The organism is Achromobacter sp. JD-1, from assembly GCF_038594925.1.
In the GTDB taxonomy this organism is placed as follows: Bacteria; Pseudomonadota; Gammaproteobacteria; order Burkholderiales; family Burkholderiaceae_B; genus Achromobacter; species Achromobacter spanius_C.
Map to the genome: position 1 here is coordinate 1 of NZ_JBCGCS010000006.1, position 56998 is coordinate 56998.

Below are 56998 nucleotides of genomic sequence, written 5' to 3' on the forward strand. Positions count from 1 at the left end.
CTGCTCAACCGACTGCTGCGCCGCATTCGCCATCCGCAATTGGACCTGGTCGGCTCTGGCGAATGGGATGGCGACCCGAACGAACGCTTTGACCGCCGTGATACGCAGCGTTGGCTGGCTCGGTTTGACGACGACAGTGATTGGCCTACGCCAGCGATTCGAGGCCGTACACCCGGCGGCACACCCACAGAACCCACGCCCACTCATGTTGTCGTAGGCGAGGAAATTCCTTCATCCGGCTGGTGGTACACGCTAGCAAAAACCGGTTCGCGTCGTCACTTCAACGCTGGCGAGCTCGCCCCACCCATACACCAAGACCCGTCGCGCGGCCGCGTCATCTGGCAGCGCGACATTGATCAAAGTGCCCCCGAACCCGAACCTGCACGCCGCGCCGAAACGGGCCAGCTCGCGCCGCGCGCGGGGCAGTGGCGAGGCGACGACAAGGGCGAAGTCCTGTGCGTAGTCGCCAAACATGAAGCCCTGCCCGCCTACAAGGGGCAAGCGATCATTTGGCACTGGGTGCACGAGGTCGACCCCGGCGCCAGCGCCCGCGTGCGGTCGGGACAGCCCTGCCCATACCCCGGAACGTGGACGTGCGAGGAAATGCCGACCGGGCCGCAGACCTTCGCCTATCAAAGTGCCATGCCACGGGTAAAGGGTCAGGACGTGACGTGGATACTGGTCAGGTTCTTGCGTTGACCGCCCGAATTGACCACACACGGCTTGGCGCTACCGCCCCAGCACCGATTCAACATCCGCGCCAAACGCGCAATAGCCCGGGTAACCCGGTCGTGCATCGCAGGCCATCAAGCAGCCGGACTTGCCGTTAGCAAAGCTCGCCGACACCGACATGCCGAAGCCGTAGGTGGGTGTCGTTACGTCGAACGCGCTTTCGCACACGGCCTTCGTGCTGTAGGCAAACGTCATGCCCTCTCGCCTGCCGTTGACGGCGAACGACACCTGGAAGCTGTTGTAGCTGTTCCAACCGGAACGAGGCAGCACCGCGAAGCGGTAATGCCTGGGATCGCGGCGTTCGCCGAATATTTTCAGTTGCGCCGACGTGGTGCGGGTGGTGGGCGATGGGTACGGTAGCGCGAGTAACGCGCGCGGATCGCCCAATACGCCCAGGTCCATGCCCAGGCCCTTTTGATAGAACGGCACGTCCAGGCTGGGGTAGCCGGAATATTCCACGCGCCGGGGCGGGCCGTCGTAGGTGTTGGTGCTGGGCTTGAAGTCGGGTGCGCGCGCGAACGCAACGTCCAGCGTCAGGACCACGTCCGTCGGCATCGCGTCTTCGGTGCGTACATGTTCTTGAAAGATCTCGGCTTGGCCCGCGCATCCCGCCAGCAGCGCCAACAAGCCAAACGTCGTCAAGCGCCGGATGGACCGCATCAATGAATTCGGCACCAATACATTCGACCTCACCTCACCGCTCCTGCGCCGTGGCAACCGGCAACGCTGCCGACTTCAGGCCATAACCATTGAACTGCCATCCGTTCTTGCCTTCTTGCCACTGAAAATTCTTGTTGATCCATTCTGCCTTCAAGTTGCGGTACAGACGGCGCTGGTCGATGCGCTTGCCGGCGTCCAGGGCCTTTCTGGCGGCCTGCGAACTTTCATTCCACATGCCGCTGAAAGCCTTCGTTTGCATGGCTTTGGTGAACGGCACGGTGGCGTAGGGGCCATCATCGAAGCGGCCAAGCCGGATCTCGTTGTCCAGCAACAGCGCGCCGTGCCGGTTGTCCGGCGACACGGATACCAACTCGGGAATGGAATGTAGTTTTTCCTTTTGCCGCTGATGCTCAAACCAAAGCACCTGGCCCGTCGATGTAACCAGCGCCCGCGAGCCCGCCGTGAACAGCAGCAGGTCCTTGCGGCCGGGTTGTGCCACGCCCATGTCGGGGTCGTGCATGTCGACGGTGGGGCTCAATACGCGTGCAAGCGGCGTGCCGTTTTGCACTGCGATCAGTATTGTGCCGACACCCATGAAGTCGTTCGACACTGCCACCAGCATCGGCTGGCCGCCTTGTGTAGGCCCCAGCGCCCGCACGTGGATGAACTCCACGGCATTCAAGGGCCGATAGGGCTTGCCGCGAAACAGGATGGCTCGCAGGTGTGAACGCGGATAGCCTTGCAGCGCGAAGTCGCCACCGATGGGCTCGACGATCTTTGCATAGGCATTCTCAGCGGCGGCGGGCTGCGCGCGGGCGATGGCGGGTATAGACGCAATCAGTGCCAGCGCAAGGCATAGGCAAGATTGCTTGCTTGGGCTGGAAAAAAGAGTGGCGCTGGATGGTTGCGGCAAGGCGGTTCGCGGAGGGTGCTTTGGACAAAGCGGTGCCGGCATTCTAGGGCATGCCAGACCTTGTCTTGCCATGCCTAGCCTTGCTGCGCGCCGTCCCCCGCCGACGGCACGCGTACCAAGGTGTCGGCGTTGACTTGCGCCACATCCACTACGCCCAGCAGGCCCATATTGCGCCTGACTTCTTCCACGATCAGCGTGATGGCATGCGCCACGCCGCGCTGCCCGGCCACCGTGGCCGCATAGTTGAACGGGCGCCCCACGAACACGCAGCGCGCGCCCAGCGCCATGGCCTTGAGCACGTCGGACCCGCGCCGCACGCCGCTGTCCAGCATCACGTCCATGCCAGCGGCCGCTTCCACGATTTCCGGCAGCGCTTGCAAGGGCGACAGGCTGCCGTCCAGTTGCCGCCCGCCGTGGTTCGACACGATGATGCCATCCATGCCCTGCGCCCGCGCGGTGCGCGCATCGTCGGGATGCAGAATGCCCTTGATCACCATCTGCCCTTGCCAACGCCGGCGGATGGCGGCCACGTGACGCCAGTTCAAATGGCCGCGGTCGGAAAAATCGCGCAGCACGTTGGCCGACAGAATCGGCGCGCCGCGCGTGGCGTAGTTGTTCTCGAAATGCGGCATGCCATGGCGCCACAGCGTGCGCAGGAACGTGCCGAACAACCAGCGCGGATGCGTGAGCCCTTGCCAGGCCAGGCCCACGCTGGGCCGCAGCGGCGTTGAAAACCCCGCCCGCACGTTGTTCTCGCGGTTGGCGGCCACGGGCGTGTCCACGGTCAGCACCAAGGTAGTCACACCGGCTGCTGCCACGCGGTCGATCAAGGCCGCAATCTGCGCATCGTCGCCCGGCAAGTAGGCCTGAAACCAGGTGCCCGGCGCGGCCTGCATCACCTCTTCCAGCCGGATCAGCGACGACCCGCTCATGATGCAGGGCACATTCGCATCCGCGGCGGCGCGCGCCAGCACCACATCCCCGCGATAACTCGACAGCGCCGAAATGCCCATGGGCGCCACGCCGACCGGCGCGGCGTACTCGCGGCCCAACACCGTGGTGCGCGTGCTGCGTTGTGATACGTCCACCAGCACCTTCGGCCGAAAGCCGTACTGGGCAAAGGCCTGCCGGTTGCCGCGCTCGGAATGCCCGTCTTCCACCGCGCCGGACACGTAGGCGTAGATGGGCTTGGGCAGGCGCCTTCTCGCTGCGGCTTCGAAATCATGCAGGCTGAGTATCTGGCGCAGGGGGTCGTACATGTCTGGCTCCTCGCGATCGGTCCGCGCACAGGCGGCCGCGCTGTTGTATTGGGCGATCGCGGACGACTATAGGCGCACCAGCGCTTTGAATAAAGTGACTTTATCGATATTGCTTATTACACTTTTCTTCGCTCTGGATCTTTCCCATGCCGCCATGACACTCAAGCAACTTGAAGCCTTTTACTGGGCCGCCACCTGCAAGAACTTCGCCATTGCCGCCAACCGGCTGAATATTTCCGTGTCGTCGCTGTCCAAGCGCATCGGCGAACTCGAGGCCTCCATTGGCGCCGACCTTTTCAGCCGCAGCGCGCGCAGCGCCACGCTGACGGCGCTGGGCGAACAACTGGTGCCTCACGCCAAGGACCTGCTGCGCAACGCCGACCAGTTCATGCAGCAGGCCAGCAGTAACCTGACTTTCTCGGGCCGCTGCCGTTTTGGGGCGGGAGAACTCACGTCTGTGACGTGGATGCCGCGCCTGATCGAAGAAATTCAACGCGCACACCCCAACCTGCTGGTCGAGCCCTATGTGGGCGTGGGTGAATTGGTGGAGCGCGGGCTGGAGGAAGGCGAGCTGGATTTTGCGGTGATCGCCGGGCCGTCGTCGCGCGCGTCCATCGCGTCACATTTGATCGGCAGCGCGGAATTTGAATGGGTGGCCTCGCTGCGCGCGGTGCCCGACCCTACCGCGCTGACGCCTGCCGATCTGCCCGGTCTGACCTTGATCACGCAACCGCAAAGCTCCGGCGTGATACGCATGCTGGACGACTGGCTCACCGAACAAGGCATCTCGCCGGGCCGCATGCAGTGCTGCAATAGTTGGGGCGCCATTGCAGGCATGCTGCGCCAAGGGTTGGGGCTGGGCTTTCTGCCCACGGCCTGGGCGCGCATCCTGATCCAGCGCGGCGACCTGCATCCCCTGCCGGGCTTGCCGCCCTTGCGGCCCCTGCCCTACACCTTTCAATGGCGGCGCGACGACACGCGGCCCATGCTGGCAAGCCTGCGCACCCTGGCGCAGGACACGCTGGAATTCGACGCGCCGGCGGGCATGGTCTAGCAGACACTGTTTCTAAAACTTCGCTCTTGAATAAGAAAATTATTCGCTTTATCTCCGCTTTCTGCCCGAGTAGAGTCGCTTCAAACAAGATTGAAGACTGACACGGAGACTGGGCACAATGCCGGATTTTGGTACCCCCTCGCAGAATTTCCCGAAACGTTTGTGCCGTTTGGACCTATGGCTGAACCCGGTGTTCGACCAGATCATCGGCGCGCAACCCGATATTGCCTTGTCGGTACTGCCGGCGCACGGTGACGACGCCCGCACGCTGGCGGGCCTGAAGACGGCCCACGCCTACCATGTGTCGGCGGCCAAGGACGAACTGCCGCGCCAGTGGTTCGTCAACGCCGAACTCATTGCGCAGTGCCCCGACCTGATCTGCGTGTCGTCCGGCGGCGCGGGCTATGACACGGTGGACGTGCCCGCCTGCACGGCGGCCGGCATCGCGGTCGTGAACCAGGCAGGCGGCAATGCCGCGTCGGTGGCCGAACATACGTATGCGTTGTTGCTGGCCGTGCAGCGCCGCGTGGTGGAGTCACACCAGCGCCTGCGCCACGACACGGGTTTTACCCGCGAAGACCTGATGGGCCATGAGATCCACGGCACCGTCATCGGGCTGGTGGGCATTGGCCAGATCGGCTCGCGCGTGGCCCGCATTGCGCAAGGTTTTGGCCTGCGCGTGATTGCGCATGACCCGCTGCTGGACGCCGACACCATCCGCGCACGCGGCGCCGAGCCCGTGTCCTTGCCCGAGCTGCTGGCGCAAGCCGACGTGGTGTCCTTGCATTGCCCCTTGGACAATTCGACGCGCGGCATGATCGATGCGCGCGCGTTCGCCGCCATGAAGCCGGGGGCCGTTTTCGTGTCGACGGCGCGCGGCGGCATCCATGACGAGGCGGCGCTGTACGACGCTTTGCACGGCGGCCATCTGCGCGGCGCCGGACTGGACGTCTGGCAACAGGAACCGCCCCCGCGCGACGCGCCGTTGCTGGCCCTGCCCAATGTGGTGGCCACGTTTCATACGGCAGGCGTTACGCACGAAGCCCGCCGCAACGTGGCGCAATCATCGGCCCAGCAGTTGATGGCCATGCTGCGCGGTGAACGGCCGCCGCAACTTATCAACCCGGAAGTCTGGCCGGTCACGCAAGCCCGACTGGCGAAATTGCAGTAACACGGTGCCGCGCCCGCGCGGCAACCGAACACACAGTGCGGCATGAAGCCGCCGACCCATCCCAAGAGGAGACAACATGCAACACCCCCCCTTCAAGCGCCGCACCCTGCGCGCGCTGGCCGCGTCCGTCGCCCTGCTGTCCGGCGCCACCCTGTTTGCCGGCGGCGCGCAAGCGGCCGGCTACCCGGAACACCCCATCAACCTGATCGTGTCCTACGGCCCCGGCGGCGGCACCGATCTGGTGGCGCGCATGATGGCGCCTTTCTTGCAAAAGTACCTGGGCAACGACGCGCGCATTGTGGTGCTGAACCGCCCCGGCGCGGGCGGCGCCATCGGCTTCACCGAACTGGCCCGTGCGCAGCCCGACGGCTACACCATCGGCTTCATCAACACGCCCAACCTGCTGACCATTCCCATCGAGCGCAAGTCGGCCTTCAACTGGAAAAGCTACGACCTGCTGGGCAATCTGATCGACGATCCGGGCGCCTTCACCGTGCGCAACGACAACGAACTGAAGACGCTGGCGGACCTGTCGGCCTACGCCAAGAAGAATCCGGGCAAGGTCACCGTGGGCACCACCGGCACCGGCTCCGACGACCACCTGGCCATGCTGCGCTTTGAAGGCACGTCGGGCGCCAAGCTGAGCCACATCCCCTACAAGGGCGCGGGCGAAGTACGCGGCGCATTGGCCGGTGGTGAAATCACCATCGGCGCCATCAACGTGGGCGAAGCGCTGCAGTACCAGAAAGGCGGCACGCCGCTGCGCTTTCTAGGTCAGATGGGCAATACGCGTTCGGCCGCGCTACCTGATGTGCCCACCTTCAAGGAACAGGGTTACGACTTCGAGCTGGCGTCGCTGCGCGGCCTGGCCGCCCCCAAGGGCCTGCCCGACGACGTGCGCGCAAAGCTGGTGGATGCCGTGAAGCGCACGGTGGACGACCCCGCCTTCCAGGCCAAGGCCAAAGAAATGTTCGTGCCCCTGCGTTACCTGCCGCCCGCCGACTACGCCCGGGAACTGGCCGACGGCGAAACCGAATTCCAGAAGCTGTGGAAGGACGCGCCCTGGCTGGACAAATAGGCCGCCCGATTCATAAGGCGCCCGATGCCTGGCGCGCCGGAGCCGCGTAGCGCAGCCAGGATCGCAAGGTGCGTGATCCGTCGCGTGCCCAGGCCTAGCGCGTCAGAATCTGCGGCTTACTTCGGCTTGACGTCTTCGCCGGGGTAGCCGTCGATGTAGGCTCGGCCCGAGCAACGCAGCATCGCCACGCAAGCCGGCGCGCCGGTCTTGGTGGTGCATACCGAGCGCGCCTGCTCGCGCGCGGCCACGGGGTCGGGGTTCAGCGCCGTGAAGCGCGTGCCCCGGCCTTCGCTGCCCTTCACCCAGGCCATGCCGACGCAGGTGTCTTTGTAGGTCAGGACCTTGCGGCAGTCCTTGCAGTCTTCCCATTTCAGCAGCGACGAGATGGCGTCGTCTTCCTTGGGATAGCCGTCTGAATACAGCAGACCGCCGTCGGCGTTTTCGGCCAGGGCACCCCAGAATTCGCGGTCGTTCACCTTGGCGGACAAGGCTTCCACCTCTGCCGGCTTGGCGCGCCTGGCGGCCTGCAGGTCGGCTGCGCTGTAACCCGGGCCGACGCAGTAAGGCAGGGTCATCAAGCGGCACTTGCCGTCGGGGCTGCCGGCCGTGCAACGGCGCATGGCTTTCTTGGCGGCCAGTTCGGGCGACACGCTGTTGCCGGGAAACAGATCCTGCCGCGAGTTGCGCGCATAGGCCATGCAACTGTCCGAGAACCAACCCAATTTCTTGCATTCCTTGCCGCCCTGGCGCCGGCACTCGGCCAGGCCCGCGGCCTCGGCATCCTTTTGCGATGCTTCGGGCAGGACCCAATAGGTCTTGTCGTGATTGCCATCGGTGGCGATGCCGCCAAATTGCTTGTCGGCATAGGCTGGGTTGGCCGCCAGGCCCGCCACCAAGGCGATAGCGGCGAAGGCGGCGCGGATCAGGGGGTGAAAGCGGGCAGGCATCATCGTCGGAATCTGGATGGGGTTGGAAGCGGGGAAGATCTTAGCAAAGAGCTCCCCCGCTCCATCCCCCCGAATTGCGCTTACCCAGGCATATTGCGTAACAAATTTCACATACCGTGATAGGAATGCTGGCCCCGTTTTCCGGTAAAAATGTCGGACTTTTCTTAAGCGCATCACTCGTCAGCACACGCGTGGCACCGGTTTCTCCGTGCAATGCCCTACGCGGGGTTTGTCACGAAGAGAAACAAACACAGCGCGCGAGGTCCGGTTTGCCTGCCCGCTGCGGATGCCGCATGCCCTCTGCCACGGAACATCGCCCGAACACCATGACGTTGCCTACGCAAGCCCCCAACCGCCGCAAACCGCTGCTGCTGCCGGCCGCCCTGATCGTCGCCGCGACAGGCTTGGCGGGGTGCGCCCCGATGCCCGACGGAGGTAGCTCCGGGCTGCCTTCGCTGAGCAATGTGTTCAAGTCGGGGCTGTCGTTTTCACCCAGCGTGAACGTGGCCAAGAACATGGAAGGCCGCTCCATCAACGACGCCATCGCCGCGCTGGGTGAACCGTCGAAGAAGCGCGCCGTAGGCAACACGATGGAACTGGAATGGTCCGACTACCAGGCCGCCCCCTACACGGAATGGGTCACCACGGGCACCAGCCAGCAGGTGGTGGGCATGATTCCCGCCACCAACACGTCCGCCGCCACACCGGTATTCCAGACCAATAGCACCGGCCACTATCAGAACCGCACGCGCGTGTATGAATGCACGGTGCTGATGCGCATGGAAAACAGCGTCATCACCAGTTCCAGCGTGGACGGCAATGTGTGCCCCGAGTTCATTTCAGCGTTGCGCAAGTGGGCGGGTGAAGCCGAGGCCAACAACTACGTGGTGAAGTAAGCGCCGCCCGGACGTACGCCGGGCCGGCCGGCGGCCCGCGCCAAACACGTCAGGCGTTGTCGGGCAGCTTTGCCACCACCTTGATTTCAAAGTCAAACCCGGCCAGCCACGTAACACCCACGGCGGTCAGCGAGGGATACGGCGCAGCGCCCCAATACTCTGGCACCACCTGCCAGATCTGCTCGAACCTGGACGCGGGGTCGACCATGAACACCGTCACGTCCACCACATTGTCAAAGGTGCAGTCCGCCGCTTTCAGAATGGCGTTCAGATTATCAAAGGCCAGCCGTACCTGCGCTTGCAGGTCGGGCTCGGGCGAGCCGTCCTCGCGGCTGCCGACCTGGCCCGAGACGAACAGGAATCCGTTGGACCGGATGGCGGGGGAATAGCGGTGGCGTTCGTAAAGCGCGTGGCGGCCGGCGGGAAAAACAACGTCTCGTGTCGTCATGAGTAGCTCCGTGGGAGGGCCGTCGTCAGGAAGGAAAGCGGCCCGTCGTTAGCGATGGCTCCACTGTAAAGACGCGCGGCGCGCCGATAAACGCGCAAACCTGTCCATCACTGTTTGTAGAATCCAAACACTCTTCAAGCCCGCCGGAGTTCCCATGGACCGATTCGATGCGATGCAGGCGTTTGCCCGCGTGGTGGAAGCAGGCAGCTTCACCAAGGCGGCCGAAACCCTGCACATGAGCAAGACCACCGTGACGCAGCTGGTGCAGCAACTGGAGGCGCGGTTGCGCGTCCGGCTGTTGAACCGCACCACGCGCCAGGTAAAGGTCACCGCCGACGGTGCCGCCTACTACGAGCGGGTGTTGAAATTGCTGGCGGATATGGACGACGCCGAAACCAGCCTGTCGGCGGCGTCGGCTTCGCCACGGGGCCGCTTGCGGGTGGACGTGCCCAGCCCCTTGGCGCGCATGGTGCTGATTCCGGCGCTGCCTGCCTTTCACGCGCAGTATCCCGATATCCAACTGGACATGGGCGCAAGCGATCGCATCGTGGATGTGATCGCGGAAAACGTGGACTGTGTGGTGCGAGGCGGCGAATTGACCGACCTGTCCTTGATGGCGCGCCGGGTAGGCGACCTGCAACTGGGCGTGTACGCCGCGCCCAGCTACCTGGCGCGCGCCGGCCAGCCGGCGCATCCGCGCGAACTGGAAGACACGCATCACCGCATCGTGGGCTATCTGTGGCAACGGCTGGGCAAGGCTTTTCCCTACGCCATGCAGCGCGGCGACGAAAGCGTGCACGTGCATGGGCGCTACGTGCTGGCGGTGGATGACGGCAACGCCTATCTGGCGGCGGGCCTGGCCGGGCTGGGCGTACTGTGGCTACCGGAATACATGGCCCAGCCGCACCTGGCCACGGGCGAATTGCAGCCGCTGTTTCAGGACTGGCGGCTGGAGTCCATGCCGCTGACCATCGCCTTTCCGCCCAACCGGCATGTCAGCACCAAGCTGCGGGTGTTTATCGATTGGGTGGTGGCGTTGATGGGACAGTACGCGCCGCTGGCGGCCCAGGCACCGGCGCGCACCCCATGAACCGCGGGTTCAGTTTGCCAATTTGATGGCGCCGCTATCCAGCAGTTTCTGCCATTTGGCCGTGTCGTCCGCAATAAAGCGCTGCAGGTCCGCGGGCGAGCCGCCTGCCGCAATCATGCCCGCAGTGGTGACAGCGGTTTGGAACGCGGGTGACTGCAGCGTTTTCTGCAAGGCCGCGTTCAACTGATCAAGCACGGCCGCATCGATATCGGGCGATGCCGCCACCGAAAACCACTGGCTGGCGGCATAGCCAGGAAAGCCGGATTCGGCAACGGTGGGCACTTCGGGCAAGGCGGCCAAGCGCTGCGGAGTCGTCACCGCATAGGCCTTGAGCGCGCCGGCCTTGATCTGCGGCAACACGGGCGACGAGCCCAGGATGGCCAAGGGAATCTGGCCGCCGGTCACGTCCGACACTGCCTGTCCGCCGCCCTTGTAGGGCACGTGCACGATGCGCGTGCCGGCAACCTGATTCAACAATTCGCCCGCCAGGTGTTGCGAAGTGCCATTGCCGGAACTGCCGTAGCTCCAGGCCTCGGGGCGCTTGCGTGCATCCGCCAACACGTCAGCCAAGCTGGGCAAGGCTTGCTTGGCCGGACCCACGATCACCATCGGCCCCTGCGCCATCAACATCACCGGCGCCAGCTCTTTGCCGATTGCCGGCTGCGGCGTGGGATAGATGAGCGGACCCGGCACCGTGATCAGGTAGCCGTCGCTGGCCTTGCTGCGCGCCACGATCTGAAGCGCGATGGCGCCCGACGCGCCGGGCTTGTTTTCCACCACCACGTTCAAGCCCGTGCGCTGCGCCAGGTCCTGCGCCGCCACCCGTGTCAACACGTCGGCCGAGCCGCCCGGCACGAAGCCCACAATCCAGTTGATCTGTTTGGCAGGCCAGACCAGCGGCGGCTCGGCCTGGGAAGCAACAGGCAGGGCCAGCGCACAACCCAGGCCCAGACACGCGATACTGCGACGTACAACGGTATTCATGATTTCCCCTTGTGCTTGGCGCCGTCTTTGCGGGCCGTTCAATCCCCGTCAGGTCGACCGGGCGTGGTGTTTGGGTGTTCGGCGCAAGACTGATTGAAGGCTTGCACCATTTTCAGCATGGGGCCGAGCACCCAGGTGTTGAAAACGAAGATATCGCTTTCTTCCTTGGGATCCTGCTTCAGATTGAACAGGTACGGCGATTCCAGCTTGCCCTTGCCCTCGTTCACCTCGGGTTCCCAGTAGAAGTGCAGCTTCCAGTCGCGCCATTTCAGGGCGCGCAGGTCGTTCTTGATGTAGAAAAGAAAGCCCTCGCGCGCCGAGTCCGGACGCGCGCCGGTAAAGAAGTCGGTCTGGTCGATGCCATCAATAGGCCGGTCTTGCGGCACGCTGGCCCCGCCGATGCGCGACAGCGTGGTGTACAGATCGGTCACGTGGACGATCTCGTTGGACACCTGGCCCGGTTTGACCTTGCCCGGCCAACGAATGATGAACGGCACGCGCAGGCTGCCTTCCATTGCCGTGTGATAGGTGCCGCTCCAGGGGCCGGCCGTGCCGCGATAGGGCTTGCGGAATTCCGGGCCGTTGTCGCTGCAAAAGATGAAGACGGTGTTGTCGCGCAAACCCAGTTCGTCGACTTCGGCCATGATCTGGCCCACGCGGTGATCCATTTCCACCATGGAATCGGCGAAGTCGCCCGCGCCGGTGCGTCCGGCAAAGTCGGGGTGCGGCAGCGTGGGAAAGTGCAGATGCACCAGCGGCAGATATAAAAAGAAGGGCTGTCCGCCGCGCGCCTGCTCGCGCATGAAGGTCTGCGCGTGCTCTACCAGTTCGGCGTCGATGCCGCGCCGGCTGTCCAGGTCGTACACCTTCACGTTGGTCGACGGCTGCCCGGCGCGGCCTTCCATGATGTGGGGCAAATCGGCCACGCTGGGATCAAAACCGATCGACGACGTGAACTGGCTTTCGTCCGTGGTACGCGGAATGCCATACCAATGGTCAAAACCACGATCCGACGGATAGCGGCCGGGAATATCGCCCAAATGCCATTTACCGTAATGCGCCGTGGCATAGCCTTGCCCCGACAGTTGCTGGGCCAGCGTGATCTCGTCGCGCGTCAGCCCTTGTGGCAGACCGGGCGGCACGGATTGCAGGCAACCGGTGCGGATGGGGTGCCGGCCGCTCATGAGCGCCGAGCGGGTCGGCACGCAGTCGCTTTCCACATTGAAGTTCTGCAGCAGCAGGCCTTCGGTGGCCAGCCGGTCGATATTGGGCGTGGGCGCGCCGCGCAGCGCCCCGCCGCCATAGCAGCCGAGTTCGCCCCAACCCAGGTTGTCAGCAACGATCAAAACGATATTGGGGCGATTCGACATCTGGCGGGCCTTTGTTTGAGTGGGGTATGTCCGAATTCTAGGCGTGCGCAAGCAGCGTAATATTCCCAAAAGTGCTATCTGGAATTCCTGTCGTTCATGAATCTATCCCTGCGTGACATCGAATATTTCTTGGCGGCCGTCGAGCACGGCCATCTGGAACGGGCGGCAGCGGCCTGCGGGGTCAGCCAGCCCGCGCTGTCCAAATCCTTGCGGCGCCTGGAGGCCGACACCGGGCTGGCCCTGATGCTGCGGCACGGACGCGGCTTGACGCTGAGTTCCGAAGGCATGGTGTTCCTGCAGCACGCCAAACGGCTGTGGGCCGAATACCGCGATGCGGTCCGCCACGCCATGGAACTGCGGGTGGGCGAAGCGGGGCTGCTGCGCCTTGGCGCCACCGGCGCCACGATGGACAGCGTGGTGATGCCGGTGCTGGACCGCTTGCTGCCTCGCCGTCCGGCATTGCGAGTGCAGCTTACGCAAGGGCTTTCCGACGATCTGAATGCCCGGGTGGAAAGCGGCAAGCTTGATCTGGCCATCACACCCGTCTATACCGATGGCCCCGCCAGCCTGCGCCACGAAATCATGTTCGACGATGCCTTGTGCGTCGCAGCCAGCAGGCGCCACCCGCTGGCCTCGAAGGCGCGCGTGACGCTTGGTGACGTAAGCAGCCAGCGCTGGATACTGCCCCCGCCCACGTCCGTGTCTCGCCACTTGCTGGACGCACGTTTCTCGGAAGCGGGCCTGGGCCTGCCGCTGGCCGCGCTTGAGGTCGAACATTTTTCCGAAGGCTCGCTGCGGCTGCTGGCCGGATCCGAGATGCTGGCGATATTGCCCCGAAGCGCGCTGGCCACCACGGCGGATGTGGCGGCGCTACCGTTGGCGCTGGGGCCGCCGCTACGGCGCAACATTGCCTTGATTTCGCGGCACGGGACACTGTGGTCGCCGCTGATGAAAGAGTTCCGTGAGGCGGTGTTGGCGGGCGCGTAGCGCGGGGTGGGCCACAGCAAGCACCCTGTAACTCATGAAATATTGTGAAGCCCCCTGGTACACACGCGCCTATATACTCGCCAGCGCACGGCAGGCCCCAGGCGCTTGTCACCGACTAGATGATCGGCGCGAACTGCCCGCTGCAAATCGAAAACAACATAACAACGTAACCGCTATGACCTCCTCCTTGAAGGCCTCCCCAACCCTGCGCGCGACCTTGGCCAGCCTGCTTGCCGTAGCGTTTGCCGCCCTGGCCACGACGCCCACCGCCGCCGCGCCCAACGCGCCCGGCTCCCTCTCGCGGCAAGCCGCGGCGGCCGTCACGCCGCCCGACGCCGCCACGGTGATGGACACCCTTTTTCAGATTGACGGTAAGGGCGAAACGACGGTCGAGGTCGAGAATGGCCGCATCGCCACCTACTGGTTCGGCCATGCGTTCGAATCCGAAGGCACGCACTATTACACCGGCTTCGCCTGGCAGACCGCCCCCCGCTACACCCAGGCGGCGGGCGCTCAGACCGAAGCGGAACACGAAGCTGGTCCCGGCACGCGGGTGAACCTGGCCGAGGCCACTTTCGTCCTGACCGACCCGGCCTCCGACACACCCTGGAAATTCCGTGGCATGGAGCCCACCATCGGTGAATTTGGCGCGTACGAGCGCGGCGAAGATGTCGACACCGGCCGCAAGCCGCGGGAACATCGCACCCCGGCCGGCAAGCTGCTGCTGGCCGTGCCCACCACCAACTTTGACAACGGCATCACCAGCGACGGCTATGCCCTGCTGGTTTTCAACCCCGAACGCTTGAAAAACGACATCGACGGCCACGTCTGGACCTATGTGGGTAGCGTGCCGACCGGCGAAGACAACAGCGCGGCCTGCGCCGATGGCGACGTCATGCCCTGCACGTCCAGCACGGGCGAACTGGTCTTTTCCCAGGACGGCCGGCAGGACATGCCCACGGTGACCGTCAAACCCAGCGGCACCACGATTTCCGGGCCGAACAAGACGCGCCAACTGGGCGCAGCGGACGTAGCCGTATATGCCTTTGATGCCGCCTCCCAGGTTTACGTCGCCAAATAGGCAAACGGGGCAGGCAGCCCATCCCGTCCAGGCACAAATACCGCTTGCGTACAGGTGCTATTAAGGCCGCCTGCCTACAATTTCCACATGGATGCTGTTCCACTATTCGGCTTGGACTTTCATGCGGTTTTTTGAGCAAACTTTGGTTCCCCCGCCTCGGGGCGGCATACGCATCGAGTCTCCCGACTCTCCCGGTTCCCACTATGCAAGCAAAGCACTGGCTGAACTGGACCAGTTCCTGGCGCAGACCGGGCTGCGCCAGGCGGCCATCTGCGCAGGCCTGACCGGGGCCACGGCCGGGGCGCATGCCTGGCTGCACGCCGCCTTTGCCCAGACGTTCCTGCCGCAACACAACACCACCGACGTGGCGCGTAAGTTGGGCTTGCGGCCCGACACCGACACCGGCGACCTGGACCGCGAAATCCTGCTGGCGATGCTGGCCAGCCCCGTACCGTTCACCTTTCCCAACGTGGCCGAACTGGCGTCCGCCGTGCGGATCCGGCGCTACATTGTGCAGGCCGCCCGCAAGACGGCGCTGGCGTTTGACACCGAACATGCGGAACGCCCCGAAGACTACTGGACTTACGACGAAACGCGCGGCTTCACCATCTTGCCGGGGCGCTCGTTGATCGAGGGCTTGCGCAAGGCGACGCAGCCCGAGGCGTCGGGGCAGTTGTATGCGTTCTCGTGCTATCGCGCGACGGAATACGTGACCGTGCTGGGCATTGCGCAAGAGCTCCAGCACGCCAACCCCGATCTTGCCAGCCGCCTGCAACGCCAATGGGAAACCCGCGCCGTCATGTCCGGCCGTTTTCATGAAGCCTTCCTGCACGAATACGGGTCCCTGGACGCGCCTTTGCCGCAACGCTTTTACGTGCCGGGTGACCGGCTGTGGTTCCGCAACCCCGACCCCGTGTCCTCCGACGTGGAAGGTTACGAGGGGTCGTGGGTGTTTTATCTGGGCAACGGCCAGTTCAACAATTTCTGGGAACACGGCGAGCCCTACACATTGACATCCAAATGCGTGGAGATCTTCCATTGGCGCCATGGCCTGCGCACCGACGCCACGGGCAAGCCCTATATGGACGAACAGATCGTCCGCGAGCGCGTGCGGCAAACCTTGGCCGACCCCACGGCCACCGCCGCCGTGCTTCTACGCATGGCGCGCATCCGCGATCCGCAGGGCGTGTACGCGCAAGGCGGTTGCATTGACGCCACGCGCGAACGGGTGCGCTGGGTGGGTCCGGGGCACTCGGACATGGTGCTACCGGAATGCGCCGAGCCCGGCATGGCCTGGTCCGCCGCTGCCTGATCCGGGCCGGACCGACACCTGACCCCAGGCTTGATCCTGGACGCGCGGACTGAAAGTCTGGAAAAAACAAAAAGAGTTCTGTATTCTGATTTTCGCGGCGGTCACCTAGCCGCATGCCTCTATACCCTCCTGGTGCGGGCAAGCGCGTCACCTCCCCGATGCGTCCTGCCATGCCAGGCATGCTTGCCCTATCCAGCGTTGCGACCCCTGGTCAACACGGCTCATCGACATGGCGACAAAACGGAAAGTGAGCTTGGTGGCCGTGCTGATCGCGCTGGCCGTGCTGCCCGACGCCAACGCGCAAGCGCTGCGACTCAGCAAGGACGATCTGCAAAAGCGCGCCAACGGCGTCTTGGCCTTGATGTCGTTTTCCATCGTGCCTGACATCACGACCAGTTCGCTGTCCATCGGCAGCGGCGGTGGGTCCACCTCGGGGTCCACCGAGTTCTTCATGACGCAGTTGGGCGGCGGCGACACCATTTCGGATTCGGTGCCCATCTACCTGGAAGGCGTATTGGCCGGCAGCCGCTACGACCCCACCTTCGTGGCCACCCAGGGCGCAGAAAGCCGCAGCATCCCCACCAAATGGAACAGCCTGTCGGCCACTGGCGGCATCGGCTGGGACTTCAAGCTGACCGATGAACTGAAGCTGCGCCCCATCTTCAACGTGGCGCTGGGCAACGTCACCAGCGACCTGCGCGCCGCAAGCTGGTATGTGGGGCGGCAAACCGGCACCGACGTTGATTTCCTGGACCGCGGGTCCTTGAACGCCTACGGCCTGGGCGGCTCGCTGATGCTGGATTACGAGCACTACCGGCCCGGCTACGAAGTGGACGTGGAACTGCGCTATTCGGACATTCGCCTGAAGAGCTTCTCCAGTTCTGCCGCCGTACAGGGCAACGCCACCGCGCAATCGGCCAACCTGTGGGCGCGCTACCGGGCGCCCACGGGCATCGTGCTGCTGCAACGGCCGCTGCGCTATGTGCTGGAACTGACGCACTCCGAATTCCTGGGCGACCAGCGCGGCGTGCTGGGCTTTGACCGCCTGACGTCCGTGGGCGCGGGCCTGGAACTGGATTCCAGCGCCTACGACGTCATCATCACCCGCACGCGGCTGGTGGGCCGTTATGTGTTCGGCACCAATGTGTCGGGGTTTTCGGTGGGGCTGGCGGTCAGCTTCTGAAGGGGTCAGGCGGGCGTTTCGCTGCGGGATGCCAAGGTTTGCGCCAGGCTCAGCGCGCGCGCCAGGAATGCCGACCCGTCGTCCTTGCGATAGCTGGCAATTACCGGCGACACAAAGCCATCGCCCTCGATCGGCACATGCGCCACGTCCTGACGCTGCAAGCGCTGCACGGATGCCGGCACCACCGTTACCCCCAAGCCCGCCGCGACCAGCCCAATTGCCGTCTGCAATTCATTGGCCTCTTGCACCACTTGCAGCGAATGACCGGCCGCGCGGAACAGCCCCAGCACGTGGTCCGCGAAGTTGGGCCGGGGCCGCGCCGGATACAGCACAAAGGGTTCTTGCGCCAGGCGCGCCACCGACACGCTGGGCGCGCCCGCCAAGGGGTGGTGCAGGGGCACGGCGGCCACCAGGGCTTCCGTCATCAGCACCCGCCGTTCAATGGCCGGGTCGTCCAGCAGGATCCGGCCGATGCCCAGGTCGATGCGACCGGCCTTCAGCGCCTCCAGCTGCGGCAAGGTCGTCATTTCCATCAGCCCTACTTCCACTTGCGGGTCGGCACTGCGCAGTTGCCGGATCAATTCCGGCACGAATCCATATAGCGTCGACGGCACGAAACCAATACCGAACCAGCGCCGCTGAGTCTGCCCCAGCCGGCGCGTGCCTTCCAGCACCTCTTCCAGCCGGGCTGTCAGCAGGCGCGACTGCTCCAACAGAAAGCGCCCGGCCTCGGTCAGGCGCAGCGCGCGCGTCGTGCGTTCAAACAGCAGCACGCCCAGCTCGTCCTCAAGCTGGCGTATCTGGCGGCTGAGCGGCGGCTGGGCGATGTGCAGGCGGACGGCGGCGCGCGTGAAACTGCCCTCTTCCGCTACCGCCTGGAAATACCGGAGGTGCCTGAGTTCCATGGCTGACCTAGACCTTAAAGGTATTAATGGAAACCCATATAGTCTTGGACTGGCGCGGAAAGCACAAGCCATACTGCGGTTTGTGCTCAACCCTTGGCAGTAAAAGTATGAATCCGGTAAGCATTCTCTCGGTCCAGGCCATTCTGGTGGACCTGCCCACCATCCGCGCCCATCAACTGGCCATGGCGGTCATGCAGCGCCAGACGCTGGTGATTGTGCGGCTGACGTGCAGCGACGGCATCGAAGGCATAGGCGAAGCCACCACCATCGGCGGTCTGTCCTACGGAGAAGAAAGCCCCGAAGGCATCAAACTGGCCATCGATACCTATCTGGCGCCCGCGCTGGCGGGCGGTGACGCCACCAATATCCACGCCGCCATGCAGCGGCTGGACAAGGTGGCGCGCGGCAATCGCTTCGCCAAGTCGGCATTGGAAACCGCGCTGCTGGACGCGCAAGGCAAGCGCCTGAACGTGCCGGTGTCCACCTTGCTGGGCGGCGCGGTACGCAAGCGCCTGCCCGTGTTGTGGACCTTGGCCAGCGGCGACACCGCGCGCGATATCGAGGAAGCCGAATCGCTGTTGCAAAGCCGCCGCCACAACACCTTCAAGCTGAAGGTGGGCCGGCGCGCCGTGTCGGAAGACGTGGCGCACGTGTCGCGCATCAAGCAGGCGCTGGGCGACCGCGCCCGCGTCACGGTGGACGTGAACCAGGCCTGGAACGAAGCGGATGCTGCCGGCGCCATCGCCCGGCTGGAAGCGGCGGGCGTGGACCTGATCGAACAACCCATTCCGCGCGCCAACCTGGCCGGCATGGCGCGGCTGGCGGCGCGCTTCGTGGTGCCCATCATGGCGGACGAAGCCGTCAACGGCCCCGAGGATGCGCTGGAGATCGCGCGCCAGGGCGCGGCCGATGTGCTGGCCTTGAAGATCGCCAAGTCCGGCGGCTTGTATGAAATGCTGCGCACGGCGGCCGTGGGCGACGCGGCGGGCATGTCGCTGTATGGCGGCACCATGCTGGAAGGCTCGGTGGGGTCCATCGCGTCGGCGCACGGCTTTGCCTGCCTGCCCCGCCTGTCGTGGGGCACGGAGCTGTTCGGCCCGCTGCTGCTGAAGGACGACATCGTGGCGAACCCGCCGCGCTACGCCGACTTTGAACTGGAACTGCCCGACGGCCCCGGCCTGGGGTTGACGCTGGACGAAGACAAATTGAATTTCTACCGCCGCGACCGCTAAGCGCGGCTGCCCCCCCTATCAAACACGATCGACCACCACCAAACACTGACGAACGCCAAGCACCGTTAACGGATAACGCTTTCATACCCGGCAAGACGGGCCCGCGCCGCCAAGAGCGCGCCCACCAACCATCAAGCACCACGGAGACAACCATGCGCCTGCGCCATGTAATCAAACCCTTTGCCCGCGCCATCCTGGCCCTGTCCTTGCTGGGCGGCACGTCCGCCGCGCTGGCCGATAGCTACCCCGACCGCCCGGTCAAGTGGGTCGTGCCCTTCCCGCCCGGCGGCGCCATGGACAGCATCGCCCGCACGCTGAGCGAATCGATGGGCAAGCAGCTCAACACCACGTTCATCGTGGAAAACCGCGCGGGCGCGGGCGGCAACATCGGCGCGGCCGGCGTGGCGCGTTCCAAGCCTGACGGCTACACCATCCTGATCGTGGCCAACGGCATGGCCGTGAACCCGGCCTTGTACACCGACCTGAATTACGACCCCATCAAGGACTTCGCCCCGATCTCGCTGCTGGCCGTGGTGCCCAACGTGCTGGTCACCAACCCCGAGCGCACCGGCGCCACCAGCGTGGCGGACGTCATCGCCAAGGCCAAGGCCCAGCCCAATCACTACACCTACGCCTCGGCCGGCGTCGGCACGTCCATCCACCTGGCGGGCGAATTGTTCGTGTCGATGACGGGTGTCGAGATGCTGCACGTGCCCTACAAAGGCAGCGGCCCCGCCGTGGCCGACCTTTTGGGCGGCCAAGTGGACTACATGTTCGACAGCATCACGTCGGCCAAGCCGCACATTGCCACGGGCAAGCTGCGCGCGTTGGGCGTGACCACCGCCAAGCGCTCCGCCGCCCTGCCCGACGTGCCGACGATGCAGGAAGCGGGCGTGCCGGGCTATGAACTGATGCCCTGGTTTGCCGCCTTCGCCCCCGCCGGCACGCCGCCGGAAGTGGTGGCCAAGCTGAACGAAGCCATGCGCGTTGCGCTGGCCGAACCCAAGGTCCGGGCCACGCTGGATTCGATTGGCGCGGAATCCATCGGCGGTTCGCCCGAGGCGCTGCGCGACCATCTGGCCAAGGAAACGGCGCAGTGGAAGACGCTGGTGAAGGAACGGAACATCAAGGTCAACTAAGACTTTGCACCCCCATGTAAAACGCCCACGTCGCACTTGCGTGCACGTGGGCGTTTTGCCAGCCTTAAGCAGAAGTCATTGCACAGTGGGTCATTCCCCGTGGATCACTCCACCGTCGCCCCGGACTTTTTCACCACTTCCGCCCAACGCGGAATTTCCGTGGCCATCAGCGCGCGCAGTTGATCGGGCGTGCTGCCCACAAGCTGCATGCCCATGGTCTTGCCCAGCTTTTCCTGCACGTCCGGCTCTTTCAGGATCAGGGCAATTTCCGCCGCCAGCTTGTCCAGGATCGGCTTGGGCGTGCCCTTGGGCGCGTAGACAGCCTGCCAGGACGCCATCTGGAAGCCCGGCACGCCGGCTTCCTGCATGGTGGGCACATCGGGCGCCAGCGCAATGCGGTCTTTGGAGGTGACGGCCAGCAGTTTCAGCTTGCCGGTTTGCAGCAGCGGCAGCGCGGCCGTCATCTGGTCGAACATGAAGGTCACCGCGCCGGACGACACGTCCACCATGGCGGGCGGTGTGCCCTTGTACGGCACGTGCGTGAGCGGCACGCCGATCATGCTGGAAAACAATTCACCGGCCAGGTGCGTGGACGTGCCCGCGCCAGACGAGGCGAAGGTGCGTTTGTTGGGATCGCGCTTGAGCAGCGCGATCAGGTCGGCCACGGAGTTCACGCCCAGGTTCGGGTCCACCAGCAGCACGTTGGGCAGGTAGGCAATCAACGACACCGGCTCGAAGTCCTTGACCGGGTCGTACTTCAGGTTCTTGTACAGGCTGGCGTTGATGGCGTGCGTGCTGATGGTGCCGCCAAACAAGGTGTAGCCGTCGGGCGCGGCCTTGGCCACGTAGGTGGCGCCGATACCACCGGCCGCGCCGGGCTTGTTTTCAACGATGACGTTCTGGTGCAGGCGGTCAGCCAGCTTCTGGGCCAACACGCGGCCGACCACGTCGGTGGAACCGCCCACAGTGAAAGGCACCACATAGGAAATAGGCTTTTGCGCGGGCCAGTCGGCGGCGCTGGCGGGCATGGCCAGCGCAAACAGGGCGCCGGCCAGCAGCGCGCCCAACGCGCTGCGTCGTTGCGTATTCATGGATTGTCTCCTGCCTTGATTTATAGACTTATTGGTATGGAACGCCGGCCGGGCGGCCGGCGGCAAAGCTCAACGGCCTTGTTCTTTACGCCAGGCGGCGAATTTGTCCTTGGTGCCCGGGTCGGTGGGCGGGTACAGGCCCAGAATGGACGCGCCCTGCTGCACCTGGCTGGTCACGAAGTCTTCGAAGGCGGTCATTTCCACCGCTTCAATCGAGATCTCGTCGGCCAGATGCGCCGGAATCACCACCACGCCTTCACGGTCGCCCACGACGATGTCGCCGGGCCACACCGCCACGTCGCCGCAGCCGATGGGTTCGTTGATGTCCAGCGCCTGATGCAAGGTCAGGTTGGTGGGGGCCGACGGGCGCTGGTGGTAAGCAGCGAAGCCCAGTTCGGCAATTTCCGGGGAATCGCGAAAGCCACCGTCGGTGACCACGCCCGCCACGCCGCGCTTCATCAGGCGCGTGATCAGGATGGAACCGGCGGACGCGGCGCGCGCGTCCTTGCGGCTGTCCATGACCAGCACCGCGCCTTCCGGGCAGGTCTCGACGGCCACGCGCTGCGGGTGCGAGCGGTCTTCAAACACCTTGATCGTGTTCAGGTCTTCGCGGGCCGGGATGTAGCGCAGCGTGAAGGCCGGGCCGACCATATTGGGCAGCTTGGCGTTCAGCGGACGCACGTCCTGGATGAACTGATTGCGCAGGCCGCGTTTGAACAGCGCGGTGCACAAGGTGGCCGTGCTGATGCCGGACAGGCGGGCACGGGTTTCGGGATTCATTTGGGACACGATGGCTCCGGGCAATAGGCAAGGAATGGGTAATAAGCAATAAGCAAACCGGGCTAGAAAATCTCGGGTTCCGGCACGGGCGCGCCAAACTCGGTTTCCAGGAAATCAAAATCGCAGCCGTCGTTGGCTTGCAGGATGTGCTTGGAATACATCCAGCCGTAGCCGCGCTCGTAGCGCTTGGGCGGCGGCGTCCAGGCGGCGCGGCGAGCGGCGAGCTCTTCGTCGCTGATGTTCAGGTGGATGCTGCGGGCCGGCACATCGACCGTGATCAGGTCGCCCGTCTTCACGAACGCCAGCGGTCCGCCCACGTACGATTCGGGCGCGGCGTGCAGAATGCAGGCGCCGTAGCTGGTGCCGCTCATGCGGGCGTCCGACAGGCGCAGCATGTCGCGCACGCCCTGCTTCACCAGCTTGGTGGGAATGGGCAGCATGCCCCACTCCGGCATGCCGGGGCCGCCTTGCGGGCCGGCATTGCGCAGGATCATGATGTGTTCCGGCGTCACGTCCAGGTCTTCGTCGTCCACCGCGGCCTTCATGCTGGGGTAGTCGTCGAACACCAGCGCCGGGCCGGTGTGCTGCAAGAACTGCGGCGCGCAGGCGCTGGGCTTGATGACGCAGCCGTCGGGCGCGATATTGCCGCGCAGCACGGCCAGCGCGCCTTCGTCGTAGATGGCGGTGTCCAGCTTGCGGATCACGTCGTCGTTATAGACCTCGGCGCCGGCGATGTTTTCGCCCAGCGTCTTGCCGGTAACCGTCATGGCCGACAGGTCCAGGTGGCCTTCCAGGCGCGTCATCAACGCCGGCAAGCCGCCCGCGTAATAGAAGTCTTCCATCAGATAGGTGTCGCCGCTGGGCCGGATGTTGGCAATGACCGGCACCTTGCGGCTGGCGGCATCAAAATCTTCCAGGCCCACGGCGTGGCCGGCGCGGCGCGACATGGCCACCAGGTGAATGATGGCGTTGGTGGAACAGCCCATGGCCATGGCCACGTTGATGGCGTTCTTGAACGAAGCCATGCTCAGGATGCGCTTGGGGGTCAGGTCGTCCCAGACCATGTCCACCACGCGGCGGCCGCATTCGGCGGACATGCGCATGTGGTTGACGTCGGCGGCGGGAATCGAGGACGCGCCCGGCAGCGTCATGCCGATGGATTCCGCGATGGCGGTCATGGTGCTGGCCGTGCCCATCGTCATGCAGGTGCCGTAGCTGCGGGCAATGCCCCCTTCCACTTCGGTCCATTGTTCCTGGGTGATCTTGCCCGCGCGGCGCTCGTCCCAGAGCTTCCAGGCATCAGAGCCCGAGCCCAGGATCTTGCCCTTCCAGTTGCCGCGCAGCATGGGGCCGGCGGGCACGTACACGCACGGCAGCCCGGCGCTGATGGCGCCCATGAGCAAGCCCGGCGTGGTCTTGTCGCAACCGCCCATCAGCACCGCGCCATCCACCGGATGGCTGCGCAGCAGCTCTTCGGTTTCCATGGCCAGGAAGTTGCGATAGAGCATGGTGGTGGGCTTCACGAACGATTCCGACACCGAAATCGCCGGCAGTTCCACCGGAAACCCGCCCGCCTGGAACACGCCGCGTTTCACGTCTTCCACGCGTTGCTTGAAGTGGCTGTGACAGGGGTTCAGGTCGGACCAGGTGTTGATGATGGCGATGATGGGCCGGCCGACCCAGTCGTCCGGGGCATAGCCCATTTGCATCATGCGGGACCGATGGCCGAACGAACGCAGGTCGTCCTTGGCCATCCAGGCGGCGCTGCGCAGACTTTCGTAGGTACGTTTCATAGGGATATGGGGGAATTGGGAGCAATGACGATGTGGAATGGAGCCATTTAAACACTAATACATTAGTGCGTCAGCTAGGTGAAAACCCGCTACACTGCGGGCTTTCCTACCGTACTCCCGTCAGGCCCCCTGATGCAAAGCCCCAAGCTCAGACTGGACCGCTCGCGCCACGCCGCGCCCCAGGTCTTCGAACATCTACGCGAACAGATCGTGTCGCTGGAACTCGCCCCCGGCGCCCCGCTGTCGCGCGTGACGCTGGCTGAAAGCTATGGCCTGAGCCAAACCCCCATCCGCGACGCGCTGATGCGGCTGGCCGAAGAAGCGCTGGTCGAGATCTACCCGCAGCACACCACGGTGGTCAGCCGCATCGACATCCCCGCCGCGCGCCAGGCGCACTTTCTGCGGCAATCGCTGGAACTGGAAATCGTGCACCTGCTGGCGCAGCAGCCCGACCCGGCCTTGCACAAGCGCCTGCAAACCAGCATCGACCTGCAGCGCATCAGCCACGCCAATGGCGAATACCAACAGTTCATCGACGCCGACCAGGCCTTTCACCGCGACATGCATATTGCGGCGGGCGTGACGAGCCTGTGGGAACTTGAGCAGCGCTACAGCGGCCATCTGGACCGCCTGCGCCGGCTGCACCTGCCCGAAGCCGGCAAGGCCGAACGCATCATGGACGACCATCAGCGCTTGCTGGACGCAATCCGCGCGCAGGAACCGGCGCGCGCGCAGCAGGTGCTGCGCGAACACTTGTCCGGCACCTTGAGCCAGGTGGCCGAGATCTGCAAACGCTATCCCGACTACGTGTTGGCCGCCTGAGTCCGGTTGCGCGCGCGGGGCGGCGCAGAGGCGCCGAAGATGTCTTCCTGCGCCGCCTTGCGCAGCGCAATGATGGCCGGATGCTGCAACTGCCTTTCTGTGGTCAGCGCGTAAAGCTGTTCTTTGACGGCGCTGGCGCCGCCGATGGTGCGCACCCGATACTGCTTGACCAGGAAGGCGGCCGTGGCGGTCGGCGCGGCAAACAGGCCCACCCCGGTTTGACCGAACGCATTCAGCAACGCGCTGTCATCGAATTCGCCCACGATGCGCGGGCGGATATTGTGGTCATCAAACCATTGCAGCAGCCGCTGGCGGATCGCCGCGTCTTCGCCGGGCAACAGAAAAGGCGCCTGATCCAGCATCTTGGGAAAGCGGCCCGACAATTGTTCCAGCAACGCTGGCGCACCAAAAAACGTCAGGCTGCTTTCGCCCAGCAGGTGGCTGAAACCGCGCACATTCAGGTGGGCCGGCATCGGGCGGTCGGCAATCACCATGTCGTAGCGATGTACCGCCAGGTCCGCCAGCAGAAATGCCAGCCGCCCTTCACGGCAGATCAACCGCACGTTCTCTTCCAGCCGCAACACCGGCTCAATCATCCGATACACCAGTGATTTCGGCACGCCTTCGGCAATGCCCAGCCTGAAATCAAGTGCTTGCCGTGCGGGGCGGTCGCGCAGATCGTCCAGCAGTTCATCGCCCAGCGTGAAGATGCGGTCGGCGTACTGCAGCGTGCGGCGGCCGATGTCAGTCAGCTCCAGCCCGCGCCCCACGCGCCGAAACAGCGCCGAGCCCAGCGCGTATTCCAGGTCTTGCAACTGGCCACTGATGGACTGAGGGGTGCGCTGCAGTTGCTGTGCCGCGCGGGCAATGCTGCCGGCCTTGGCAACCACCCAGAAATAGCGCAGATGTTTGTAGTTGAGAGTGACCATGGCGATCATTCCAAAAAATCTGACTATGGGTTCATGTTATGCGAATTGTCCGAAGAATACGCAAGCTCTAGACTGGCCTCGTATCTTGCATCGTTCACGGTTACGGTCGCTTTTCGGCGGCCGGCGGTGATGGGCGGGAGGCGGCTTATGGGGCCGGTTGAAACGTTTGCCACCCTGCCGATGTGGGTGGGATTCATCGTTTTCGTGGTGGCCGTGCTGGCGCTTGACCTGTATGCGCTGGGCGGCAACCGCGCGCACCGCGTGTCGCCTCGAGAGGCGCTTTTCTGGGTGCTGACCTGGGCGTCGCTGGCGACGGTGTTTGGCCTGTTGATGTGGTGGTTTCTTGACGCCAACGCGAGCCGCGCGGTGGCCAATCAAAAAACGCTGGAGTACTTCACCGGGTACCTGATCGAACTGTCCCTGTCCGCGGACAATATGTTCGTGTTTTCGCTGATCTTCACCTACTTCGCGGTGCCCCCCGAACTGCAGCGGCGCGTGCTGCTGTATGGCGTGCTGGGCGCCATCTTCATGCGCATCGGGATGATACTGGCCGGCGTGTGGCTGCTGACCCAGTTTGCATGGATGTTCTACGTGCTGGGCGCGTTCCTGATACTGAGCGGCATCAAGATGCTGGCCTCGGCGGGCAAGCAACCCGACATTGCGCACAACCCCTTGGTGCGCTTCATGCGGGCAACCATGCGCATCACCAAGGACTACCACGGGCAGGCTTTCTTCGTGCAACTGCACGGGATGCGCTACGCGACGCCGATGTTCGTGGTGCTGCTGCTGATCGAGGCCACCGACCTGGTCTTCGCCGTTGACAGCATCCCGGCGATTTTCGCCGTCACCACCGACCCCTTCATCGTTTTCACGTCGAACATTTTCGCCATCATGGGCCTGCGGGCGCTTTACTTCCTGCTGGCCAACATGGTCGACCGCTTTCACTACCTGAAATACGGATTGGCGGTCGTGCTGATGGTCATCGGCGCAAAGATGCTGGCGGCGCAGTGGGTGCACGTGCCGGTGCATTGGTCGCTGGGCATTATCGGGCTGGTTCTGGCGGCGTCCATCGGCGCCAGCCTGGCCTGGCCAACGCGGAAGGCGAGCGCCAACCGCAATAAAGTGAAGAAGTCCCCAACCGGAGAGCAGCCATGAACACGATCATTCTTGCCACCGACGGATCGACGTACAGCGATGAGGCGGCCCGCTACCTGGTCGCGACTCCCTTGCTGAACCGTGACTTCGTCGTGCATGTGGTGCATTGCGAACCGGAAGTGCCGGGGGATGTCAGGGCGTTCATCAGCAAGGACGAAGTGGATGCCTGGCATCACGAAGAAAGCGGCAAGGCGATGCGCTCGGTGGTGGACATACTGCGCAGCGGCAACATCAACTTCGAATGCCACGAAATGATCGGCTTCACGCCCGGAAAAATCGTGGATTACGCAGCCCGCGTCAAGGCCAACGCAATCGTGCTGGGCTCCCATCACCGCAGTCCGCTCATCAACGCCTTGATGGGGTCCGTCAGCGGACGGATCCTGGCGCATGCGCCCTGCCCGGTGCTGGTGATCTGACGGTGCGGACGGCGACGGCGGCGCTGGTGGAAGGATCAATCCAGGGGGTAGCGCCGAATCACCGTCCTGCCCTCGCGCTGGGCCAGCGACAACAGCCCGTCTCCCGTTGCGTCCAGGCCCAGCAGCCCGATCTCTACGTCCAGCGGCATCTGAAACGGGCGCCAGGTCTTGCCTTGGTCGCGCGTATAGAAATAGGTCTTGGTGTATTCGTTGAACGAAAACAGGTGGTCGGCGTAGGTCTTGATGACCCAGGCGTTGCGCCCGAACCAGGCATCGCCGATCCAGCTGGGCTGGCCCTGCACCATTGGCGATGCCGCGCGCCGGCGCCAGACGCGCTCGGCTTTGTCCAGTTCGTAGATGGCGTCGCCCCAGGTTTCGAACACCGCCTGGTCACGCGTGACGCTGGCCTCCGCCGCCTGAGGCGGAACCGGCGGCACGTCTTGGGTAATGCGGAACGCGGGCGGCGCCCCGTCTTGCAGCTCGACTTCAAAGCGCCGCGTTTCCAGCACCTGATTTCCGGCCGAGGCATTCAGGCTGATGCGCGTGCGCCAGCTCCACCCCACGGCGCGGCGCTCATCCAGGGGATACAGCGACCAGTCGTAGGCCAAAGGGTCATCCGCGCCCGCGCCGCCCTGTTTGGCCAGGCGATCGCGAAAGCCGTGCTCGAACGCGGCGGCGTCGGGCCAGACCTGCTCGTCCAGCAAGATGGCCGACCAATGGCGGGCGCCGTCCTGGCTGAACAGCAAGCGCTGGCGCCCCTCATGCCGCTCCAAGGCCACCGCGCGATCCGACGTCAGAAATACCGTATGCCGGCGCGGCGCACCCAGCACCACGTCGGGGGCCAACGCCCAGGTATCGCCCAGATCATTTGATTGCAGGACCTCCCAGGTCGCGGCCGGCACACCCTGGTCGGCATGGCGTTGAATGCCGGTCACCAGATACAGCTCGCGACCTTGCGGCGTGCCGATCAGGCTGACCCCGGCGTCTCCGCTGATGGAACCCAGCAGTTCGAATGCCCCCGTGCCATGGCCGCCGTAAATCAGGTTGCGCGTGTCGGCCACCAGCCAGGGATTCGGCTGCCGCGCGCTCAGGGCGGGCACCAGCGCGTCCAGCATGGGAGCCGCATCCAACGCCGCCATGTCCTGGGCGGACACCAGGCGTTGCCCGATCAGCAACTGCCGTTCGCCGTAACGTTGCAGCGCCACCCGCGACGACGACGCCAGCGCCGGGCCATTGAGCTCACCGATGATCTCGCTGCGCGCCAGGGGTTTTCCCTGCGGCACCAACTGATAGATGCCATACCCGATCAACCCGGCGACGGCGATCGCAACACCGCTGGCAAGCAGTCTAAGGTTCATGGAGGCAAGGCTTCTGTAGCGCGAACACCCCCCTTTTGGCGGGTATCTTTTAACGGGAATGGGCGAAACTATAGCGTGTTGCCCGACGTTCTCTATACTGGCGTGACATACTCTTACGCTGCACCGGCCGCCCACGGAACCCTGACATGATCGCAAGGCATGCCCCGCTTTTCATTGCCCTGGCTTTGCTGGGAACCGTCGTCTGGGTGCCGTTGGCGCGCGCCGCCTCGCCCGATGTCGTGTGGACACCGCTAGACCCGCAAACCATGCCCGGCGTGTTCTACGACAGCGCATCGATTGCCCGCGTGTCGGAAAAACCCGTGACCATGGCCGTGACGGTCGCCTGGTTCTATGCGCAGCACCGCGTATCGGAAACCACCGGCCAGACTTATGGCTCGGTGGCGCAGCCCATCACCTTGAACTGCAGCGCCGACACCTATACCGTCACCGAAACCCGGCACTACGCCGGCAATGACGCCACCGGCGCCTTGGTGGAATCAATTCCGGTGGCGGGCATCCACAATGCCCCGGTGGCGCGGGACCCCGTCCAGCGCAAGCTGCGCGCCGTGGTCTGCCCCGCGCCGGGTAAGAGCGGGCGCAAGTAGCCCCGTTCAGACTTGCGCCAGCGCCTGCTCCAGGTCGGCGATCAGGTCATCGATGTGCTCAATGCCGATCGACAGGCGCACGGTCTCTTCGCGCACTCCGGCCTTTTGCAGCTCTTCCGGATTCAGTTGGCGGTGCGTGGTGGACGCGGGGTGCGTCGCCAGTGACTTCGAATCCCCGATGTTGACCAGGCGCGTGAACAGTTGCAGCGCGTCCTGGAAGCGCGCGCCGGCATCGCGCCCGCCCTTCACGCCAAAGGTGAACAAGCCCGGCACCTTGCCGCCCAGGTATTTCTGCGCCAGGGCGTGGTCCGGGTGATCCGGCAGCCCGGCGTAGTTGACCCATTCCACCTTCGGGTGTTCGCGCAGGAAGTTGGCCACCTTGACGGCGTTTTCAACGATGCGGTCCACGCGCAGCGCCAGCGTTTCGATGCCTTGCAGAATCTGGAACGAATTGAACGGTGAAATCGCAGCACCCGTATTGCGCAGCGGCACGACGCGCGCGCGGCCAATGTAGGCGGCCGCGCCGAAGGCTTCGGTGTAGACCACGCCGTGGTAGCTCACGTCCGGTTCGTTCAGGCGCTTGAAGCGGGCCTTGTGCTCGGCCCAGGGGAACTTGCCCGAATCAATGATGGCGCCGCCCAGGCTGGTGCCATGGCCGCCCAGGTACTTCGTCAGCGACTGCACCACGATGTCGGCGCCATGTTCGATGGGGCGCAGCAGGTACGGCGACGGCACGGTGTTGTCCACGATCAGCGGCAGGCCGTGACGGTGCGCCAATTCAGCCAGCGCGGCGATGTCGGTGATGTTGCCCAGCGGGTTGCCTACCGATTCCGCGAAGATGGCCTTGGTGCGGTCGTCGATCTGCGCTTCGAAGGCGGCCAGGTCGCTGGGGTTGGCAAAGCGCGTGGTGATGCCGTATTGCGGCAGCGTATGCGCGAACAGGTTGTAGGTGCCGCCGTACAGCGTGCTGGACGACACGATGTTGTCGCCCGCTTCGGCGATGGTCATGATGGCGTAGGTCACGGCCGACTGGCCCGAGGCCAGCGCCAGCGCCGCGATGCCGCCTTCCAGGGCCGCCACGCGCTGCTCCAGCACGTCGGTCGTGGGGTTCATGATGCGGGTATAGATGTTGCCCGGCACCTTCAGGTCGAACAGGTCGGCGCCATGCTGCGTATCGTCGAAGGCGTAAGCCACGGTCTGGTAAATGGGCACGGCCACGGCGCGCGTCGTCGGATCCGGGCGGTAGCCGCCATGCACGGCCACGGTTTCCAAACGCCAGTTGGGCTTCTTCGGTTCAGTCATTTGTCTCTCCAGAAAGTGCGGTTTTGGCGGGGTTGGCCCAGATTGGCGCCTGCCCCACCTGTTGTGAATTCAAGGGTTCAACCCGCGCGCGAATCCAGCGGCGTGCGGTTCAGAAAACGATCAAAGGCGCTCAGATAGGCCACTTCCACCGCCGTCAGCTTGCGCTGCTTGTGCCAGGTCAGGAACACATCGATTTCGGCCACCGACTCGGCGGGCGGCAGCCGGCGCAGGTCGCCGCCCAGCACGTCCTGGCGGATCAGGTGCTCCGGCAGAAAGCTCAAGCCGATGCCCGCCACCACCATGCGGTGAATCTCTTCAATGTTGGGCGACGTGCCCACGATACGCCCCGTAAACCCCTGCTGATCGCGAAAGATCGTCAAGGGCGACAGCGTATCGCCAATCTGGTCGCTGGCGAAGCATACAAAGTTCTGGTCCATCAGGTCTTCAAGGCTGACGCGCGGCTTGGAAAACAGCGGGTGATGGCGTCCGCAGACGACGGCGTAGCGGTGGCGCAGGAACAGCCGGCGCTCCAGCACGTCGACCGGATGGCGGCACAAGCAGATGCCCAAGGCGGGCACGCGCTTGGCCAGCGCGTCCAGAATGGCGGCGCTGGGCAACACGTCAACGTGGAATTCAATCTTGGGATAGCGCCGATGAAACTGCGCCAGGAAATCGTCGTAGGCCGGACTTTGCACCTTGCTCATCACCAGCAGCCGCAAGGTGCCGGCGATTTCGGCGCGGTCCTGCGTGGCGGCGTTTTCAATGCGTGCCATCGTGCCGTACATGTCGCGCGCGATGGCGTAGATTTCATCGCCCAGGCCCGTCAGGCGGAATTCGCCGTTGCGCCGGTGCAGCAGCAGGCCGCCCACTGCGTCTTCCAGGCGTTTCAGCGCCTGGCTTACCGCCGGCTGGCTCAGATGCAGCGCCTGCGCCGCGCGGCCCACGCCGCGCTCTTGCACGACGAACATGAACGTGCGCAGCAGGTTCCAGTCCATGCGTTCGGGGGCAAGCGGCAGCGACGGCGGAGTGCGAACAGGCGTTTCGGGCATGGCGTGGCGGACGGGGTCGAAAAAAAGGCCGGGTGGAATCCACGCCGGCCCGGCCGATGCCCGACGCGTCAAACGCCGGTCAGCCCCGCGAAGAAGCGCGACGCGTTGGATTCCAATCCGTCGATATAGTAGCCGCCTTCCTGAACGATCAACGTCGGCAGGCGCAGGCCGCCCACCTCGCGGCCCAGGCGCTCGAAGCCGTCTTCGGTCACGCTGACCATGGCTTGCGGGTCCTTCTCGAAGATGTCGAATCCCAGGGACAGCACCAGCGCATCGGGCTGGAACAGCTCAATGGCGCGGCGCGCTTGCGCCAGGCGCTCAAAGAACACGGATTCCGGCGAGCCATGCGGCATGGGCAGGTTGATGTTGTAGCCGTAGCCCTCGCCCGCGCCGCGCTCGTCTTCAAAACCGGCAACCACCGGGTAGAAGTTTTCAGGGTCGCCATGGATCGACACGTACAGCACGTCGCTGCGTTCGTAGAAAATTTCCTGGATGCCCTGGCCATGGTGCATGTCGGTGTCCAGGATGGCCACGCGCGGAAACTGGGACGTGAGCCGCTGCGCGGCGATGGCGGCGTTGTTCAGGTAGCAGAACCCACCGGCCGCGTCGCGCCGCGCGTGGTGACCGGGCGGGCGGCAGATGGCGTAGGCGTGGCGGTCACCGGCCAGCAAGGCGTCGGCGCCGGCCACGGCGCATTGCGCCGACCAATAGGCCGACTGCCAGGTTTGCGGGCCAACCGGGCAACTGCCGTCGGCCAGATAGCGCCCCGCCTTGGCCAGCACGCCGCGCAAGGCGTTGGGTTCGCGCACGAAGACGTTCGACACCACTTCGCCGCCCCAATCGCCCGGCAGCTTCATCCAGTCTTCATGGGCGCTTTGCAGAAAGCGCAGGTAGTCCAGGCTGTGTACGGCGGAAATGGCGCCCGCGCCCCGGTCTTCAGGCGCCTGCACATCAAAGCCCAGCTTGCGGGCCGCCTGCACCAGCCCGTCCAGGCGCGCCGGCACTTCCTGCGGCGTGCGCATCTTGCCGCGTGAAAAATAGGTCTGCGGATGATGCAGCTTCTGCTCGTCGTGAAAAAAAGCCTTCATGCTTGCTGATCCTTCAGGTGAAGTTGCTCGGTGCGCTGGCCAACATTGCCCAGCAGCAAAACGGAAACCAGGGAAAGCAACGAAATCGCCGAGAACAGCAGCGCCAGCGGCCACCACTGCCCCTTGAAATTCTCGGCCAGCACCGTGCCCAGCAAGGGAGTCAGGCCGCCGAAGATGGCGCCCGACAACTGGTAGGCCATCGAAATGCCGGTGTAGCGGATGCTCGTCGGAAAGCTGTCGCTGACATAGCCCGCGATGACGGCGTAGTAGGCGCCCATGAAGAGTACCGCCACGCCCACCCCCAGCGTAATACTGGTAAGCGAGCCCTGGTCGACCAGGTTGAACATGGCATAGGGCGTGAAGATCGACACGAAGGCCATGACGCCCAGAAAGCGCAGGTTGCCCACGCGGCTGGCGATATAAGCGGACAGCGGCGTAATGAAGAACTGCATGATGGACACAAGCAGCAGGCAGTCCAGGATCACCGCCCGGTTCAAGCCCACGTACTGCGTGGTGTAGGCAATCATGAACGTATTGGTGAAATAGAAGCCGGCAATGCCCAACACATTGGCGCCAACCGCCATTGCCAGCAGGCCTGGCGCGCCGCGCAGCACCTGGGCCAGCGGGGCCTGTTGGGGCTTGCTGGGTTGCAAGGACGCGGATTTAACGCGTGTGGCTTGCGCCGCCTGCTCGGCCACGAAGTCGGGAGACTCGTTGACGCTCAGCCGGATCACGAAACCCACAACCAGCAGCACTGCCGAAAACAGGAACGGCACGCGCCAGCCCCAGTTGAGGAATGCCTCGTCATCCAGCCCGGTCACCAGCTTGAACATCAGCATCGACAGGATCAGGCCCGCCGGGCTGCCCAACTGCGCGAAAGACGCAAAGAAGGTGCGCTTGCTTTTGTCCGGCGAATGTTCGCCCGCCATCAGCACCGCCCCGCCCCATTCGCCACCCACCGCGATACCTTGCACGATGCGCAGCAAAATCAGCAGTACGGGCGCCCAGACGCCAATGGAATCATGCGTGGGCAAGAGGCCGATCAGCACCGTCACCGTGCCCATCATCACCAAGGTGATCACCAGCGATTTCTTGCGGCCGATCTTGTCGCCGATGTGGCCGAAGATGGCGCCGCCCAGCGGCCGGGCAAAGAATCCCACCGCGAAGGTGCCAAATGCGGCCAAGGTGCCGTAGAAGCCCGAGGCCGACGGAAAGAATAGTTTGCCGAACACCAGCGCGGCCGCGGTGGCGTAAATATAGAAGTCGTACCACTCGATCATGGTGCCGACAAAAGCGGCGGTGGACGCACGCACCGGCTGGTGCCCCGTCGCGGGTTTTCCCCTCATGCTTGTCTCTCTTAAGGTGGTTGAGGCTAATCAGCCCGTCGTTATAGCCTCGGCCCCACCATAAGAAAAATTCTTATTTCTTATCTTCCAGATTACCTACCCTAATGAGGGGAAAACCCTTAGCCGGCTTACTGCCTGAGGGTCTGGCCATCCGTGCTGAAAGCCACGTTCATCGCATGCGCTTTCACGCCAGCCCAAGCACACCACACAGAAAATCCACCACGCGCGCGGGATCATTCAGGGGCAGACAAGGCAAGGTGGTGTCCAACGGCGCATCGCTCACCACCGCCAGAAAGCCGTTGTCTTCCGCGTGCAACGGCGGCTTGCCCAGCGCCGGGCGGTAGACCTCGATGCGCGCAATCGCCGCATGCTTGAAGCCTTCGACCAGCACCAGGTCGGCGGGCGACAGCCGTGCCACCTGTTCTTCCAGCGTGGGCTCGGGTGCGCCGCGCAGTTCGTGCACGATGGCGTAGCGGAAGGGCGAGGCCACCATCACTTCCTGCGCGCCCGCCAACCGAAAACGCGCGCTGTCCTTGCCAGGCGGCTCCATCTGAAAGTCGTGATGACTGTGTTTGATGACATTGACGCGCAGGCCGCGCGCCGCGAGCAGCGGCAGCATGGCCTCGATCAGGGTTGTCTTGCCGCTGCCAGACCGGCCGGCGATACCAAAAACTGGGCTCATGCATGCTCCGATAACAAGGGACACCCCGGGACAAAAGCGCATCGGGCAACCCGGCGTCCGTCCGCGGCGAGTATGCCAGCAAAGACTCGGCTTTCAGGGCATTTGCCTGCTTTCGGGCACGCGCCCTTCGGAGCATCCAGGCCGGGACTGCCATGCGTTTGCGCTGGATCAATCGTGGCGCTTGGTTGTCCGCCTGGACAGGTTTAATATGCATTTTAAATATATCTTAAAGCCCAATCAGAGCGATCAACTCCGCCATGCCTCCACTTTTATCCCCCACCCCGGCCGACCCCGCCCCGCACCGCCCTCGCCCGCAGTGGCGCGCTTTCACTGAAATGGGCTTTCGGCCGCTGTACCTGATGGGCTGCTTCTGGGCGCTGGCATCCGTTTGGCTGTGGGTACACGCCCCCGCGCGCATTACCGGCGTGTTGGGTGGCGTGTTCTGGCATGCACATGAAATGTTGTGGGGCTTTGTGGCCACCATCGCGGTGGGCTTTCTGCTGACCGCGGGCGCCAACTGGACCGGCAAGAATCCGCTGCGCGGCAACGCCTTGGCCATGCTGTGCCTGCTTTGGCTCGTGGCGCGCGTGGCGTATCTGGTGCCTGGCCACCCCGCTTTCTTGATCGCCTGCCTGGCGGACACCGGCTTTTTCGTGTGGGGCGCCGCCGCCTTGGCGCGTGTCGTCTGGGTGTCGCGCAACCGGCGCAACGCGGGCGTGCCGGTACTGCTGCTAGGCTTGGCCGGGACCCACGCGCTGTATTTGTGGGCCGCCCTTCAAGGCGACTACGTGGCGCTGATGCGTTACTTCAATGCGGGCCTGCTGTGCATGGCGGTGCTGACGCTGCTGATCGCCCGCCGCGTGATGCCGTTCTTCGCCCAGCGCGCCGTGGCGGGCCTGAACATTCCGGCGCACACGCGCAGCGGCCATTGGCAACTGGCAACCGGGCTTGCCGCAATTGCCTGCCTGTTGGCCGGCCAAGCAAACCTGGCCGCGGCGGCGCTGGCCGCAACTGGCTTGATCGCATTGGCGCAATGGGTGTCGTGGAAACCTTGGGCCGTGCGGCGCGTGCCGCTGCTGTGGGTGCTGTATGCGGGGTATTTCGGCTTGGGCGTTGGCCTGCTGGTGGGCGCGGCGTATTTGGCTACCCCTTTGGCCAACCCTTTGGCCGTTCCCGCGGGTAATCCGCTGGACACACCCTGGCTGGGAATTGTGATCCGACCGGCCTGGCCCGTCCACGTCATCGGGGTGGCGGGTTTTTCCGTGTTGATCCTGGGCATGGTGACGCGCACGGCGCTGGGCCACCTGGGGCGGCCATTGCAGACCGACCGCGCCATGGTCACGAGTTTTGTCCTGATGATTCTGGCCGCGCTGCTGCGGCTGGCGGCCTTGTTGCCCACCGCCGCTGCCATCGGCCTGCTGCATGCCGCCACCCTGGCCTGGGTGCTGGCGCTGGGCTTGTACCTGTGGCGCTTCTTGCCAATGATGATTCGCCCGCGCGCCGACGCCGCCAAGACGGCAGCGCCTGTTATCCGCGTGGAACCGGTGGCGCGGACCGGGACTTAGTCCCGACCTTCCCGGCGCTCAATCGCCGCCACTTCCCGCCGCATCGCCTTCAGCCAGGACTTGAGCGATGCCTCGTCGGCGAACTGCATGACCTCGTGTTCGAGCTCGCCGATGTATTCCTGGATGTCTTCGATGTCGTCGTCCAGTTCTTCCAGCACCGTCTCCGGGTCGAATGACGCGAAGGGGTCCAGGTCGTAGCGCAGCTTGAAGCCCTCTTCCGCGTAACTGGCCTGATGCAGCACTTCGTCCAGCTGGGCTTGCAGCGTGGCGTTCGCGACGGGCAGGCGGTCGTCCGCCACCTCGCCCACGGGCGTCAGGTCGGGCGTGCCTTGCTGGCGTCGCGCCTGCTCTTCGTCCTGCATCGCCTGCCAGGCCGCTGCGTTAGACGTCGTGTTGCGCAGTGCGGCGCGGGCCAGGGCCAGCAGCTCTTCGGCCTCGTCGTCCTCGAATTGGTCCTGGATGATGCGCAGCAGCTGGGTCGGCGTGAAGGTGGACAGATCGGTGTCCGGGTCCAGCTCCAGCGCCTCGATCAATTCAGCCTTGGCGTCTTCGGTTTCATCCGCGGCCGCCTCGTCATAGCCGACGCCGCTGTGCTTCTTGTAAAGCGTCTTCAAGCGTTCGGCGTCGCAACCCGCCGGCAGCTCGCCCTTGGCGTCAAGCAGCAGCAGTTCCGCCGAAAACTCGGTGACCAGTTCCGACACGAATTCGCGTTCGGCCTTGGACAAGCCCATGTTCTTGTGCGCGTGGTCAAAGCACAGCACCAGCTTCATGCGCAGTTCGTGCAGCTTTTTTTCCAGCGGCGCCAGGCCTTCGGTGTACTTGCGCCGGTACTCGTCTTCCACCGCATGCCACTGTTGCAGGCGGGCCTGTTCCGTCTCAAGCCGGGCTTGTAGACGTTCGAATAACTGACGCGGGGTTTCTAAAGAATGCTCGCCCATGACCTGCTCCTTGCAAACCGGCTGATGAATGTAGCCGCCACTCTAAACGATTCGTGCAAACCCCTCTTGAAATCCAAGATCAATAACGCTAATCATTATTATTAATATAGAATCACCGCTGTCCGCAACGCCCCAGATTGGCAGCCCCAATGTCTCTGCCCCCCATTGCGGCCCCTGCCCCCCCACGCAAACGATTGATACTGACCGCCGCCGCCCTGTTGCTGGCCGTGCTGGTTGGCATCGGTTATTGGCTGGCGGGCGACAAGGGCCCCAGCACTCCGCCACCGCCCCAGTACGGGCAGCTTCCCGTTGCCGTCGCCGTGGCGACCGCGCGCGTCGGCCCGCTGCAACGCGACCTGCATGCCTTGGGCACCATCACGCCACTGTCACAGGTGGTGTTGCGCAGCCAGGTCGACGGCGAACTGATGCGCGTGCATTACACCGAGGGCCAGGCCGTGGTGCGCGGCCAACTGCTGGCCGAGATTGACGCCCGCCCTTACCAGACCGCGCTGGCCTCGGCCGAAGGCGAACTGGCGCGCACCCAGGCGCTGCTGGACAACGCCCTGGCCGACCTGCAGCGCTATCGCAAGCTGGCGCGCCAGGAATCGGTGGCGGGCCAGCAACTGGACACCGCCGAAGCCCAGGTGCGCGCCTACACCGCGCAACGTGAACTGAACCGCGCGCGGGTCGCCGATGCCAAGCGCCTGCTTGGGTTGACACGCATCGTGGCGCCGCACGATGGCCGTATCGGCTTGCGCCGTGTGGATGCCGGCAACCACGTGCGCGCCAATGACACCAACGGCCTGACCACGCTGGTGCAGACCACGCCCATATCGGCCCTTTTCAGCATTTCAGAAACGCGGCTGGACGTGCTGCGCCAGGCGCAGGCCAAGACCGCCGTGCTGCGCGTGCAAGCCTGGGACGCCGACGACCGCCGCATCCTGGCCGAAGGCACGCTGGAAGCGCTGGACAACCGCATCCAGACCGGCAGCGGCACCGTGCGCTTGCGCGCCCGCTTCGACAATGCCGACGAAGCCTTGTTTCCCAACCAGTTCGTGAACATCCGCCTGGCCGTGGTGCAGCAGGACAACGTCGTCACCATCCCGTCGGCCGCCGTGCAGTACGGGTCGGAAGGCGCGTTTGTCTTCGTCATCGGCGACGACGCCCGCGCCACCCGCCGCGTGCTGCAACTGGGTCCGGCCAATGCCGGCCAGATCGTGGTGGAAGCGGGCCTGGCCCCGGCCGAGCGCGTTGTTGTCGAAGGCGTCGACCGCCTGCATGACGGCCGCAACGTCCAGATCGTAGAACCCCAGACTTGAACCGCGCATGAGCCTGTCACGCCCCTTCATCCTGCGTCCGGTGGCGACGTCCTTCCTGATGATCGCCCTGCTGCTGTCAGGCATTCTGGCGTGGCGCATGCTGCCCGTGGCCGCGCTGCCGCAGGTGGATTACCCCATCATCCAGGTCACCACGCAGTATCCCGGGGCCAGTCCCACCGTGACGGCGCGCGCGGTCACCGCGCCGCTGGAGCGCCGCTTTGGGCAGATACCGGGCTTGAAGCAGATGTCGTCCACCAGTGGCAGCGGCATCTCGGTAATCACCTTGCAGTTTTCGCTGGATGTCTCGCTGGGCGTGGCCGAGCAGGAAGTGCAGGCGGCCATCAGCGCCAGCGGCTCGTTGCTGCCGTCCGACTTGCCCACCCCACCCGTGTACCGCAAGGTCAACCCCGCCGACGTGCCCATCCTGACGCTGGCGGTGACCTCCGATTCCCTGCCGCTGCCCACGGTGTACGACCTGGTCGACACCCGCATGACGCAGCGCCTGTCGCAGTTGTCTGGCGTGGGCATGGTGAGCCTTGCCGGCGGCCAACGGCCCGCCGTGCGCGTGCAGGTCAACCCGATGGCGCTGGCCGCGCGCGGGCTGCAATTATCAGACGTGCAGGACGCCATCGCGAAAGCAAATTCGAACCAGCCCAAGGGCAGCTTCGACGGCCCGGTGCGCTCGGTCATCATGGACGCAAACGACCAACTGCAAAGCGCCGACGAATACCGCGAGCTGATCGTGGCCTGGAAAAACGGCGCGCCGGTGCGGCTGGGCCAGGTCGCCACCATTGAAGACGGCGCCGAAGACCGCTACCTGGCCGCCTGGGTCGACAAGCAGCCCGCCGTGCTGGTCAACATCCAGCGCCAACCGGGCGCCAACGTGATCGCGGTGGCGGACCAGGTAAAAGCCTTGCTGCCCCAATTGACAGCCAGCCTGCCCGCTGCGGTACAGGTCCGCATCCTGACCGACCGCACCGAGAGCATTCGCGCGTCGGTGCGCGGCGTGCAATGGGAACTGGTCTTCGCCGTGGGGCTGGTGGTGCTGGTCACCTTCCTGTTTCTGCGCAACCTGCCCGCCACGCTGATCCCCAGCCTGGCCGTGCCGCTGTCCTTGATCGGCACCTTCGGCTTCATGCACCTGGCGGGCTTTTCCACCAACAACCTGACCTTGATGGCGCTGACCATCGGCGCGGGCTTCGTGGTGGACGACGCCATCGTCATGCTCGAGAACATTGCGCGGTATCGCGAACAGGGGCACAGCCCGATGGCCGCCGCGCTGAAAGGCGCGGGGCAGATCGGCTTCACTTTGGTGTCGCTGACCTTGTCCTTGATTGCCGTTCTGATCCCGCTGCTGTTCATGGAAGACGTGGTGGGCCGGCTGTTTCGGGAGTTCGCCATCACGCTGGCGGTCGCCATCCTGATATCACTGGCGGTATCGCTGACGCTGACGCCGATGATGTGCGCGCGCCTGTTGCCCGCGCATGTGGACGCCGGCAAACCCGGCTTTCTGGACCGCGTCCAGGCGCGCTACGCCGGTTGGCTGGACGTGACGCTGCGCCACCAGCGCCTGACGCTGCTGGTCATGGTGGGCACCGTGGTGCTGACGGGCTTGCTGTACCTGGCCGTGCCCAAGGGCTTCTTTCCGGTGCAGGACGGCGGCGTGCTGCAAGGCGTGACGCAGTCGGCGCAAAGCACCTCGTTCGAGGCCATGTCGCGCCGTCAGCAAGCCGTGGCGGAAAGCCTGCTGGCCGACCCGGACGTGCAAAGCCTGTCGTCTTTCATCGGCATCGACGCCATGAACACCACGCTGAACACGGGCCGCTTGCTGATCAACCTGAAGCCCTGGAGCGAGCGCAGCGCGCCGCTGGCGGACGTGATGGCGCGGCTGGACGAACGCGCCCGACAGGTCCACGGCATCTCGCTGTTCTTGCAGCCGGTGCAGGAACTGAACATCGAAGACCGCGTCAGCCGTGGCCAGTATCAATTCACCCTGACCTCGCCCGATAGCGCGCTGCTGGCGCAATGGAGCCAGGCGCTGATGCAGCGGCTGGCCCAATCGCCCGCCTTGGCCGAGGTCTCGTCCGACCTGCAAGGCAATGGTCGCCAAGCCTATCTGCAAGTGTCGCGCGACACGGCGGCGCGGCTGGGCGTGACGATGGACGACGTGGTGCAGGCGCTATACAACGCCTTTGGCCAGCGCCAGGTGGCCACGCTATTCACGCAGTCCAACCAGTACCGCGTGGTGCTGGAAGTGGACCGCAAGCTGGCGCTCAGCCCTGATGCGCTGGAACGCATCCACCTGCAAACCGAAGACGGGCAGGCGATTCCGCTGTCGGCCCTGGCCACCGTCAGCGAGCGCGCCGTACCGCTGGCCATCAACCATCTGTCGCAGTTTCCGGCAGTGAACCTGTCCTTCAACCTGCCGCCCGGCGGCTCGCTGGGCGAGGCCATTGCCGCCATCGACGCCGCCAAGGCTGACATCGCCATGCCGCCCAGCGTGGAACTGCGCCTGCAAGGCGCGGCGTCGGCGTTCCAGGCCTCGTTGTCCAACACGCTGTGGCTGATGCTGGCGGCGGTGGTCACGATGTATCTGGTGCTGGGCATGCTGTATGAAAGCGCCATCCATCCCGTCACCATCCTGTCGACGCTGCCGTCGGCCACCGTCGGCGCGCTGCTGGCGCTGCTGATCACGGGACGGCCGCTGGACTTGATTGCCGTCATCGGCATCATCCTGCTGATCGGGCTGGTGAAAAAGAACGGCATCATGATGGTGGACTTTGCGCTGGAAGCCGAGCGCTCGCGCGGCCTGGCGCCGCAAGACGCCATCCGCGAAGCCGCGCTGCTGCGCCTGCGGCCCATCTTGATGACCACGCTGGCCGCGCTGTTCGGCGCGTTGCCGCTGATGCTGGCCACGGGCTCGGGCGCCGAGCTGCGCCAGCCGCTGGGCTGGGTCATGGTGGGCGGGCTACTGGTCAGCCAGGTGCTGACGCTCTTCACCACGCCCGCCGTGTATCTGTTCTTTCACCGGCTGGGCCAACGGCGCGGCGTAGAAAACAAGCCGGCCAGGGCTGACGGGCCACAGCCATGATCCGCGCGCTGCTGCACCGCCCCATCGCCTGCATCTTCCTGGCGCTGGCGTTGACCTTGCTGGGCGCGGTGGCGTGGCGGCTGCTGCCCGTTGCCCCCTTGCCGCAGGTGGATTTCCCCACGATTGAGGTGCGCGCCGAACTGCCCGGCGCCAGCCCGGAAAGCATGGCCAGCACCGTGGCAGCGCCGCTTGAGCGCGCCTTGGGCAGCATCGCCGGCGTCAGCGCCATGACCTCGTCCAGCAACCAGGGCGCCACCCGCGTGCAGTTGCAGTTTGAGCTGGACCGCGACATCAACGAAGCCGCCCGCGACGTGCAAGCCGCCATCAACGCGTCGCGCGGCGATCTGCCAGCGGGCATGCCGCAAAACCCCAGCTACCGCAAGGTCAACCCGTCACAAGCGCCCATCATGGCGTTGGCGCTCAGTTCGGCCACGCGCCCCGCCGGCCAGCTTTATGACCTCGGTTCGACAGTGCTGGCGCAAAAGCTGTCGCAGATCAATGGCGTGGGCGAAGTCACGATGGGCGGCAGCTCGCTGCCCGCCGTGCGCGTGCAGGTCAACCCCAACGCCCTGGCGCACTACGGCGTGGCGCTGGACGATGTGCGCAACGCCATCGCCGATGCCGCCCCCATGCGCCCGCTGGGCCAATTGGATTCGGCCGGCCAGCGCTGGGAAGTGGGCACGCCCGAACAGCCGCGCACCGCCCCGGAATACGGCAGCCTGATCGTGCGCCATGAAGACGGCGCGGTGATTCGCCTGTCGCAAGTGGCGCGCGTCAGCGATTCCGTTGAAAACCGCTACAGCAGCGGCTTTCATAACCAAAATCCCGCCGTGGTGCTGACCATCAGCCGCCAGACCGGCGCGAACATCATTGAAACCATCGGCGCCATCAACGACGCCCTGCCCGGCCTGCGCGCGCTGATGCCCGCCGACGTGGACCTGACCGTGGCGCTGGACCGCTCGCCCGGCATCAACGCCACCCTGCGCGAAGCCCACATCACGCTGGGGCTGGCGACCGCGCTGGTCATCCTGGTGGTGTGGCTGTTCCTGGGCAACGCGCGCGCGGCGGCCATCCCCAGCGTGGCGATTCCCGTGTGCCTGATCGCCACTTTCGCCGTCATGCATGCCTGGGGGTTTTCGCTGAACAACCTGTCGCTGATGGCGCTGATCGTGGCCGCCGGGCTGGTGGTGGACGACGCCATCGTGGTGCTGGAGAACATTTCACGCCACCTCGAACGCGGCCTGTCGCCCACCAAGGCCGCGCTGCGCGGCGTGCGCGAAGTGGGCTTCACGCTGGTGGCGATGACGGTGGCGCTTAGCGTCGTCTTCGTGTCCATCCTGTTCATGGGCGGGCTGGTGGAACGCCTGTTCCGCGAGTTCTCCATCACGCTGGTCGCGGCTACGGTGATATCGCTGGTGGTGTCGGTGGCCATCATCCCGGCCTTGTGCGCGCGCTGGTTGAAACCGGCCGCTCATCCCAATCCCACCGACCCCACAGCCGCCCCGCCCCGCCCTTCCCGCATGCAGGCAGCCTTTGCGCGCGTGCATGACTGGTACGGCAGATCGCTCGCCCGCGTGCTGGGCCATGCGCGCCTGACCCTCGTACTGCTGGCCGCCGTGGTTGGCCTGAACGTCTATCTGTACATCGACGCGCCCAAGGGCTTTCTGCCCGTGCAGGACACCGGTCAACTGATGGGCTTCGTGCGCGGCGATGACGGCTTTTCGTTCCAGGTCATGCAGCCCAAGATCGACCAGTACCGCCAACTGGTGTTGAAGCACCCCGCCGTGCAAGACGTCATCGGCTACAACGGCGGCAACCTGGGCATCAGCAATTCGCTGTTTTTGATCCGGCTAAAACCCGTGGCCGAACGTGGGGAATCGTCCACCGAAGTCATCAACTGGCTGCGCACCAACGCCCCGGCGGTACCCGGCGGCATGTTCTTCCTGAACGTCGACCAAGACTTGCGCATGCCCGGCGGCTTTGGAAATTCCGGCGACCACGAATTGGCCATCATGGCCAGCGACGTGCCCACGCTGCGGCAATGGTCGCGCAAGATCTCCAAGGCCATGCAAGAGATCCCTGAACTGCGCGACGTGGATGCCGAAGGCGATGGCGCCACGCAGCAGGTCGTCATCAACATCGACCGCAGCGCCGCGCAACGGCTGGGCGTGGACATGAACACGATCAGCAGCGTCTTGAGCAATTCGTTCAGCCAACGGCAGGTGGCCACGATGTACGACGCCATGAACCAGTACCGCGTGGTGCTGGAGCTGGACCCGCGCTACACCGAAGACCCCGAAGTGCTGGAGCAAGTACAGGTGGTGGCCGCCGACGGCACCCGCATTCCGCTGACCGCCTTCGCCACGTATGAAAACGGCCTGGTCAACGACCGCGTCTTCCACGATGGCCTGTTTGCCGCCGTGGGCGTGGGCTTTTCACTGGCGCCCGGCGTGTCGCTGGAACAGGGCCTGGCCGCCATCGACGCCACGCTGGCCAGCTTGATGGTGCCGTCCACCATCCAGACGCGCCTGGGCGGCGACGCCCGCAACTTCCAGCAAAGCCTGCAAGACCAACCCTGGCTGATCCTGGCCGTGCTGATTGCCATCTACCTGGTGCTGGGCATCCTGTACGAAAGCCCGCTGCACCCGTTGACCATTCTGTCGACCTTGCCGTCCGCCGGCGTGGGCGCGCTGCTGGCCTTGCGCATCGCGAATATCGAATTCACGCTGATTGCGCTGCTGGGCCTGTTCCTGCTGGTGGGCATCGTGATGAAGAACGCCATCCTGATGATCGACTTCGCCCTCAGCCTGGAACGCCGCGAAGGCCTGACCCCCGAACAAGCCATCCACCGCGCCGCCATGCTGCGCCTGCGCCCCATCGTCATGACCAACCTGGCCGGCCTGCTGGGCGCGCTGCCCCTGGTGCTGGGCATGGGCGAAGGCGCGGAACTACGCCGCCCCCTGGGCATCGCCATCGTGGGCGGCCTGATGATCAGCCAGTTCCTGACGCTGTATACGACGCCGATTGTTTATTTGGCGTTGGAAAGGCTGCGATTGAAGGTGGGGGGTGTGGGGCGCAGGCGTACGGTCTAAGGACAGAGGGCGCGTGGAGGAAGGTCACGACAACCTACTGCACTCGCAGCGCGATACCAGCCAACAGCGCTTGGACAAGTCCGGCAGCATAGCGCTGCGCACGCACGCAAGCGTCCTCATCGTGTGCGTGGTGAAACCGCGCGTACGCGATCGGTCCCAACTTCAAATGCCCCGTGCCTAGGTGATCGTCGCAGAATCTTCGGCGCAGCGCGTCCAGGCCCGCGTCAACGGCAGCGGGATGATCCCCCGAAAAAATGCGATTCACGAAAAGCTCCACGACCTGTTCAATCGGTCCCGCATACTGCAGTACGTGGACGATATCCGCCGCGTCCTTGTTTTCATGCCGGTCATCCAAAGCCAACGCCTTCAAGATGACAAAGGCGGGTACATCCGCATAGCGAACTCGTTCGGAAGACATGCCACCATTCTCTAAAAGCAGGCCACTGACAATCTGCTCTTCAAACCAGTCGTGCGTGATCCCCGCGAATTTCACTGTCAATGCTGACACCCGCTCTCCGTCGACGCTTACCGCCCTGCCCGGCTGTACGGTTCCCGCGTCGCGCAGAAATTCAATCATCACGTGGTGCGTATCGTCCACTTGGCGCGTCCATCGCCACGACGAGGCTACTCCCCGAGCATCGACATAGCGCGCGAAACCACGATGTAGCAATTGCTTGGAAAGCGATGCATAGCCTTCACCTTGCGCGATGATTTGCAGGTTGAGCACCACATCAACATCCGACGTACCGGCATGATGCGGGACTTCAGGAGGGGAAGCAGGTGTCAAATAGCGCGGAACCAAACCGCCCACAAGCCGCAACGATGTCTTCAGACTGCCAAATGCGCCATATAACGTCAGCAAGGTTCGTTCACATGCCACGGTCACGTCCGAACGATAGCCTTCGGCGACCCTCGGTTTGACTTCATCCGCCATTTACAGCTCCAGTTTTTCGCGCACCCTTTGCGCTAACTCCTTATTCCTACCATGGCCATTCTGTAGGTCAAGGTAAAGCATGAAAGGGCTGGATAAATGGGACTGGTCCTGCATGAAATCGTGACGAAACAGCATGCTTGCGCCATCTCGTTCCACCAAGGTGACGTTGGATCCTTGGTCTGCCGGCTCAAGCGCCAGCGCGTGGGCAAACGCTTCTGATTCGCCAGGTGCAATAACAATGTCGACGGTGTCGACGTGCGTCAACAACGGTGCATAAAGGTTGGCCGCCGCCGCACCGCTGAATGCCCAGGGGGTTGATATCTCTGACTGGCGCAGGCGATCAGCCAGTTGGCGCATGAGCTGATCTGGACGCTGGGCAAACGTATACCAGTGACTCGCTGGATTCTTGCGCAGCACCCACTGCTCTGCCCACGCATCCAATAGCAGCCCTGGTTCGACAAGCCGTCGCCGCAGTGTGCGACCCGCGCCGCTCGCTTGGCACCATTCCCGCTTTTCCAGCTCTTGCAGCACAACGGAGCAGGTATACGAAGAGGTTTGCGCATGCTCGGCCAATTCCGTCCCGGTAACCCAGGCGCCGCGAGACATCAACAAGGCGTGCACGACGTTTTCGCGCGCACCGCTAAAGAGAGGAATCGAACGCGCCTTGGCCGGCACGCGCTTCGCGCGTTCAATATTCACCAAGCAATGGCGCCACCGCAGGTAAAGGCAGCCGTCTGGTTCGAAGTAGCCAATGCCGCGTTCGCGTAGCAGGGCTTTCGCACCCGGGCTTAATGAATCGGCAACCACCATCGGAATCTGGTTTCGATTGGCAGCATCAGATGCCACGGATGACTCCAATTGCCACATGGCTTCCCGAACATCTCGCGGATAGGCGTGGCGAACCGTACGCACGACGACATCCACCTTGCTCTGGTTCGCTTGCAGCGTCACGACAGGCAGACGGCGCTTATCTTCGGCGGATACCGCCTTTGCGCTGACTCCAACCAATGCGAAGCCCGTGGCATCGACTAGAGCCGTCGCCAAGCGGGCCGCCATCTCGCGCTCTTTGGCGCTAAGAGCAAATCGATCTTGGGTATCAATCGCTAAGTTCATGGTTGGCCTGGATTGTCTCGGCGTAGAGGTCTGGCAACCGACCTGAAATAATTACCTTAGCTAAAACAGTTAGCTTAGCTGTGCAGCTAATCTTAGCTTAATAGCTAATCCAGATGCGTTGCAGTTTGAACCGGACTACTCCGGCCACCTCGGTGCAGCCGTCAAACGATCAGCCATGAACGCCAGGAACTCCCGCGCCAGCAGCGGCAGGGTTCTGCCTTGCAAGGTCAGTACCTGGATGCTTCGTTGCCGCATTTCCGGATTGCTGAACGGCACCGCCGCAAGCCCGCCTTCGCCGCCCAACTGCCCCATCAGCGTCAGGTAACCGGACAGGGCAACGATCTGGCTTCCCGGCAGCATGGGCAGGAAGGCGGCGGAATGGTTCGACACGTAGGCGGGTTCGATGTGCAGCCCGGCGTTGGCGCAGGCGGCGTCGAACAGTTGCCGCACCGTGGTGCCCTGGTCGCCCAGCGACAGCGGAAAGTTCACCAGTTCGCGCATGCTGACGCTGCGGCGGCTGGCCAGCGGGTGCTTGCGGCACATCACGGCGTAGACGGGTGCGCGGGTCAGCAGTTCTGTTTTCAGGCGGTCGTCCTGCGCCGTGGTGTAGCGCAGGGCCATCTGCGACAGGCCTTCCAGGATGTGGCGGCTGACCTCTTCCGGGCGTTCCACGTGCAGATGAAAGCGTGCCTCGGGCCGCATGCGCTTGAACTCGGCCATGCACAGCGGCAGGAAGTGATGCGCGAAACCTTCGGTGCACGCCAACCGTATGGTGACGTCGCCCACGTGGCTGCGTTGGCGGATTTCGGTGGTGATGCGCTCGGCCTCCAAGGCCGCCGCATTGGCGTAGGCGGCAAGCTGGCGTCCGGCCTCGCTTAGTTCCATGCCGCGCGCCTGGCGCTCGAACAGCGCAATGCCCAGTCCGTCTTCCAGTTTGGCGATCTGGCGGCTGACGGCGGAGGCGGCCACATGCTGCGCCGCCGCCGCGCCAGCAATCGAGCCGCTGCGGGCAACCTCAAGAAAATATCGCAGGCCTAACGAAATCATGCTGCCTTCCCCCTCATATTGACCCCAATCAAGCTGTTTTTCATGCCATGCCTAAAAGGCAATGCAAAGGTGCTAATTATCTAATTGTGGCATGTACTGATGCGTAATAACTTTGTGCCTTCTTTTGCAACCTTGCGTCTCGAGAGCCGCCGTGAACCGTGAACAAGCCGTCCTGCAAGCCGTTGAAGCCTTCGACAACGGCACCCTTGAATCCACGCTGGCGCGCCGCGTCGCCTACGCCACGGAAAGCGAGGTGCCGGACCAGGCGCCCACCCAACACGCCTACCTGAACCAGGACTTGATTCCGACCCTGACCGAGTTGGGCTTCACCTGTGAGGTGCATGCCAACCCCGCCGGGGTCGACCTGCCCATCCTGGTGGCGCGCCGCGTGGAACAGCCGGGGCTGCCGGCCGTGCTGATGTACGGGCATGGCGATGTGGTGCGCGGCAATGCCGCCAAATGGGAAGCCGGGCGCGACCCATGGCGCCTGCAAGTGGACGGCGACCGCTGGTATGGACGCGGCACCGCCGACAACAAGGGCCAACATTCCATCAACCTGGAAGCGCTACGGCAGGTGATCGCCGCGCGCGGCGGCAAGCTGGGCTTCAACGCCACCTGGCTGATCGAGACCGGCGAGGAAGCCGGGTCGCCCGGGTTGGCCGCGTTCTGCGATGCGCAGCGCGATGCCCTGGCCGCCGACGTCTTCATTGCCAGCGACGGGCCGCGCCTGCATGCGACGCGCCCCACCCTGTTCATGGGGTCACGCGGCGCGGTGAACTTTGAATTGTCCTTACGTGCCCGCGAACGCGGCTATCACTCGGGCAACTGGGGCGGTTTGCTGGCCAACCCGGCCATCGTGCTGATGCACGCCATCGGCTCGATGGTGGACGCACAAGGCCGCATCACCGTGCCGGGATTGCGCCCGCCCCCCATCCCCGCCGCCGTGGCTGAGGCCCTGGCCGACCTGGAGGTGGGCGGCGGCGAAGACGACCCCGAGATCAACCACTGGTGGGGCGAACCCGGACTGTCCGCGCCGGAAAAGGTGTTCGGCTGGAACAGCCTGGACGTGCTGACCTTTGGCGCGGGCGACCCGGCAAAACCGGTCAACGCCATTCCGCCCGAAGCCGTGGCGTGGTGCCAACTGCGTTTTGTGGTCGGCACCGACTGGCGCGCGCTAGAAACCCATGTGCGCGAACACCTGCGCCAAGGCGGCTTTGAAGACGTGCAAGTGCGCATCGGCATGCAGGGCGGCGCCACCCGTCTATCGCCCGACAACGCCTGGGTGCGCTGGGCCGCCGCGTCGCTGGAACGCACCACTGGCAAGCGCCCCGCGCTGCTGCCGAACCTGGGCGGTTCGCTGCCGAATGAAATTTTTGCCGACCTGCTGGGCCTGCCCACGCTGTGGGTGCCGCATTCCTACCCCGCCTGCGCGCAGCACGCGCCCAACGAACATCTGCTGGGCAGCGTGGCGCGCGAAGGGCTGGCCATCATGGCGGGCCTGTACTGGGATCTGGGCGACCAAGGCGCAAGCCTGCGCCAGACCCCGCGTGCAACAGCGGCCTGAACCTGATTCCGATTTTTTCCTGACTGACCGAGAGCGTTGCAATGACCGCTAGATTTTGTGCCGCCGTGATGGCGTTCAACCTTGCCGTCGCCGCCTATGCGGGCGAGGCCCACGCCGCCTATCCCGAGCAGACGATCAAGATCGTCGTGCCCTTTACGCCCGGCGGCGCCACCGATGCCGTGGCGCGACTCTTGGCCAACAAGCTGTCGGGCAGCCTGGGCCAGTCCGTCATCGTTGAGAACCGCCCCGGCGCATCCACGGTGATCGGCGCCGACGCAGTGGCGCGCGCGCAACCCGACGGCTACACCTTGCTGCTGTCGGGCAGCACCACGTACACGGTGCTGCCGGCGCTGAAGCCTTCACTGCCCTACGACCCGCTGCGTAGCTTTGAGCACATTGGCATCGTCGCCATCGCGCCGGTGGTGCTGCTGGCGCAGAACGGCCTGGCCGCCACCACGGTGCAGGAAGCCGCCACGCTGGCCAAGCAGCAAAGCAGCAAGGGCGGGCTGATGTACGGCACCTTTGGGCCGGGTTCCGCACCGCATCTGGCCGGAGAAATGTTCGCCGAGGCCGCCGGCGCGAAGATGATGCCCGTGCCATACAAGGGCAGCGCGCAGTTGATCACCGCGATGATCGGCGGCGAAGTGTCCTTGGGCGTGGACACCGTGTCGTCCGCCGCGCCGCAGGTGCGTGCGGGCAAAGTGCGCGCGCTGGCCGTTACCGGCGACCACCGCATGCCGCAGCTGCCGGACGTACCCACCTTCGCCGAAGCCGGCATACCCCAGGTGTCGTTCGTGGGCTGGTACGCCTTGGCCGCCCCCGCGCGCACGCCCGCGCCGGTTATCGATACGCTGAACCGCGCGGTGGAAAAGATCATGCAAGACCCGCAAGTGCGCAAGGCGGTGTCGGACCTGGCGCTGGAACCGGTGTACTTGCCGGGGCAGGCGCTCAAGGAGCGGATCGCGAAAGAGGTGAAAACGTTTGGAGACGTGGCCAAGCGGGCCGACATCAAGCTGGAATAAATCCAGACCAGAGCCAGCAAGAAAAGCCAGAAAAAACGCTTGGCCCCGGCACGTTTCAAACGTCCGGGGCCAAGCGCGCTTACGTCAGACCGCCCTACACCATCGGCGGCATCGTTTCCCGCTCAGGGTGCCGATGCATGGCCAGCGCCTGGATGAACGCCGCCGCGCTTTTTGCCGGCGCGCCGCCGCCCATCAACAGGCCACTGTCCGCCTCGTCGGGCGCAATGCCCGCCGAGCCGAACAACTGCCCTCCCCGGCCCAGACCCAGCAAGGTCTTGCCGTGCCGGAACGCATCGCGCAGGAATTCCAGCGCGCGGCCATCCGCCTGCAAGCGCGTCACCGCGCCTTCGCCGCCAGGCACCACCGCGCCGTCGAACAGGCCGGACGGATGATTGTCCAGCGATGCATCGGCGTCGAACATGCCGCCGCCTTCGGCCTGCACGGGGCCAATGCGTTGGCCCACCAGGCGCACCACCACACCCGCCTGGATCAGCGCGTCAGCCACCGCCGTCACCGCCGCGCCGTCCACGCCTTCCGCCACCAGGATGGCAACCTTGCGCGTGGCCACGCCGCCGTCGCCCGGCCTTGCGGTCAGCGACAGCGCGGGCGACACCTCGACTTCCGGCTTGGGCGGCTGCGCCGCCGCGCGCGGCATCGGTTCGGGCAAGGCCATGCCCAACAGGTCGGCAACACCTTGCGCCAATTCATCGGACACATTGCGCAGCGACGCCACCATGCGCTGGCGGATGGCGGGCACCGTCACCTTGCTCAGTTCAAACGAGAAGGCGTGAATGATGTGCTGCTTTTCCCAATCAGTCTGGCTGTTGTAGAACAGCGTGGCCTGGTTGTAGTGCTCGGCGAACTTCTCGGGGTGCCCGCGCAATTCATCGCCCGCGATCGGCTCGGGGAAAGGCACAAAGCCCTGCATGCCCGCCTGGAACGGACACCCGCCCGCCAGCGAGTTCGGTTCGTAGGCCACGCGGCCACGGTGGATGGCTTGGCGATGCATGCCGTCGCGCTGGTTGTTATGCACCGGCGCCACCGGCGCGTTGATGGGAATTTCGTGGAAATTGGGGCCGCCCAGGCGCGAGATCTGCGTGTCCACATACGAATGGATGCGGCCCGCCAACAGCGGGTCGTTCGTAAAATCCACGCCCGGCACCACGTGCGCCGTACAGAACGCCACCTGCTCGGTTTCCGCGAAGAAGTTGTCGGGATTGCGGTCCAGCACCATGCGGCCAATGGGCGTGATGGGCACCAATTCCTCGGGCACGATCTTGGTGGCGTCCAGCACGTCGAAGCTGTAGCGCTCGGCGTCTTCCTCGGTGAAGATCTGCACACCCAGTTCCCATTCCGGGCCGTGGCCCGCGTCAATGGCTTCCCAGAGATCGCGGCGGTGGAAGTCGGGGTCGGCCCCCGATACCTTGACGGCTTCGTCCCACACCTGGGAATGCGTGCCCAGAACCGGGTTCCAGTGGAACTTCACCAGGCGTGACTCCCCGCTGGCGTTGACGAACCGAAAGGTATGCACGCCAAAACCCTGCATCATCCGATAGCTGCGCGGAATGCCCCGGTCGGACATCACCCACATCAGCATGTGGGTGGACTCCGGCATCAAGGAAACAAAGTCCCAAAACGTGTCGTGGGCCGACGCCGCCTGCGGCATGCCGTGATGCGGCTCGGGTTTTACCGCGTGGACCAGGTCCGGGAACTTCATCGCGTCCTGGATGAAGAACACCGGCATGTTGTTGCCGACCAGGTCCCAGTTGCCTTCGTCGGTATAGAACTTGACCGCAAAGCCGCGCACGTCGCGCGCGGTGTCCTTGGAGCCCCGCTCGCCCGCCACGGTGGAAAAGCGCACGAACACCGGCGTGCGCTTGCCGGCTTCGGCAAACAGGGACGCCGCGGTCAGGTCGGTCAAGGGCTTGTAGCACTCGAAGTAACCGTGGGCGGCCGAGCCGCGCGCGTGCACGATGCGCTCGGGAATGCGTTCGTGATCGAAGTGCGTAATTTTTTCACGCAGGATGAAGTCTTTCAGCAGCGCCGGCCCGCGCAGGCCCGCCTTGAGCGAATGCTGGTTGTCGGCAACCGGCACGCCCTGGTTGGTCGTCAACGGCTGACCGCTGCCGTCCGAGCGCACCCGTGACAGGCGTCCGTGCACCTCGTTGACCCCAGGCGCGGCGGCGTCGCCGGTCTTGGCGGTGGACTCGGATTCCGACAAGGAACTGGCGCCCACCGAGGGGTCGGGCGGTGTCGTCTGCGCGCCGGTGTAAGGACAGCGCGCGGCCTGTTCCCCGTATTCGGCGGCTTTGTTGGCGTTGTGGGGCATGGACGCAGCCGTGGCGCCCACGGCGGCCGCGCGCTTTAGCGCGGGTTCGGTCGGCTTGCCCGAGGGACCGGCGGCCGGGCCGCTGTCGGTGTTCATGTATGCAGTGGGCAATGCGCCAGCGGCGCCCTTGGCTGCGGGTTTCTTGCTTGCCATTGAGTCTCTCCTAGTGTTTCAGCATTTCGCCGCGCGCCTGCTCGGCGCGCGAGGCGCCGATGGCGGTCTTCACTTGTTTGACTTCTTCAGGCGGGGGCAACACGGCAGGTAGTCCCAGCGACTCCACCCACAGCTCGCGCGACCATCCTTGTGTGTGATACAGGTGGTGGTCTTCGTCCTGCGCCACCGCGTCGTGGGCCTGTTTCAGAATCGCGGCTTCCTTGCCGGAATGCTGCTCGGCCAGCAGCCCGATCAGCGACCAGTTGGCGTGGTCCTTGGTCTCGGCCAGCACCACGCATTCCGTCGCCACCAACTGCGCGGCATCGGCATCGCCCGCATTGATGGCCATTTTCATGGCCTTGACCAGCGACTCGCCAAGGTGACGCACCACCTCGCGCCCCGGCGTCTGCTCGGCGGGGTCAAGTCCCAGTTGTTCAAATACGGTCAAAAGCACACGATGGTGCGTGCGCGTTTCTTCCAGGTATTCCTTCCATTCCTTCTTCAGGTCCTCGTTGAGGGCACAGGACACGGCGGTCTCGTACACGGTCAGGCCGCCGATTTCAGTCTCCAGCGCCTGGTAAAGCAATTCATTGATTTGTTTGGCGTTTGCCGTTTTGCGTTTCATCAGGGGCTCCTTGTCCATGGGGGTCAATTCGCCGGTTGCGCCCTGCGTGCACGAACCCGGCGGCATGACGCGCAGCTTCAGCAAGCGGCATGCCCAACCTCGTGCCCCCCACCCCAAGGGCTATGCGTAGGACGCAATGATGGCTTTGGATTCCACCAATTCGCTGACGATCCAGTCTTCCACCAGCTTGACTTGCCGGCGATGGCGCAAGGTTGGCCGGCGCACCAGGTAGTACGACACACCGGTGGGCACCGCACGGCGCAGCGGCACGACGACACGACCATCCTCAATGGCCTGGTGCGCCAGCACTACGTCCGCGATGGCCACGCCCAGGCCGGCCTCGGCGGCGCTCAACGCCATATCCAGTGCGTCGAAATCCAGGCCGCCGCGCGTCAGCAGTTCGATACCGGTCTTCTCGGACCAGGTGATCCAGTCCTGGTGGTCGGGCAAGGGGTGCAGCAGCGTGGACTCGCGCAAGCCGCGCTCGGGGTCGGCGGCATCGATGTGGCCGGGCGCGCACACCGGCACGATCCATTCGGCGTAGAGTTCGGTGGCGTCTTCGTGCGAGAAGTTGCCAAGCGCGTAGCGGATACCCAGGTCGGAATCCGTTTCATCGGCCGTCATGTCGTTGAGCCGTGTGCGCACCACGACCTTGATCATCGGGTATTGCTCGTGAAAACGCCGCAGCCGGGGAAACAGCCAACGCAGCGCAAAGGTGGGAATCACGCGCAGCGTCACAATGTCCTGATCGGTATGCGTGGGGTCGATGGCGTTGGCGATATGGTCGAACGCTTCCTTCACCGTCGTGGCAAGCTTGCGCCCGGCCTCGGTGATTTCCAACCCGCTGTGGGTGCGCAGAAACAGCGTCTGCCCCAACTGCTCTTCCAGGATGCGGACCTGCCGGCTGACCGCGCTTTCGCTCACGTTCAAAATCTGCGCGGCCTTCTTGACGCTGGTATGGGCCGCCACGACTTCAAAGCAACGTAGCGCGTTCAGCGAGGGCAGGCGTCGAAGCATCCCGGTCTCCAGGGCGTGTGGGGGTGGCTAGGCTCGGATCAAGGGGGACCGGCTGGCGCGCGCGCGGGTGATTTCAGTGGCTGCGCGGCTCGAGTATATTGCGCAGCCCTTCGCCGATGAAGTTCACGCTGGTCACGGTCAGCGCGATCGCCACGCCGGGCACGACGGCCAACCAGGGCGCCGATGTCAGGTAGATCTGCGCATTGTTCAGCATGTTGCCCAGGCTGGCCACGGGCGGCTGGATGCCGTAGCCCAGGTAACTGACATAGGATTCCAGCAAGATGGCGCGCGCCACGTTCAGCGTTGCGACGATGATGATGGGGCCCATGGCGTTGGGCAGCAGTTCAACAACCATGATGCGCAAGCCCGATGCCCCGGCCGTGCGTGCCGCCGCCACGTATTCCGCATTGCGCAGCGAGCGGTACTGCCCCTCGACCAGGCGCGCCACTTCCATCCAGCAGGTTGCCGAGATCAGGATGGTGGTTGAAACGATGCCCGGCTTGACCAGCATGGCCAGGGCCAGGATCAGGAAAATTGTTGGAAACGCCAGCATGGCGTCGACAAAGCGCATCAGCAAGGCACCCACGAAGCCACGCCGGTAGCCGGCGACCATACCCACGATAGTGCCGATCACCACCGATATCAGCATGGCCGCAAAGCCGATCGTCAGCGAGATCCGCCCGCCAGCCATCAGGCGGGCCAGCACGTCGCGGCCCAGCTCGTCCGTACCCAGCAGATGCCCGGCGCTTAGCGGCGGCGCAAAGCGGTTAAGCACGTCGATATAGCTGGCGTCCAGACGCAAGACCAGCGGCCCCGCGAAGCACAGCAGCACCATCAGGGCAATGGCGACGACGCCAGCGGTCGCCAATTTGTTGCGCGCCAGGCGACGCCAGCCGGCGCGCAGCGGGCCGGGCGGACAGTACGCGCCGCCGGCCGTGACCGGATCAGAGATTCCAGGGGCTTTCATCATGCTCAGTCCATCCGAATACGAGGATCGGCGATGGCGTACAGCACATCGGCCAGCAACGAGCCCAGCATCACCATGATGGCGGACAGCATCAGAACGCCCATGACCACGGGGTAGTCGCGGTATTCCAGCGAATCGAAGAACAAGCGGCCCATGCCGGGCCAACTGAACACCGTCTCGGTAATCAACGCGCCGCCCAGCAAGGTGGGGAACTGCAGGCCGACCAGGGTGATCATGGGCAGCAGCGCATTGCGCAAGGCATGCGACAGGATGATGGCGCGCCCGCCCGCCCCCTTGGCGCGGGCGGTGCGAATGTAATCCTGCTCCAGCGTCTCGATCATGGACGAACGCATGAAGCGCGCCCACACCGCCGTCTCGACCAGCGCCAGCACCATCACCGGCGCAATCATGTGATGCGCCAGGTCCAGGAACGAACCGTCGCCGAAGGTCTGCTGGTTACCGGCCGGCAGCCAACCCAGCTTGATCGAGAACAGGTAGATCGCCATCAGGCCGAACCAGAACGTCGGAATGGACAGCGCAATCATCGCGCCTACCGACGACAGCGCGTCCATCAAGGAATGCCGCCGCACCGCGCCCCAGATGCCGATCATGCCGCCCAACAACGCGGCGATCACGGTGGATACCGCCATCAGCGACAAGGTCGCGCCGATGTGCGAACCAATGGTGGCCAGCACCCCGATGCCGTCGCGGTAAGACGCCCCCCAATCGCCACGTACCATGCGCAGCAGCCAGTCGCCGTACTGGATAAGGAAGGGACGGTCCAGCCCCATGCTGCGGGTCAGGCGGTCGATATCCTCTTGCGCCATGTTCGACGATTGCGCCAACTGCGACAGCGGACCGCCCGGCGACAGGTAGAGGATGCCGAATCCAATCAGCGAAACCAACAGCAGCAGGACCAGGGATTGGCCGCCGCGCTTGAGCAGGTATTGGGTCATCTAAAGACTCCGCCCATCAGCTTGCCCAATACCAACTGCGCATGTTCCAGCAGTTGGACGAGCTGTTGATATTGTTTTCGTAGCCGACCAGCTTGTCCTTCACGGCTTCGATGATGACGGTCTGCGACACGGGCAGCATCACCAGGTCGGTCCTGACGATCTCCTGGATACGGTGATAGATGCGTTTGCGCTCGTCCCGATTGAATTCCCGAGTGCCCTGCATCAGCAACTGATCCATTTCCGGGTTCTGGTATTGATAGGTGTTCAGACCGCTGCCGCCCTTGGCGGGTATGGATGCGCTGGAGAAGCGCGCGGTCACGTCGGGGTCGCTGCCTTGCAGGAAGTTGGACGCCACCATGACCGACTGGTATTGCGACTTCTGCCAGAAATTACCCCAGATGACGGCCGC

Annotated in this window: 49 protein-coding genes and 1 pseudogene (1 of these 50 cut by a window edge); 22 read left to right on the forward strand and 28 right to left on the reverse strand. The window is 64.5% G+C overall.

The genetic code is table 11. The features are described 5' to 3' along the window. A pseudogene (locus WBR68_RS11175) lies at positions 1–699 on the forward strand (hypothetical protein); the annotation flags it as partial. Between the two features lie 30 nt (positions 700–729). On the opposite strand, the gene WBR68_RS11180 reads toward WBR68_RS11175, so the two are convergent. From WBR68_RS11180 to WBR68_RS11190, 3 genes are all read right to left on the reverse strand, one after another. Then, positions 730–1425, reverse strand: a complete 696-nt coding sequence (locus WBR68_RS11180; RefSeq protein ID WP_230694233.1) for a hypothetical protein — start codon at positions 1423–1425, stop codon at positions 730–732. A gap of 1 nt (position 1426) precedes the next feature. After that, positions 1427–2305 carry a hypothetical protein gene (locus WBR68_RS11185; RefSeq protein ID WP_230694235.1) on the reverse strand — a complete coding sequence of 293 codons (879 nt, stop codon included), beginning with the start codon at positions 2303–2305 and terminating at the stop codon, positions 1427–1429. 74 nt (positions 2306–2379) lie between these two features. Further along, a complete protein-coding gene (locus WBR68_RS11190) occupies positions 2380–3564 on the reverse strand; it encodes an alpha-hydroxy acid oxidase (protein ID WP_230694237.1) in 1185 nt (394 codons plus the stop codon). A 154-nt stretch (positions 3565–3718) separates the two neighbouring features. On the opposite strand from WBR68_RS11190, the gene WBR68_RS11195 reads away from it, so the two are divergent. The 3 genes from WBR68_RS11195 to WBR68_RS11205 all read left to right on the forward strand — a co-directional run bounded on the left by WBR68_RS11195 (position 3719) and on the right by WBR68_RS11205 (position 6867). Further along, complete coding sequence (locus WBR68_RS11195; protein ID WP_230694239.1) at positions 3719–4618, forward strand: LysR family transcriptional regulator; 900 nt, start codon at positions 3719–3721, stop codon at positions 4616–4618. A 118-nt stretch (positions 4619–4736) separates the two neighbouring features. Then, positions 4737–5789: a hydroxyacid dehydrogenase gene (locus tag WBR68_RS11200; RefSeq protein ID WP_050444935.1), complete on the forward strand. Its 1053-nt coding sequence runs from the start codon at positions 4737–4739 to the stop codon at positions 5787–5789. A gap of 76 nt (positions 5790–5865) precedes the next feature. Continuing rightward, entirely contained in the window at positions 5866–6867 is a 1002-nt protein-coding gene (locus tag WBR68_RS11205) for a Bug family tripartite tricarboxylate transporter substrate binding protein (RefSeq protein ID WP_230694240.1), read from the forward strand. Between the two features lie 116 nt (positions 6868–6983). Here WBR68_RS11205 and WBR68_RS11210 read toward each other — a convergent pair whose 3' ends face one another. Next, the gene (locus WBR68_RS11210) at positions 6984–7817 is read right to left on the reverse strand and encodes a DUF4189 domain-containing protein (RefSeq protein ID WP_050444937.1); all 834 of its coding nucleotides are present in this window, start codon (positions 7815–7817) and stop codon (positions 6984–6986) included. Between the two features lie 290 nt (positions 7818–8107). Here WBR68_RS11210 and WBR68_RS11215 point away from each other — a divergent pair, with 290 nt between their 5' ends. After that, a complete protein-coding gene (locus tag WBR68_RS11215; RefSeq protein ID WP_230694242.1) occupies positions 8108–8710 on the forward strand; it encodes a hypothetical protein in 603 nt (200 codons plus the stop codon). Between the two features lie 49 nt (positions 8711–8759). On the opposite strand, the gene WBR68_RS11220 is transcribed toward WBR68_RS11215, so the two are convergent. Continuing rightward, positions 8760–9158: a RidA family protein gene (locus WBR68_RS11220; protein WP_050444938.1), complete on the reverse strand. Its 399-nt coding sequence runs from the start codon at positions 9156–9158 to the stop codon at positions 8760–8762. A 154-nt stretch (positions 9159–9312) separates the two neighbouring features. Here WBR68_RS11220 and WBR68_RS11225 point away from each other — a divergent pair, with 154 nt between their 5' ends. Next, on the forward strand, positions 9313–10248 hold the full coding sequence (locus WBR68_RS11225; RefSeq protein WP_050444939.1) for a LysR substrate-binding domain-containing protein: 936 nt from the start codon (positions 9313–9315) through the stop codon (positions 10246–10248). A 9-nt stretch (positions 10249–10257) separates the two neighbouring features. Here the strand turns inward: WBR68_RS11225 and WBR68_RS11230 are convergent, their stop codons facing one another. Further along, positions 10258–11232 carry a Bug family tripartite tricarboxylate transporter substrate binding protein gene (locus tag WBR68_RS11230; RefSeq protein ID WP_230694244.1) on the reverse strand — a complete coding sequence of 325 codons (975 nt, stop codon included), beginning with the start codon at positions 11230–11232 and terminating at the stop codon, positions 10258–10260. Between the two features lie 38 nt (positions 11233–11270). Beyond that, on the reverse strand, positions 11271–12602 hold the full coding sequence (locus WBR68_RS11235) for an arylsulfatase (RefSeq protein ID WP_050444941.1): 1332 nt from the start codon (positions 12600–12602) through the stop codon (positions 11271–11273). Positions 12603–12698: 96 nt separating this feature from the next. On the opposite strand from WBR68_RS11235, the gene WBR68_RS11240 reads away from it, so the two are divergent. From WBR68_RS11240 to WBR68_RS11255, 4 genes are all read left to right on the forward strand, one after another. Further along, positions 12699–13589, forward strand: coding sequence for a LysR family transcriptional regulator (locus tag WBR68_RS11240; RefSeq protein ID WP_050445020.1), 891 nt, complete (start codon positions 12699–12701; stop codon positions 13587–13589). A 175-nt stretch (positions 13590–13764) separates the two neighbouring features. Beyond that, complete coding sequence (locus WBR68_RS11245) at positions 13765–14670, forward strand: hypothetical protein (RefSeq protein ID WP_230694246.1); 906 nt, start codon at positions 13765–13767, stop codon at positions 14668–14670. A gap of 121 nt (positions 14671–14791) precedes the next feature. After that, positions 14792–15982 carry a hypothetical protein gene (locus WBR68_RS11250; protein ID WP_230694247.1) on the forward strand — a complete coding sequence of 397 codons (1191 nt, stop codon included), beginning with the start codon at positions 14792–14794 and terminating at the stop codon, positions 15980–15982. A gap of 229 nt (positions 15983–16211) precedes the next feature. Then, complete coding sequence (locus WBR68_RS11255; protein WP_230694249.1) at positions 16212–17165, forward strand: hypothetical protein; 954 nt, start codon at positions 16212–16214, stop codon at positions 17163–17165. A gap of 5 nt (positions 17166–17170) precedes the next feature. Here WBR68_RS11255 and WBR68_RS11260 read toward each other — a convergent pair whose 3' ends face one another. Beyond that, positions 17171–18070: a LysR family transcriptional regulator gene (locus tag WBR68_RS11260; protein ID WP_050444943.1), complete on the reverse strand. Its 900-nt coding sequence runs from the start codon at positions 18068–18070 to the stop codon at positions 17171–17173. A 107-nt stretch (positions 18071–18177) separates the two neighbouring features. Here WBR68_RS11260 and WBR68_RS11265 point away from each other — a divergent pair, with 107 nt between their 5' ends. Beyond that, positions 18178–19302: a muconate/chloromuconate family cycloisomerase gene (locus tag WBR68_RS11265; protein ID WP_050444944.1), complete on the forward strand. Its 1125-nt coding sequence runs from the start codon at positions 18178–18180 to the stop codon at positions 19300–19302. A 152-nt stretch (positions 19303–19454) separates the two neighbouring features. After that, complete coding sequence (locus WBR68_RS11270; RefSeq protein ID WP_050444945.1) at positions 19455–20441, forward strand: tripartite tricarboxylate transporter substrate binding protein; 987 nt, start codon at positions 19455–19457, stop codon at positions 20439–20441. 104 nt (positions 20442–20545) lie between these two features. On the opposite strand, the gene WBR68_RS11275 is transcribed toward WBR68_RS11270, so the two are convergent. From WBR68_RS11275 to araD, 3 genes are all read right to left on the reverse strand, one after another. Beyond that, positions 20546–21532, reverse strand: a complete 987-nt coding sequence (locus tag WBR68_RS11275) for a Bug family tripartite tricarboxylate transporter substrate binding protein (protein ID WP_127184466.1) — start codon at positions 21530–21532, stop codon at positions 20546–20548. Positions 21533–21601: 69 nt separating this feature from the next. Next, entirely contained in the window at positions 21602–22312 is a 711-nt protein-coding gene (locus WBR68_RS11280) for a ribonuclease activity regulator RraA (protein ID WP_050444947.1), read from the reverse strand. Positions 22313–22374: 62 nt separating this feature from the next. Next, positions 22375–24105: an L-arabinonate dehydratase gene (gene araD, locus WBR68_RS11285; RefSeq protein ID WP_230694251.1), complete on the reverse strand. Its 1731-nt coding sequence runs from the start codon at positions 24103–24105 to the stop codon at positions 22375–22377. Positions 24106–24237: 132 nt separating this feature from the next. Between araD and WBR68_RS11290 the strand changes: the two genes are divergently transcribed. Further along, positions 24238–24927 (forward strand): GntR family transcriptional regulator, encoded by a 690-nt coding sequence (locus WBR68_RS11290; RefSeq protein ID WP_050444949.1) that lies wholly within the window; start codon positions 24238–24240, stop codon positions 24925–24927. On the opposite strand, the gene nhaR is transcribed toward WBR68_RS11290, so the two are convergent. Further along, entirely contained in the window at positions 24909–25856 is a 948-nt protein-coding gene (gene nhaR / locus WBR68_RS11295) for a transcriptional activator NhaR (RefSeq protein ID WP_230694253.1), read from the reverse strand. The genes WBR68_RS11290 and nhaR overlap by 19 nt on opposite strands. Positions 25857–26003: 147 nt before the next feature. On the opposite strand from nhaR, the gene WBR68_RS11300 reads away from it, so the two are divergent. Both WBR68_RS11300 and WBR68_RS11305 read left to right on the forward strand, forming a co-directional pair. Then, positions 26004–27011 (forward strand): TerC family protein, encoded by a 1008-nt coding sequence (locus tag WBR68_RS11300; RefSeq protein WP_050444950.1) that lies wholly within the window; start codon positions 26004–26006, stop codon positions 27009–27011. Continuing rightward, positions 27008–27427: a universal stress protein gene (locus tag WBR68_RS11305; RefSeq protein WP_050444951.1), complete on the forward strand. Its 420-nt coding sequence runs from the start codon at positions 27008–27010 to the stop codon at positions 27425–27427. Before WBR68_RS11300 ends, WBR68_RS11305 begins: the two co-directional genes overlap by 4 nt. A gap of 35 nt (positions 27428–27462) precedes the next feature. Here WBR68_RS11305 and WBR68_RS11310 read toward each other — a convergent pair whose 3' ends face one another. Then, the gene (locus tag WBR68_RS11310) at positions 27463–28785 is read right to left on the reverse strand and encodes a hypothetical protein (RefSeq protein WP_230694254.1); all 1323 of its coding nucleotides are present in this window, start codon (positions 28783–28785) and stop codon (positions 27463–27465) included. Between the two features lie 146 nt (positions 28786–28931). Here WBR68_RS11310 and WBR68_RS11315 point away from each other — a divergent pair, with 146 nt between their 5' ends. After that, positions 28932–29390, forward strand: a complete 459-nt coding sequence (locus tag WBR68_RS11315; RefSeq protein WP_050444953.1) for a surface-adhesin E family protein — start codon at positions 28932–28934, stop codon at positions 29388–29390. A 6-nt stretch (positions 29391–29396) separates the two neighbouring features. Here the strand turns inward: WBR68_RS11315 and WBR68_RS11320 are convergent, their stop codons facing one another. The 5 genes from WBR68_RS11320 to mobB form a co-directional block, all read right to left on the reverse strand. Further along, complete coding sequence (locus tag WBR68_RS11320; protein ID WP_050444954.1) at positions 29397–30692, reverse strand: O-acetylhomoserine aminocarboxypropyltransferase/cysteine synthase family protein; 1296 nt, start codon at positions 30690–30692, stop codon at positions 29397–29399. Between the two features lie 77 nt (positions 30693–30769). After that, positions 30770–31741 (reverse strand): LysR family transcriptional regulator, encoded by a 972-nt coding sequence (locus tag WBR68_RS11325; RefSeq protein WP_050444955.1) that lies wholly within the window; start codon positions 31739–31741, stop codon positions 30770–30772. 68 nt (positions 31742–31809) lie between these two features. Further along, positions 31810–32829 (reverse strand): histone deacetylase family protein, encoded by a 1020-nt coding sequence (locus WBR68_RS11330; protein ID WP_230694256.1) that lies wholly within the window; start codon positions 32827–32829, stop codon positions 31810–31812. Beyond that, positions 32826–34175: an MFS transporter gene (locus WBR68_RS11335; protein WP_230694258.1), complete on the reverse strand. Its 1350-nt coding sequence runs from the start codon at positions 34173–34175 to the stop codon at positions 32826–32828. The genes WBR68_RS11330 and WBR68_RS11335 overlap by 4 nt, the downstream gene beginning before the upstream one ends. Before the next feature lie 184 nt (positions 34176–34359). Continuing rightward, a complete protein-coding gene (mobB, locus tag WBR68_RS11340; RefSeq protein ID WP_127184462.1) occupies positions 34360–34857 on the reverse strand; it encodes a molybdopterin-guanine dinucleotide biosynthesis protein B in 498 nt (165 codons plus the stop codon). A 257-nt stretch (positions 34858–35114) separates the two neighbouring features. On the opposite strand from mobB, the gene WBR68_RS11345 reads away from it, so the two are divergent. Then, the gene (locus WBR68_RS11345) at positions 35115–36422 is read left to right on the forward strand and encodes an NnrS family protein (protein ID WP_230694259.1); all 1308 of its coding nucleotides are present in this window, start codon (positions 35115–35117) and stop codon (positions 36420–36422) included. Here the strand turns inward: WBR68_RS11345 and WBR68_RS11350 are convergent. After that, positions 36419–37360: a molecular chaperone DnaJ gene (locus tag WBR68_RS11350; protein WP_230694260.1), complete on the reverse strand. Its 942-nt coding sequence runs from the start codon at positions 37358–37360 to the stop codon at positions 36419–36421. The genes WBR68_RS11345 and WBR68_RS11350 overlap by 4 nt on opposite strands. A gap of 149 nt (positions 37361–37509) precedes the next feature. Here WBR68_RS11350 and WBR68_RS11355 point away from each other — a divergent pair, with 149 nt between their 5' ends. Genes WBR68_RS11355 through WBR68_RS11365 form a run of 3 tightly spaced genes read left to right on the forward strand, consistent with a single transcriptional unit; the run spans position 37510 to position 44862 of the window. Next, complete coding sequence (locus WBR68_RS11355; protein ID WP_230694261.1) at positions 37510–38679, forward strand: efflux RND transporter periplasmic adaptor subunit; 1170 nt, start codon at positions 37510–37512, stop codon at positions 38677–38679. Positions 38680–38686: 7 nt separating this feature from the next. Further along, positions 38687–41770 (forward strand): multidrug efflux RND transporter permease subunit, encoded by a 3084-nt coding sequence (locus WBR68_RS11360; protein WP_230694262.1) that lies wholly within the window; start codon positions 38687–38689, stop codon positions 41768–41770. After that, complete coding sequence (locus tag WBR68_RS11365) at positions 41767–44862, forward strand: efflux RND transporter permease subunit (RefSeq protein WP_230694263.1); 3096 nt, start codon at positions 41767–41769, stop codon at positions 44860–44862. The genes WBR68_RS11360 and WBR68_RS11365 overlap by 4 nt, the downstream gene beginning before the upstream one ends. A 34-nt stretch (positions 44863–44896) precedes the next feature. Here WBR68_RS11365 and WBR68_RS11370 read toward each other — a convergent pair whose 3' ends face one another. The 3 genes from WBR68_RS11370 to WBR68_RS11380 form a co-directional block, all read right to left on the reverse strand. Further along, positions 44897–45796, reverse strand: coding sequence for a hypothetical protein (locus WBR68_RS11370; RefSeq protein WP_230694264.1), 900 nt, complete (start codon positions 45794–45796; stop codon positions 44897–44899). Further along, complete coding sequence (locus WBR68_RS11375; protein ID WP_230694265.1) at positions 45797–46909, reverse strand: type IV toxin-antitoxin system AbiEi family antitoxin; 1113 nt, start codon at positions 46907–46909, stop codon at positions 45797–45799. Between the two features lie 135 nt (positions 46910–47044). After that, complete coding sequence (locus WBR68_RS11380; RefSeq protein WP_050444966.1) at positions 47045–47956, reverse strand: LysR family transcriptional regulator; 912 nt, start codon at positions 47954–47956, stop codon at positions 47045–47047. Positions 47957–48107: 151 nt separating this feature from the next. Between WBR68_RS11380 and WBR68_RS11385 the strand changes: the two genes are divergently transcribed. Both WBR68_RS11385 and WBR68_RS11390 read left to right on the forward strand, forming a co-directional pair. Beyond that, positions 48108–49520, forward strand: a complete 1413-nt coding sequence (locus WBR68_RS11385) for a M20 family metallopeptidase (protein ID WP_127184455.1) — start codon at positions 48108–48110, stop codon at positions 49518–49520. Positions 49521–49561: 41 nt separating this feature from the next. Then, on the forward strand, positions 49562–50542 hold the full coding sequence (locus WBR68_RS11390; protein WP_230694266.1) for a Bug family tripartite tricarboxylate transporter substrate binding protein: 981 nt from the start codon (positions 49562–49564) through the stop codon (positions 50540–50542). A 94-nt stretch (positions 50543–50636) separates the two neighbouring features. Here WBR68_RS11390 and WBR68_RS11395 read toward each other — a convergent pair whose 3' ends face one another. From WBR68_RS11395 to WBR68_RS11420, 6 genes are all read right to left on the reverse strand, one after another. Continuing rightward, positions 50637–53024 (reverse strand): catalase, encoded by a 2388-nt coding sequence (locus WBR68_RS11395; protein ID WP_230694268.1) that lies wholly within the window; start codon positions 53022–53024, stop codon positions 50637–50639. 10 nt (positions 53025–53034) lie between these two features. Beyond that, positions 53035–53649 (reverse strand): hypothetical protein, encoded by a 615-nt coding sequence (locus WBR68_RS11400; RefSeq protein WP_127184452.1) that lies wholly within the window; start codon positions 53647–53649, stop codon positions 53035–53037. A 120-nt stretch (positions 53650–53769) separates the two neighbouring features. Continuing rightward, entirely contained in the window at positions 53770–54666 is an 897-nt protein-coding gene (locus WBR68_RS11405) for a LysR substrate-binding domain-containing protein (RefSeq protein WP_050444970.1), read from the reverse strand. Between the two features lie 73 nt (positions 54667–54739). Further along, a complete protein-coding gene (locus WBR68_RS11410; RefSeq protein WP_230694269.1) occupies positions 54740–55636 on the reverse strand; it encodes an ABC transporter permease in 897 nt (298 codons plus the stop codon). Positions 55637–55638: 2 nt separating this feature from the next. Further along, positions 55639–56589 (reverse strand): ABC transporter permease, encoded by a 951-nt coding sequence (locus WBR68_RS11415; RefSeq protein WP_050444971.1) that lies wholly within the window; start codon positions 56587–56589, stop codon positions 55639–55641. Between the two features lie 16 nt (positions 56590–56605). Further along, on the reverse strand, positions 56606–56998 hold the 3' portion of the coding sequence (locus WBR68_RS11420; RefSeq protein WP_230694271.1) for a peptide ABC transporter substrate-binding protein. 1260 nt of this gene lie beyond the right edge of the window; the window shows 393 of its 1653 coding nt (coding positions 1261–1653); the start codon falls outside the window, past its right edge; its stop codon occupies positions 56606–56608.

Excerpts from the sequence above, each read along its gene's own strand:
- WBR68_RS11190 (WP_230694237.1), bottom strand. The coding sequence starts at position 3,564 with ATGTACGACCCCCTGCGCCAGATACTCAGCCTGCATGATTTCGAAGCC.
- WBR68_RS11195 (WP_230694239.1), top strand. The coding sequence starts at position 3,719 with ATGACACTCAAGCAACTTGAAGCCTTTTACTGGGCCGCCACCTGCAAG.
- WBR68_RS11200 (WP_050444935.1), top strand. The coding sequence starts at position 4,737 with ATGCCGGATTTTGGTACCCCCTCGCAGAATTTCCCGAAACGTTTGTGC.
- WBR68_RS11205 (WP_230694240.1), top strand. The coding sequence starts at position 5,866 with ATGCAACACCCCCCCTTCAAGCGCCGCACCCTGCGCGCGCTGGCCGCG.
- WBR68_RS11210 (WP_050444937.1), bottom strand. The coding sequence starts at position 7,817 with ATGATGCCTGCCCGCTTTCACCCCCTGATCCGCGCCGCCTTCGCCGCT.
- WBR68_RS11215 (WP_230694242.1), top strand. The coding sequence starts at position 8,108 with ATGCCCTCTGCCACGGAACATCGCCCGAACACCATGACGTTGCCTACG.
- WBR68_RS11220 (WP_050444938.1), bottom strand. The coding sequence starts at position 9,158 with ATGACGACACGAGACGTTGTTTTTCCCGCCGGCCGCCACGCGCTTTAC.
- WBR68_RS11225 (WP_050444939.1), top strand. The coding sequence starts at position 9,313 with ATGGACCGATTCGATGCGATGCAGGCGTTTGCCCGCGTGGTGGAAGCA.
- WBR68_RS11230 (WP_230694244.1), bottom strand. The coding sequence starts at position 11,232 with ATGAATACCGTTGTACGTCGCAGTATCGCGTGTCTGGGCCTGGGTTGT.
- WBR68_RS11235 (WP_050444941.1), bottom strand. The coding sequence starts at position 12,602 with ATGTCGAATCGCCCCAATATCGTTTTGATCGTTGCTGACAACCTGGGT.
- WBR68_RS11240 (WP_050445020.1), top strand. The coding sequence starts at position 12,699 with ATGAATCTATCCCTGCGTGACATCGAATATTTCTTGGCGGCCGTCGAG.
- WBR68_RS11245 (WP_230694246.1), top strand. The coding sequence starts at position 13,765 with ATGACCTCCTCCTTGAAGGCCTCCCCAACCCTGCGCGCGACCTTGGCC.
- WBR68_RS11250 (WP_230694247.1), top strand. The coding sequence starts at position 14,792 with ATGCGGTTTTTTGAGCAAACTTTGGTTCCCCCGCCTCGGGGCGGCATA.
- WBR68_RS11255 (WP_230694249.1), top strand. The coding sequence starts at position 16,212 with ATGGCGACAAAACGGAAAGTGAGCTTGGTGGCCGTGCTGATCGCGCTG.
- WBR68_RS11260 (WP_050444943.1), bottom strand. The coding sequence starts at position 18,070 with ATGGAACTCAGGCACCTCCGGTATTTCCAGGCGGTAGCGGAAGAGGGC.
- WBR68_RS11265 (WP_050444944.1), top strand. The coding sequence starts at position 18,178 with ATGAATCCGGTAAGCATTCTCTCGGTCCAGGCCATTCTGGTGGACCTG.
- WBR68_RS11270 (WP_050444945.1), top strand. The coding sequence starts at position 19,455 with ATGCGCCTGCGCCATGTAATCAAACCCTTTGCCCGCGCCATCCTGGCC.
- WBR68_RS11275 (WP_127184466.1), bottom strand. The coding sequence starts at position 21,532 with ATGAATACGCAACGACGCAGCGCGTTGGGCGCGCTGCTGGCCGGCGCC.
- WBR68_RS11280 (WP_050444947.1), bottom strand. The coding sequence starts at position 22,312 with ATGAATCCCGAAACCCGTGCCCGCCTGTCCGGCATCAGCACGGCCACC.
- araD (WP_230694251.1), bottom strand. The coding sequence starts at position 24,105 with ATGAAACGTACCTACGAAAGTCTGCGCAGCGCCGCCTGGATGGCCAAG.
- WBR68_RS11290 (WP_050444949.1), top strand. The coding sequence starts at position 24,238 with ATGCAAAGCCCCAAGCTCAGACTGGACCGCTCGCGCCACGCCGCGCCC.
- nhaR (WP_230694253.1), bottom strand. The coding sequence starts at position 25,856 with ATGGTCACTCTCAACTACAAACATCTGCGCTATTTCTGGGTGGTTGCC.
- WBR68_RS11300 (WP_050444950.1), top strand. The coding sequence starts at position 26,004 with ATGGGGCCGGTTGAAACGTTTGCCACCCTGCCGATGTGGGTGGGATTC.
- WBR68_RS11305 (WP_050444951.1), top strand. The coding sequence starts at position 27,008 with ATGAACACGATCATTCTTGCCACCGACGGATCGACGTACAGCGATGAG.
- WBR68_RS11310 (WP_230694254.1), bottom strand. The coding sequence starts at position 28,785 with ATGAACCTTAGACTGCTTGCCAGCGGTGTTGCGATCGCCGTCGCCGGG.
- WBR68_RS11315 (WP_050444953.1), top strand. The coding sequence starts at position 28,932 with ATGATCGCAAGGCATGCCCCGCTTTTCATTGCCCTGGCTTTGCTGGGA.
- WBR68_RS11320 (WP_050444954.1), bottom strand. The coding sequence starts at position 30,692 with ATGACTGAACCGAAGAAGCCCAACTGGCGTTTGGAAACCGTGGCCGTG.
- WBR68_RS11325 (WP_050444955.1), bottom strand. The coding sequence starts at position 31,741 with ATGCCCGAAACGCCTGTTCGCACTCCGCCGTCGCTGCCGCTTGCCCCC.
- WBR68_RS11330 (WP_230694256.1), bottom strand. The coding sequence starts at position 32,829 with ATGAAGGCTTTTTTTCACGACGAGCAGAAGCTGCATCATCCGCAGACC.
- WBR68_RS11335 (WP_230694258.1), bottom strand. The coding sequence starts at position 34,175 with ATGAGGGGAAAACCCGCGACGGGGCACCAGCCGGTGCGTGCGTCCACC.
- mobB (WP_127184462.1), bottom strand. The coding sequence starts at position 34,857 with ATGAGCCCAGTTTTTGGTATCGCCGGCCGGTCTGGCAGCGGCAAGACA.
- WBR68_RS11345 (WP_230694259.1), top strand. The coding sequence starts at position 35,115 with ATGCCTCCACTTTTATCCCCCACCCCGGCCGACCCCGCCCCGCACCGC.
- WBR68_RS11350 (WP_230694260.1), bottom strand. The coding sequence starts at position 37,360 with ATGGGCGAGCATTCTTTAGAAACCCCGCGTCAGTTATTCGAACGTCTA.
- WBR68_RS11355 (WP_230694261.1), top strand. The coding sequence starts at position 37,510 with ATGTCTCTGCCCCCCATTGCGGCCCCTGCCCCCCCACGCAAACGATTG.
- WBR68_RS11360 (WP_230694262.1), top strand. The coding sequence starts at position 38,687 with ATGAGCCTGTCACGCCCCTTCATCCTGCGTCCGGTGGCGACGTCCTTC.
- WBR68_RS11365 (WP_230694263.1), top strand. The coding sequence starts at position 41,767 with ATGATCCGCGCGCTGCTGCACCGCCCCATCGCCTGCATCTTCCTGGCG.
- WBR68_RS11370 (WP_230694264.1), bottom strand. The coding sequence starts at position 45,796 with ATGGCGGATGAAGTCAAACCGAGGGTCGCCGAAGGCTATCGTTCGGAC.
- WBR68_RS11375 (WP_230694265.1), bottom strand. The coding sequence starts at position 46,909 with ATGAACTTAGCGATTGATACCCAAGATCGATTTGCTCTTAGCGCCAAA.
- WBR68_RS11380 (WP_050444966.1), bottom strand. The coding sequence starts at position 47,956 with ATGATTTCGTTAGGCCTGCGATATTTTCTTGAGGTTGCCCGCAGCGGC.
- WBR68_RS11390 (WP_230694266.1), top strand. The coding sequence starts at position 49,562 with ATGACCGCTAGATTTTGTGCCGCCGTGATGGCGTTCAACCTTGCCGTC.
- WBR68_RS11395 (WP_230694268.1), bottom strand. The coding sequence starts at position 53,024 with ATGGCAAGCAAGAAACCCGCAGCCAAGGGCGCCGCTGGCGCATTGCCC.
- WBR68_RS11400 (WP_127184452.1), bottom strand. The coding sequence starts at position 53,649 with ATGAAACGCAAAACGGCAAACGCCAAACAAATCAATGAATTGCTTTAC.
- WBR68_RS11405 (WP_050444970.1), bottom strand. The coding sequence starts at position 54,666 with ATGCTTCGACGCCTGCCCTCGCTGAACGCGCTACGTTGCTTTGAAGTC.
- WBR68_RS11410 (WP_230694269.1), bottom strand. The coding sequence starts at position 55,636 with ATGATGAAAGCCCCTGGAATCTCTGATCCGGTCACGGCCGGCGGCGCG.
- WBR68_RS11415 (WP_050444971.1), bottom strand. The coding sequence starts at position 56,589 with ATGACCCAATACCTGCTCAAGCGCGGCGGCCAATCCCTGGTCCTGCTG.